At 66.5% G+C, this 43,352-nt stretch carries 11 protein-coding genes and 2 pseudogenes; 7 read left to right on the plus strand and 6 right to left on the minus strand.

The features are described 5' to 3' along the window. Positions 1-602: 602 nt before the first annotated feature. The 5 genes and pseudogenes from ON44_RS53710 to ON44_RS04530 all read right to left on the minus strand — a co-directional run bounded on the left by ON44_RS53710 (position 603) and on the right by ON44_RS04530 (position 3,617). On the minus strand, positions 603-866 hold the full coding sequence (locus ON44_RS53710; protein ID WP_306306460.1) for an endonuclease domain-containing protein: 264 nt from the start codon (positions 864-866) through the stop codon (positions 603-605). Then, on the minus strand, positions 856-1,479 hold the full coding sequence (locus ON44_RS04520; protein ID WP_306306461.1) for a type IV toxin-antitoxin system AbiEi family antitoxin: 624 nt from the start codon (positions 1,477-1,479) through the stop codon (positions 856-858). Before ON44_RS04520 ends, ON44_RS53710 begins: the two co-directional genes overlap by 11 nt. A 789-nt stretch (positions 1,480-2,268) precedes the next feature. Next, positions 2,269-2,478 (minus strand): annotated as a pseudogene (locus tag ON44_RS48000) (DUF397 domain-containing protein). A gap of 36 nt (positions 2,479-2,514) precedes the next feature. Next, positions 2,515-2,727 (minus strand): DUF397 domain-containing protein, encoded by a 213-nt coding sequence (locus ON44_RS04525; RefSeq protein WP_040686529.1) that lies wholly within the window; start codon positions 2,725-2,727, stop codon positions 2,515-2,517. Then, complete coding sequence (locus tag ON44_RS04530; RefSeq protein WP_040686530.1) at positions 2,724-3,617, minus strand: helix-turn-helix domain-containing protein; 894 nt, start codon at positions 3,615-3,617, stop codon at positions 2,724-2,726. The genes ON44_RS04525 and ON44_RS04530 overlap by 4 nt, the downstream gene beginning before the upstream one ends. 162 nt (positions 3,618-3,779) lie before the next feature. Here ON44_RS04530 and ON44_RS04535 point away from each other — a divergent pair, with 162 nt between their 5' ends. The 7 genes and pseudogenes from ON44_RS04535 (at position 3,780) to ON44_RS04570 (ending at position 41,974) form a co-directional block, all read left to right on the plus strand. Then, positions 3,780-4,181, plus strand: coding sequence for a hypothetical protein (locus ON44_RS04535; RefSeq protein WP_157187050.1), 402 nt, complete (start codon positions 3,780-3,782; stop codon positions 4,179-4,181). 281 nt (positions 4,182-4,462) lie between these two features. Next, positions 4,463-4,645 (plus strand): hypothetical protein, encoded by a 183-nt coding sequence (locus ON44_RS04545; RefSeq protein ID WP_063721508.1) that lies wholly within the window; start codon positions 4,463-4,465, stop codon positions 4,643-4,645. A gap of 267 nt (positions 4,646-4,912) precedes the next feature. Then, on the plus strand, positions 4,913-12,328 hold the full coding sequence (locus ON44_RS04550; RefSeq protein ID WP_040686534.1) for a non-ribosomal peptide synthetase: 7,416 nt from the start codon (positions 4,913-4,915) through the stop codon (positions 12,326-12,328). A 165-nt stretch (positions 12,329-12,493) separates the two neighbouring features. Then, on the plus strand, positions 12,494-28,330 hold the full coding sequence (locus tag ON44_RS04555) for a non-ribosomal peptide synthetase (RefSeq protein WP_040686535.1): 15,837 nt from the start codon (positions 12,494-12,496) through the stop codon (positions 28,328-28,330). A gap of 190 nt (positions 28,331-28,520) precedes the next feature. Further along, a pseudogene (locus ON44_RS04560) lies at positions 28,521-39,200 on the plus strand (amino acid adenylation domain-containing protein); the annotation flags it as partial. Positions 39,201-39,475: 275 nt separating this feature from the next. Then, a complete protein-coding gene (locus tag ON44_RS04565) occupies positions 39,476-40,465 on the plus strand; it encodes an alpha/beta hydrolase (RefSeq protein ID WP_174414991.1) in 990 nt (329 codons plus the stop codon). Positions 40,466-40,723: 258 nt separating this feature from the next. After that, on the plus strand, positions 40,724-41,974 hold the full coding sequence (locus ON44_RS04570; RefSeq protein ID WP_051181516.1) for an Nramp family divalent metal transporter: 1,251 nt from the start codon (positions 40,724-40,726) through the stop codon (positions 41,972-41,974). A 61-nt stretch (positions 41,975-42,035) separates the two neighbouring features. On the opposite strand, the gene ON44_RS04575 is transcribed toward ON44_RS04570, so the two are convergent. Further along, on the minus strand, positions 42,036-43,064 hold the full coding sequence (locus ON44_RS04575; protein ID WP_040686536.1) for an SDR family oxidoreductase: 1,029 nt from the start codon (positions 43,062-43,064) through the stop codon (positions 42,036-42,038). Positions 43,065-43,352: the final 288 nt, after the last annotated feature.

Consider the following 43,352-nt stretch of genomic DNA (forward strand, 5'->3'; position numbering starts at 1 on the left):
GGTTGCGTTCTCGAGCGTGGGATCAAGATCAGGTGGAAGTGGTGGCGGGGGCTTCTCGTGGTTTGCCGCCGTGGTTTCCACGTGATCATTTGTCCAGGTCGGCAGGTGGCTGGAACAAGGGGTGGGCCGGACCAAAGGGGGTTGGTTGGGTTGTGGTGGGTCCTGTTGTTCTGTACCGACTTCCGGGGTCTGGCAGTCCAGGAGGTTTGGCGTTGCGTGGTTTGCCGGTGTAGTGCTGGGTGCGTCGTGTGCCGTACCCGGCATACCTTCCGCAGCTGGGTGTGCAGGCCTGCGGCTTCCAGCGTGGTCGACTGGCTGTGGTTGCGTGGTCGAGCGTCTTCGGCGGGGGATGGGGTAGGCGAGCGGTCGAGAATGTGTTGGTGGAGGGGTGTTCTCGACGTTTGCTGCAGGGAGACATGGTGAGCGGTTGTCCAGGTCGGCACGTGGCACAACCAGGAGGCCGGACATGGATCGCTGGGTCTCAGTTGCCGCGCGGTGCGCTGAGGCTTTGCGCGCGTCGCTCGACGCTCGCACAGGAATCAAGATCAGGTGGAACTGGTGGCGGGAGCTTCTCGCGGTTTGCCGCCGTGGTTTCCACGTGATCATTTGTCCAGTCGGGCGCCCTGGGTGGTGAGGGCGTTGCGGACGCGGTCGAGGATTACGTGGGGGCGGTGGTGGAGGAGGGTGGCGTTGAGGCGGATTACTCGCCAGCCGAGGGCCTCGATGCGGGCTATGCGGTCGATGTCTTTGGTGCGCTGGGTGGGGTCGGTCCAGTGTTGGGCGCCGTCGTATTCGACGGCCACCTGCCACTTCTGCCAACCGAGGTCGACGCGCGCGACGAATGCGCCGTAGTGATCACGGATCACCAATTGTGTTGTGGGGCGCGGTAAGCCGTCGTCTATCAGCAGCAATCGTGTGTGGGTCTCGGGTGGGGATTCGGCGCCCGGATCTACGACGGCGAGCGTTGTCCGCAAGCGGTTTGAGTGCGCGTGCGCCCGGATGTTTCGATGCCAAGATCGCGACTTCACCTGGTTCGAGTCCGGTGGCGGCGCAGAGTGCGTCCAGAATCGGTACGGCCCGCTCGCGCGGCAGGCGTCGACCGAGGTCGAATGCCGTGCGTGCCGGTGTTGTGACCGTGAACCCGTCGACCTCGCAGCACTCGCTGGGCTCGACAACGGAGCGGACGGCACGAATCCCGCAGGGCGGGCGGCAGTGTCCGGCCCTGGCGATTTCCGCGGGTTGATCGGCATCGAGCCAGCGGGTGCCGTGCATGGCGGCCGCCGAGCAGCCGATCAGAACCCCGTCGCCTTTCGCCCAATGCGCCGCGGCGCGCGCTCGACCTCGCGCGTCGAGCGAGCAACCTCGGCGCACATAGACATCCGGGAACACCCGCACAAAGTTGTGCCGCAACTCCCAGCGCGTGACCAGTCCCGCCGCCACCGCCCACGACCCGACAAACGGCTCATCCAATACCCCCATCCCCGCACTATGCCCATCCCCACCGACAACTCCACCGAGCCCGAGGTGGAACCTCTGCGAGCCCGCGGCGATCAAGATCAGGTGGAAGTGGTGGCGGCGGCTTCTCGCGGTTTGCCGCCGTGGTTTCCACGTGATCATTTGTCCAGGTCGGCGTGTGGCTGGGTAAGGGGTGGGTGGGGGCGGAACAAGAGGTGGTGGGGCTGGGACAAGGGGGTGGGTTGGGTTCGGGTTGGTGGGGCTGCGGTGGGTCCTGTTGTTCTGCACCGACTTCCGGGGTCTAGCGGTCCAGGAGGGTTTGGCGGTCCGTGGTTTTGCCGGTGCAGTGCTGGGCGCGTCGGGTGCCGTACCCGGCTTACCTTCCGCAGTCATGTTGGCAGGCCTGCGGCTTCCAGCTCGGTCGACTGGCTGTGGTTGCGTTCTCGGGCGGGATGGGGGATCAAGATCAGGTGGATGTGGTGGCGGTGGGTTCTCGTGGTTTGCCGCCGTGGTTTCCACGTGATCATTTGTCCAGCCGGACACGGGTTGATGGGGGGACACCTCGGGGAAGGGGGCGGTTTGGGGCGGCGGTCTGGTTGATAGGACGAGGGGGGTTCGGGAATGGGGGCGTTGTGTGCGAGGGGTGGAATTCTTTGTGGCAGTGGATTTTCTGCGGGATTTCTGGGGGGTGGCCGAGTGTCGTTGTCGGCAGCGCCGTATCGACCAGGGCGCCGCCCAGTTGCGGTATCGCGGTGCTGGCGAGGTGGTCGGCGACGAGGGCGCCCACTAGGGTGCTGACGGCAATCGCGGGTGCTATGGGCGCCGGTCGAACTCGTGGTCGTGTACGCCAGCGGTGAAGGTGTTCCATTCGCTGGGGGTGAAGATCAGTGTGGGGCCGGTTGGGTTTTTGGAGTCGCGGATACCGACGTGACCGTTGCCGAGCTAGGCGATTTCGACGCAGTTGTCGGCCGGACCGCTGCGCGATGACTTGAACCATTGCGCGTCGGTCAGGTTGATGGTCACCGGGCGTATCTCCTTGCGTCAGTGTGGTGGAGGCGGCTACGCGGTAGGGCGATGGAACTCGCCGTTGTGGATGTCGGTGGTGAAGGTGTTCCATTCGCTGGGGGTGAAGATCAGTGCGGGGCCGGTGGGGTTTTTGGAGTCGCGGACACCGACGTGACCGGCTTCGAGCCAGGCGACTTCGACACACTCACCCGCCGAACCGCTGCGCGACGACTTGAACCATTCTGCGTCGGTTAGGTCGATGGTCACGGGTCGTATCTCCTTGCTACCTGCCTGAGCAGGTCCCTCGATGCTTGCTCGTCCAGTGTGGCGCACCGGATGTCGTCGTCGATCTCGCGGTAGCGTTCCACGTCGGCTTGGTCCTCGAAGAACATCGTTCCGATTGTGTGTTCGGTGTAGACGACCGGAGGCTCCGTCCCGAAACTTCGACTGTCTGCCGGGAAGTCGAGAATGATGTACGGCAAGACGGGGGTCGCGTTGCCCGGAAGTCCCGCCGCGAACGGCAATATCCGCAAGGTGATATTCGGTCGGGTGCTCATGTCGGCCATATGCCTCAGTTGCGTGGCCATGATCTCGCGCGAGCCGATAACTGTATGCAGAACGCACTCATGCAGGATGAAGTCGGCCGCTATCGGGTTATGTTGCCGAGTCAGAATCGCGGTTCGTCGCAATCGCACTTCTACTCGGCGTTCGAGATCTGCTGGTGTGTCACTCGGTAGAAATGGCCGCTCGATGGCTCGGGCATAGTCGATCAACTGAAGCAGTCCGGGCACGATTATTGGTTGATAGACGGTCAGCCGGGATGCGCCGGATTCAAGTCCCAGATATGTGCCATATCCCGACCGCATCAAGTGGCGAAACCCCTGCCACCAAGACTTCGTAGCCGTCTCCTGCGCAAGAGATTTCAGATCCTCGATCCGTTGCTCATCGAGGCCATAGATGCGGCCGTACCCCTCGACGTCGCGCAGTTTGATCTTGTCGTTGTGCCCCTTTTCGACTCGTATTACCGAGGTCTTGCCGATCTCCATCTCGCGCGCCGCCTGCTCTAGCGTGAACCCGGCTCCCTCGCGGGCCTCTCGCAGCGCGCGGCCGAGTTGCCGACGCGGCAGCGTCGAGTCCGGTTGATCCTCCCTCACCATTGCTCCCCTTTTCCCCTGCGTGGTCCGAAACGGCCTAGGTCGCAGTCCGATTCGGACTTATCCCATGTATTGACCGGTCCGAAATCTGGGAGGATGGCCAACTTTGGGCAGACTGTCCGTTTCGGCCCTTCTGAGGCCGTGTGGCGGGAGCAACATAACCACATGGTCGAGCAACACGGAAGCCTCAATATCCCGAAACGCCCTGGCTACGAAGACATTCGGAATCGAGAGGTCGCGGGTGCGACGCGATTGCGCTCCGTACTCGTCACCGTGCCGCCGCTGTGCGATGCCGTGGATGTGGCGCTGGCGCACGGGCTGTGGCAACGGCACCGCGCGTGCCTTATCAATCGGTGCGTGTGGAAGGCGGCGGCGTATCAGACGCTCGTGCTCACTGGACGGCTGGTCCCGCAGTCGATGAGTCCGCGTGAACGTGCCGCTGCCAGGGGGATCGAATACCCGAGAGCGTCCGAGAGCGGCGCGCCACTGGCCGGTGGGCACTCGCCGGGGACGCTACGTGAGGTGTTGGACAGGCTCGAGGCTCTGGCGTGCGATCCGCAGGGGTAGGGCATGGGTGAGCATCGCACCGAGGTAGACGGGTGGTTGGCCGAGTGGCGGATAGACGATCACCACATTCGAATGCTGTTGGTGCGCAATGGGGCCGAGCAGCCCTTGTTTTCGTGCGCGGCGGCTTCGGCCCCGGATCTGGCGCAGATGCGAGAGCGCTTTCCGGAGCTTTCGCGGTTGTGGGATGCGATTCGGCATGAGTACTGGGCGGAATTCACTCCGCCTCCGAGAAATTCACGAGGGCGGTTCGTCTAGTGGACGACGACAGGCGGCTTCGGCCGGTGCCGACCGAGCCCACGGCGGTGCGGATTCGGCAACTCACGGCACGAGCCGGACGTGCGGGATATCGGCTCGAACGGGCTTCCGGGGTGCCCTACGACTGGATGCTTCTCGACGCCGAAGACGGCGCGAATACCTATTCGGCCGCGGACCTCGACCAGATCGAGCGGTGGCTCAACGAATGAGGTGAGGGTGGGGTTCTTCAAGGGGAATCCCCGCCCGGCGATGTACATCTGCTATGTGACGTAGTTCACTGGGGCGGGGGGCTTCGCAACATCTACCGTCTGAGACCGATACACAGCTGTGACGTCTGCGTCCTCTGGACGGAGGCGTAACAGCGCATGTTGCACGGCTTATATGATGACTCGGACTGGTTTGGCCCCCGGCGCACGATGCCCTTTTGCGGGGTCGGGGGCAGGTCTTAGCTCGACCCGAGAGGTGATCACACCCGAATGGAAACTGCTCGTCGTTCCGCCCGAGGTAATCGCCGCCGCAGGTCGGGCAGCCCGCTGTTGGCCCAGCTGCTCACCGCCGCAGTGGAGTCCGCGGCCACCTCTGTCGCACTCCGTTTCAACCCGACCGGTAATCCGTCCGATCAGCGTGAACTCACCTACCGTGAATTGGATGCCGCCTCCTCGCGGGTCGCGCGCGAGTTGATCGATCGCGGGATCGGCGCGGGCGATTACGTGGCGATGGGTATTACCCGTTCGGTCGAATCGATCGTCGCGCTGTGGGCGATCGCGAAGACCGGCGCGGCCTATGTGCCGGTCGATCCGAACTATCCGGCGGACCGGATCGAGCACATCGTGACCGATTCAGGTGCCGCACATGGCCTGACCACCTCGGCGCATCGCGCCAAGCTCGGGACCTCCGCCTATTGGATCGAATTGGATGATCCGGTGGTGTCGGAGCGCATCGCCGCCCGGCCCGATCATCCGGTCTCCTACGCCGATCGGGTGCGGGCGGTCAATGAAAACCATCCGGCCTACGTCATCTACACCTCGGGTTCCACCGGTAAGCCGAAGGGCGTCGCGGTCACCCACACCGGTCTGGCCGGGCTCGCGGCGATCGGCGAGCACTATCTGATCGACGCGGATTCCTGCGTCTCACATCTCAGCTCGCCCAGTTTCGACTTCTCGATGATGGAGACGCTGTTCACCTTCTCGGTGGGCGCGACGCTGGTCATCGCGCCGCCGACGGTATTCGGCGGCCTCGAACTCGCGGATCTGCTGCGCCGCGAGCAGGTCACCCATCTGCTGATCACCCCCGGTGCGCTGGAATCGCTCGATACCGCTGATCTCGATGACCTGCAGGTCGTGGTGGCCGGTGGTGATCGGCTTCCCGCGGAATTGGTGGCGCGGTGGGCGGATAGCGGCCGCTCGGTATTCAATGCCTACGGGCCGAGCGAGGCGACCGTCATGGTCACCAGCACCGAGGCCCTTCAGTCCGGTGAGCCCGTCACCATCGGCTCCGCCATCGCGGGCGTCGGCGCCTTCATTTTCGATGCGCGGTTGCGTCCGGTGCCCGCTGGGGTCGTCGGTGAGCTCTACGTTTCGGGCGCGGTGCTCGCGCAGGGCTATCTCGGTCGACCTGCGCTGACCGCGGAGCGCTTCGTGGCCAGCCCGTTCGGCGGGGAGGCCGATGGCCCGGGTGCGCGCCTGTACCGCACCGGAGATCTGGTGCGGCGCACCGAAACCGGTGCACTGGAGTACCTTGGACGATCCGATTTCCAGGTCAAGATCCGCGGTCTGCGTATCGAACTCGGCGAGATCGATAGCGTGTTGACCGCGCATCCGGATGTCGACTTCGCGGCCACGCTCGGCAAGACGCTACCCTCGGGGACGACCGCGCTGGTCGCGTATGTGCTGCCACGTGACGGTGCCACCCTCGATACCGGTCAGCTGGCCGCGCATATCGGAGAATCATTGCCGGACTACATGATTCCGGCCGCGATCATGGTGTTGGACGAGATACCGCTGACCCCGGTCGGCAAGCTGGACCGGGCGGCACTGCCCGAACCGGTCTTCGCCGCACGTCGTTTCCGTGCCCCGGCGACACCGGTCGAGGAGATCATCGCCGATGTATTCGCGGCGGTGCTGCACGGCGGTAGCACGGACGCACGCGTCGGTGTCGATGACGACTTCTTCGAACTCGGCGGCAATTCGCTGCTGGCCACCCAAGCCGCCGCGCGCATCGGTTTCGCGCTCGGTATCCGGGTGCCGGTGCAGCTGATCTTCGAGGCCTCTACGGTATCCGTCCTGGCCGAACGTGTTGAGCAGCACGCAGGTTCGGCCGACGGCCGGGCGCTCACCGCGCAGACCCGTCCCGATCGGATTCCGCTGTCGTACGCGCAGCAGCGGATGTGGTTCCTGAATCGTTTCGATACGGCCGGCGCGGTCAATAACATTCCGCTGGCGGTGCGGCTGGCCGGGCGACTGGATGTCGACGCACTGCGTGCGGCGGCGCGCGATCTGACCGAGCGGCACGAGGTGCTGCGCACCATCTATCCGGACATCGATGGTGAGGGCTTCCAGGTAGTACTGCCCGTAACCGATGCGCGCGCGGTGCCGGAAATTCCGGTGACCGCCGCTGTGACACACGAGCTTTCGGATCTGATCAGTGCCGAGGTGCGGGCCGGATTCGATGTGACGGACGCGCCGCCGGTGCGGCTGCGGCTGTTCCAGCTCGGTGAATCCGAGTATGTGCTGGTGTGCGTGGTGCACCACATCGCGGGAGACGGTTTCTCGCTCGGTCCGCTGGCCCGCGATCTGGTGGCGGCGTACTCCGATCGCATGCGCGGCGGGCGGCCCGAATGGCCGCCGCTGGCGGTGCAATACGCCGACTACACCATCTGGCAGCGCGCGACCCTCGGCAGCGAGGACGACCCGGAATCGGTCTTCGCGCAGCAGATCGAATTCTGGCGCCACGAATTGGCCGCGCTGCCGGACCAATTGGATCTGCCGGCGGATCGGCCGCGGCCTGCCACGTCATCCCACAACGGCGCCATCGTCGCCTTCGACATCGATGCCGAGATCCACGCGCGACTCGACCGGCTTGCGCACGAACACAATTCGACGCTCTTCATGGTCGTGCACGCGGCGCTCGCGATACTGCTCGCCCGGCTGTCGGGCACCCGCGATATCGCGATCGGCACCCCGGTCGCCGGTCGCGGTGAAGCGGCGCTGGACGATCTGATCGGCATGTTCGTCAACACCCTGGTGCTGCGGACCGAGATCGATCCCGGCATGACCTTCGACGATCTGCTGCGTGCGGTGCGCAAGGTCGACATCGAGGCCTTCGGACACGCCGACGTGCCGTTCGAGCGGCTGGTCGAGCTGCTAGATCCGGTGCGCTCGGCCGCGCGGCATCCGCTGTTCCAGGTGATGCTGGTCTTCCAGAATCTGGCGCGCACCGAACTGGAGCTGCCGGGCCTGACCGTCGCGGGTGTGGATCACGGGGTGTCGCTGGCCAAGTTCGATCTGCAGCTCGAGATCGCGGAAAAGCGAGCGACGGGCCCGGAGGCGGTAGCGGAGCGCAATCACGTAGGGCACCGGGAGCGCCGCGAATCGGACAGAGCTGCGCACGGCATGACTGCGACGTTCACCTACGCCACCGATCTCTTCGACGCCGCCACCGTGCAGGACTTCGCCGATCGCTTCCAGCGGGTGCTGTCTGCGGTAGCCGTCGATTCCGACGCAGTGCTCGGCGATATCGATCTACTGGCCCCCGGCGAGCGCGATCTGGTACTGCACGAATGGAATTCGGCCGGGGCGATGGTGCCCGACGTGACGCTGCTCGATCTCATCCAGACGCAGGCGCGCCGCCGTCCGGATGCGATCGCGGTCCGATTCGGTGATACCGCACTGAGTTTCGGTGAACTGCAGCGGCGCGCGAACCAGGTGGCACGGGCGTTGATGGCGCGCGGTGCGGGGCCGGAAGCGCTGGTGGCCGTTGCCGTCGGGCGCTCCGAGCAGCTGCCCATCGCACTGCTCGGCGTGCTCACCGCCGGTGCCGGATATCTGCCGATCGACACCACCTACCCGGCGCAGCGGCTCGAGTTCATGCTCACCGACGCGCAGCCGACCTGTGTGCTGACCACATTCGATCTGCTGGGCGAAATTCCGGCGACGGATATTCCGTTGGTGCTGCTGGATGAGACCGCGGGCTTCGGCGAATCGCCGATCACCGATATCGAGCGCACATCCAGGCTGCGTCCGGACAACCTGGCCTACGTCATCTACACCTCGGGCTCCACGGGTGTCCCGAAGGGCGTCGGCGTCGCGCACCGCAATGTGGTGGAGCTGTTCGCCAACACCCAGTTGATGTTCGAATTCGACGATACCGATGTGTGGACGCTGTTCCACTCCTTCGCCTTCGACTTCTCGGTGTGGGAACTGTGGTGCGCGCTGGCCAATGGCGGCACCGTGGTCGTCGTCGACTATCTGACCTCGCGTTCACCGGAACAGTTCCGCGACTTGCTGATTCGCGAACAGGTCACGGTGCTGAATCAGACGCCGTCGGCGTTCTATCAGCTTGCCGAGGCCGATCGCGCCTCACATGCCGGAGACCAGGGCAAATTCGCGCTGCGCTATGTCGTATTCGGCGGTGAGGCACTGGATCTGCGTCAGCTGCGGCGGTGGTACGAGCGGCACGCCTTCGATGCGCCGTGGCTGGTCAATATGTACGGCATCACCGAAACCACGGTGCACGTGTCGTTCCTGGCACTGGATGAGCAGCTCGCCGAGAATCCGGCCAGTGCGATCGGTCGTGCGCTGCCTGGCCTGGAGAGCTATGTGCTCGACGACCGGCTGCATCCGGCTCCGGTCGGGGTGGCGGGCGAAATCTATGTCAGCGGTGCGCAGTTGTCCCGCGGCTATCTGGGCCGGCCTGGGTTGGCCGCGACCCGTTTCGTGGCGAATCCGTTCGGGGTGGCCGGATCTCGCATGTACCGCAGTGGCGACCTCGGTCGCTGGGCCGGTTTCGCGGGCCATGCGAATCTCGAATACGCCGGGCGCAGTGACCAGCAGGTGCAGCTGCGTGGCTTCCGCATCGAACTCGGTGAGATCGAATCAGCGCTACTTGCCCAGCCTTCGGTCAGCCAGGCGGTTGTCCTGGTGCGCTCAGACGAGCACGCTGGTGATCGCCTGGTCGGATACGTTGTGGCCGAGGCGGAATCGCAGGTGCAGGGTGCGGAGCTGCGCACCGCGGTCGCCGAATTCCTGACCGGCTATATGGTTCCGGACGCGATCGTCGTACTGGACGCACTGCCGCTGACCCCGAACGGCAAGTTGGACCGAAAGGCGCTGCCCGCACCGGAATTCGTCAGCAGCGCCACCTACCGCGCCCCGCATACCCCCATCGAGCAGGCCGTCGCCGGGGTGTTCGCCGGACTGCTCGGTATGCGCGATGTCGGCCTGGACGACGACTTCTTCGGCCTCGGCGGTAACTCGCTGCTGGCCACCAGGGCGGTCAGCCGAATCAACGAGGCGTTGGACGCGAATGTCTCGGTGCGCGAACTGTTCGAGGCATCGACCGTTTCGGCGCTGGCCGCGCGGATCGTGCCCGGTTCGTCGACCGGAACCCGTGCCCCACTGGTCGCGGCGGTGCGCTCGGAGCGGGTGCCGCTGTCGCTGGCACAGCAGCGCATGTGGGTGCTCAATCAATTCGATACCCGCTCGGCGGCCTACAACATCCCGCTCGGCATCGGCCTGACCGGTGCGCTCGATGTGCGGGCGCTGCGCGATGCCGTCGCCGATGTGCTCGAGCGGCACGAGGCGTTGCGCACCCGCTACCCGTCGGCGGGTCCGGGTGGGCTGCCGTACCAAGAGATCCTGCCGGTCGCCGAGGCATGGCCGGGTGGGCTCGCGGTCGAGTCGAGCACCGATCCGATCGTCCGGATCACCGAGCTGATGTCGACCGGATTCGATGTGACCCGAGAGGTACCGGTGCGCGGCGTGCTGATGCGCGGTGATACTCCGGACCGTCATCTGCTCGCCATGGTGGTGCACCACATTTCGGCCGACGGTGCCTCGATGGCCCCGCTGGCCCGTGACCTGATGCTCGCCTACGCCGCGCGCTGTGCGGGCGATGTGCCGACCTGGACGCCGCTCGAGGTGCAGTACGCCGACTTCGCGATCTGGCAGCGCGAGGTCATCGGCACCGATGACGATGCGGACTCCGTCGCCGCACAGCAATTGGCCTACTGGCGCGAGCAACTGGCGGGACTGTCCGGCGCGATCGAGCTGCCGCTGGACCGGCCGCGCCCCCCGGTGCCGTCCATGCGCGGTGCGTCGACGGCATTCACGCTCTCGCCCGAGGTGCACACCGGACTGATTCGCATTGCCCGGGAACACAATTCGTCGCTGTTCATGGTCGTGCACGCCGTGCTCGCGGTGCTGCTTGCGCGGCTGTCGGGCAGTTCCGATATCACGATCGGCACCCCTATCGCGGGCCGCGGTGAGCGTGCGCTCGACGATCTGGTCGGCATGTTCGTCAATACCTTGGCGCTGCGCACCACGACCGAATCGGGGACCACCTTCGACGCGCTGGTCGAACATGTCCGCGAGACCGACCTATCGGCCTTCGGCAATGCCGATATCCCGTTCGAGCGGGTGGTCGAGGTGGTGCTGCCGAACCGCGCGACCTCGCACAACCCGCTGTTCCAGGTGGTGCTGTCCTTCGACAATCTCGAGCAGCCGAAGCTGGAACTGCCGGGTCTGACGGTCGCGGCACTGGATACCGGTGCGGTCGCGGCGAAGTTCGATCTGCAGCTGACCGTCGAGCCACGGCACGGCGCGGACGGTGCGCCCGGCGAGCTGGTCGCGGTATTCAATTACGCCACAGATCTTTTCGATGCGTCGACGGTGCAGGCATTCGGCCGCAGACTGACTCGGATCTGCACCGCGGTCGTCGCGGATCCGCAGGTCAGTGTGGGCGATATCGATATCCTCGATGCCGCCGAACGCGATCGCACACTGGCCGCGCCGGAAACGGCGCTGGAGCCTGCCGCCGACGGCGTACCGGTCACCAGCGGTGCGGCCCTGACCCAGGCGCTGGCCGCCGCGGTGGAGGACGATCCGGACGGGCCCGCGGTAGTTTTCGGCGAGGACGCGGTGTCCTTCCAGGATCTCGACGCGCGGTCCTCGCGACTGGCTCGGGTGCTGATCGGCCGCGGCTGCGGTCCGCGCACCGGTGTCGCGATCCGGCTGGATCGCGGAGTGGACGCGGTGGTCGCCACCTGGGCCGTGCTCAAAGCCGGCGCCGCACTGACCCCGGTGACCGCCCTCGACGGACCGCTGCCCGTTGGACTGCAGGTCAAGGTCGGACTGACCACCGGTGCATGGCCCGCCGATAGCAGCATCGACTGGCTGGCTCTGGACGATCCGGACGTGCTCGCCGAGATCGCCGCCGAATCGCCGCGACCGGTGACCTACGCCAACCGGACCCAGGCGCTGCGTGGTGAGGATCCGGCCTTCGTCGCCGCGGTTGCGTTGTCCTACAACGATATTTCCGTCGCGACCAAGCGGCTGCGGGCGCGCACCGAGCTCACCTTCGAGTCCCGGCTGTTCCGGTACGGCCGCGCGGATTCGGCGGCGGCGCTGCTGGAAGTGGTCGCGGCAGGTGAGAACGGCGCGTCGGTGGTGGTGACCGCCGGTGACCTGGATAACGTAACGCTTTCGGCACTGTTGGCCGACGAATGGGTTACGCACCTGTTCATCGATCGGGCCGGACTCGGGCCGGTCGAGGTTATGGGGCTGGAAGATCTGCACGCGGTGGTGCTGGATGACAGCGCACCCGCGCCGGAATTCGGGGCCGTCCCGGTTGTGGTCGACCTCGGTGCGCTGTTGGGCGTCCCGGACCCGAGCTGATCTTCCACCCGGAAGTTCAGCGGCTTGTGCTCGCATGAGCCGTTACCGGTGGCAACCGGTCCGGGTAGTGACGATGAGCGAGGGGAGGAAAGTTCCTATGCCGGGATACCGGTCGGTGGGACAGGATCGGGCGCGGCCGCGCGATATCGGAGGGGGGTCGTTCGTGTGACCCGGCCAGCCCGTAGCCGTCCGGTCCGGACCCGCCAGTCGCGGGTCACCACGCTGCCGCAGCTGATGGGCGCCGCGGTCGAGGCGAATCCGGACGGTATCGCCGTCGTATTCGCCGATGCCCGCGCGACCCTGGGACAGTTCAGCTACGCCGAACTCGACGATCGCTCCACGCGGTTGGCCCGGTTGCTCATCGAACGCGGTGTCGGTCCGGAAGATCTTGTCGCCGTTGGCATTCCGCGGTCGCTGGAATCGGTGGTCGCGGTGTGGGCGGTGGCCAAGACCGGTGCCGGATTCGTACCGGTCGACCCCAATTACCCGGCCGAGCGCGTCGCGCACATGGTGACCGATTCCGGTGCGGTCCTCGGCCTCACGGTCGCCGAGGTGGCGGCCGAGCTGCCGGATCGGGTCGAGTGGCTCGTCATCGATACTCCCGACTTCGCACCGCGCCTGGCCGAATACTCGGGCGAGGCCATCACCAATGCGGACCGGGTCCGCGCGGTGCGGGCGGAGCACCCGGCCTATGTCATCTACACCTCCGGTTCCACCGGCAAGCCGAAGGGCGTAGTCGTCACGCAGGCGGGACTCGCCAGCTTCTGCGATGAACAGCGTGAGCGGTATCGCGTCACGAACCAGTCGCGCACACTGCATTTCGCGTCGCCTTCCTTCGACGCGTCGGTGCTCGAGCTGCTGCTCGCACTCGGTGGCGCGGCGACCATGGTGGTGGTCGCGCCGAATATCTACGGTGGCGACGAGTTGGCGACGCTGCTGCGCCGGGAGCGGGTGACGCACGCGTTCATCACCCCGGCCGCGCTCGCCTCGGTCGATCCGACGGGGCTCGACGATTTCCGGGTCGTCGTCGCCGGTGGTGAGGCCTGTCCGCCGGATCTGGTGCGGCGCTGGGTATTACCGATCGCCGACGGTCGAACACGTGAGTTCTTCAACGGCTACGGGCCGACCGAGACCACGATCATGACCAATATCAGCTCGCCGATGACGCCCGGTGCGGTGGTGACCATCGGCGGTCCGATCCGTGCCATTACCGAATACGTGCTCGACGACCGGCTGAATCAGGTGCCGAGCGGCGTGGTCGGCGAACTGTACATCTCGGGTTCGCAAGTCGCGCGTGGTTATCACGATCGGCCCGCGCTGACCGCATCGCGTTTCGTGGCGAATCCGTTCGATCCCAGCGGTGCTCGGCTCTACGCCACCGGTGACGTGGTGCGCTGGACCGCGGCCGGTGAGATCGAATATATGGGCCGCAACGACTTCCAGGTCAAGATCCGCGGCTTCCGCATCGAACTCGGCGAGATCGATGCGGTGCTCGGCGCGCACGACAGTGTGGACTTCGTCGTCACCATCGGACACAAACTCGACACGGGCGCGACGATTCTCGCGTCGTACGTGCACGCCGCGGGCGACGCCGTTGTGGATACCGACGAGCTCACCGCCTTCGCCGAACGATCACTGCCAGCACATATGGTTCCGACGACCATCACGGTGCTCGATACGATTCCGCTTACCCCGGTCGGCAAGCTGGATCGCCGGGCACTACCCGCACCGGTGCTGGAGACCAAGGAGTACCGGGCGCCGGAGACCGAAATCGAACAGATCATCGCCGAGGTGCTCGGCGAGGTGCTCGGTATCGGCGCGGGGATGGGTATCGAGCGCATCGGTCTCGACGACGACTTCTTCGCACTCGGCGGCGACAGCATCACCTCGATCCAGGTGGTGTCGCGGGCCAGGGCGCGCGGGGTGATCTTCACCCCCCGAGAAGTTTTCGAATCGCGTACGGTCGCGGCCCTCGCGCCGCTCGCCACGCAGGGCGCGCCGGTCGAGAGCGGCGCACAGGGGCCGCTGGTCGAACTGTCGCAGGCCGATAATGACCGGCTGGCAAGGGAGTACCCGAAGCTGGCCGAGGTGTGGCCGCTGACCCCGCTGCAGTCGGGCATGCTGTTCCACGCGCAATTGGCCGAGTCATCGGTCGATGCGTACATGACCCAGTTCATGGTCGAGCTCGGCGGCGACGTCGATGTCGAGCGACTACGCGCGGCGGCGGTCGCCGTGGTGGGTCGGCATGTGAATCTGCGGGTGGCATTCGCCGAGGATGCCGCGGGCAATCCGGTGCAGGTCGTGCTCGACGAGGTCGAAGTGCCCTGGCGTTCGGTCGATCTCACCGACCACGCGGAGGCGGCTGCCGAGTTGCGGCGGATCATGGCCGCGGAGCTCGCCGACCATTTCGATATGCGGAACGCGCCGCTCTTGCGGTTCACCTTGATCCGTTCGACCGCCCCGGCGAGAGCGACGGGCCCGGAGGAGGCAGCCCGCGTAACCACGGAGGGCCCCGCGAGCGCCACGATGTCAGGGGCTTACCACCTGTTGGTCACCAGCCATCACATCCTCATCGACGGCTGGTCGATGCCGCTGCTGACCCAGGATCTGCTGACGCTCTATGTGCTCGGTGGTGATGCGAGCCAGTTGCCGCAGGCCCGCTCCTACCGTGACTATCTGGCCTGGCTCGGTGCGCAGGACCACAGTGCCGCGCGCAAGGCCTGGCGCGAGGTGCTGGCCGGTATCACCGAGCCGACACCGTTGGCTTCGGTCGATCCGGCCCGCGAAATCGCTTTGGGCGTAGGCGAAGTCGCTTTCGAACTGTCCGAGACCGATACCAAGGCGCTGAGCCGGTTGGCCGCCGATGCCGGGGTCACCGTCAACACCGTCATCCAGGCGGCCTGGGGTTTGTTGATCGGCCGGAGTGTGGATCGCGACGATGTCGTCTTCGGCGCCACCGTTTCCGGGCGGCCGCCGCAGCTCGACGGCATCGAGACCATGGTCGGGTTGTTCCTCAATGCGATTCCGGTCCGGGTGCGCCTGGATGCGAACGACACCCTCGCCGGACTGCTGCGGCAGTTGCAGTCCGAACAGGCGGCGCTGCTGGACCACCACTATGTCGGCCTGAGCGAAATTCAGGAAATCATCGGCGTGGAAGGGCTTTTCGACACCCTGGTGGTATTCGAATCGTTCCCGGTCGACGGGGAGGCGCTGACTGCGGCGGCGGGCGCACTCGATGGGATGAGCATCGAGGGCGCGGTCGCGGTGAACGGCACGCACTATCCGGTGACCGTGGTGATCGTCCCCGATGTGCGCATGCACTTCACCCTCAAATACCTCCGCGACGTCTTCGACGAGACGGCGGCACAGGCGCTGGCGAAGCGCTTCTCGACACTGATCGGCCGCTTCCTTACCGATCCGTTCGCCAAGGTCGCCGACGTCGATGCGCTCACCGATGCCGATCGGACGGTACTCGACGCCGTCAATGCCACCGAAGTGGTAGAGCTGCTGGATGATTCGACACTGCTGACGCTGTTCGACGCGCAGGTCGCCCGCACCCCGGACGCACCCGCGGTGATCTACGGCGATACCACGCTGAGCTACCGCGAGCTCGATGCGCGTTCGCGCGAACTGGCCGGGGACCTGGTCGGTCGCGGCGTCGGCTCGGAATCGCTGGTGGCGGTGGCGATGCGGCGCAGTATCGAGATGGTCGTCGCGATCTACGGTGTGCTGCGGGCCGGTGGGGCGTATGTGCCGATCGATCCGGACCATCCGGCCGAGCGCAGTGAATATGTGCTGTCCAGCGCGGTTCCGGTGTGTGTGTTGACCACGACCGGGACCGGCTTCGAAACCGAGACCGACACACCGCTGGTCTATGTGGACGCTGATCTTTTCGAGCTGCCTGTTCGCTCTGCGGCCGACGCCTCGATCTTCGGTGACCTGCCGACCGACTCCGTCGCGACGCCGCTTCCCGACAACACCGCTTACGTCATCTACACCTCCGGCTCGACCGGTCGGCCCAAGGGCGTGGCGATCACGCATCGGCAGATGGCGAACCAATTCCGTTGGGCACAGCGGACCTATCCGCACGGTCCCGGTGATGTGGTCCTGCACAAGACGCCGATCACCTTCGATATCTCCACGTGGGAGCTGTTCTGGACCTTGCAGACCGGTGCGGCGGTGGTGGTCGCCGAACCGGATGGGCACCGCGATCCCGCGTACCTGGCCCGTGTGATCGACGAATACTCCATCAGCACGGTGCATTTCGTGCCATCGATGCTCGACGCATTCCTCGACGGTGCGCCCGCGGCGTACCCGTCGTTGCGCCGGGTATTCGCCGCCGGTGAGGCGCTATCGAGGGAGACCGCCGCGCGCTTCGACACCTTCCTGCCGGATGCGGAACTGTTCAACTGGTACGGCCCCGCCGAGGCGACGGTCGTCACCGCCTATCCTGCCGAAGCCGATGGGCACGTGGCGATTCCGATCGGTACCTCGGTCGCCAACACTCGGGTGCATGTGCTCGACCGGCAGTTGCGGCCGGTTCCGGTCGGCGCGGTCGGCGAATTGTATGTCGCCGGTGTGCAGTTGGCGCGTGGCTATCTGAACGCACCGGCGCTGACGGCCGAACGGTTCGTCGCGCACGGCGATGGTGCGCGGTTGTATCGCACCGGCGATGTGGTGCGCTGGGTGCTTCGTGCCGGCGGACACGCTCTGGAATACCTGGGCCGCAGCGACTTCCAGGTCAAGTTGCGCGGCCAGCGCGTCGAACTCGGTGAGATCGAGACGGTGCTGCTCGGTCTGGACGCTGTGCAACGCGCGGCTGCGGCGCTGGTCAAGGGGAGCGCCGGTGATCGGCTGGTCGCCTATGTGGTGGCCGCGCCCGGTGCACAGATCGATGATGATGCCCTGCTCGACCACGTACGCGCGGCGCTGCCGTCGTATATGGTCCCCTCCGCGATCGTGCACCTGGATGCATTGCCGCTCAATGCGAGCGGCAAACTCGACCGCAAGGCCCTGCCCACACCCGAGTTCATCGGACGGCCCTACCGGGAGCCGTCGACGCCGCTGGAACGCTCGGTCGCCGAGGTATTCGCCGATGTGCTCGGCATCGAACGCGTGGGCGCTGACGACGACTTCTTCGACCTCGGCGGCAATTCGCTGGTCGCGACTCGCGTGGTGGCCCGGCTCGGTGCGGCCATCGGTAGCCGCGTTCCGGTGCGCGCAGTCTTCGAGGCACCGACGGTTGCCGCGCTGGCCACAGCGGTCGCACCCGGTGCGGGTCAGCGTCGCGGGGTGCCGCTGGTGGCCGGGGCGCGGCCGGAACAGATTCCGCTGTCGCTGGCACAGCAGCGGATGTGGTTCCTCAACCGGTTCGATACCGAATCGGCGGTGAACAATCTACCGGTGGCGGTCCGGCTGACGGGTGCGCTCGATATCGCCGCGTTGCAGCAGGCCGTCGCCGATCTGGTCGAGCGGCACGAAACCCTGCGCACCGTCTACCCGGCCGACCGCGATGGCGTGGCACATCAGGTGATCGTGCCCGCCGCACGGGCAGTTCCGGATCTGACTCCGCAGGCGGTTGCGCCGGATGCGGTGCACGCGAAGGTCGTCGAGATCATCGCCGCCGGATTCGATGTCACCGATCAGGTGCCATTGCGAGGTGCACTGTTCCAGGTCGCGGCCGAGGACGAGTACGTGCTCGTTTTCGTGGCCCACCACATCAGCGCGGACGGCTGGTCGATGGGACCGATGACCCGCGACCTCATGCTCGCCTATGCATCGCGTGCGGCCGGTACACCGCCTGCCTGGCAGCCGCTGCCGGTGCAGTACGCGGATTTCACTCTCTGGCAACGGGAAGTGCTCGGTTCCGAGGACGATCCGGAGAGTCTGATCACCGCACAGGCCGAGTTCTGGCGCACGACACTGGCCGGCCTGCCCGACGAGTTGAACCTGCCCGCCGACCGGCCGCGCCCGACGACGCAGTCGTTCGCCGGTGGCACAGTCGGTTTCACGGTCGAACCGCGGGTGCACCGCAGGCTGCAGGAGATCGGCCGCGAACAGAACGCGACGATCTTCATGGTTGTGCATACCGCGCTCGCGGTCTTCCTGGCACGTCTGTCGGGTACCGAGGACATCGCCGTCGGTACGCCGATAGCCGGTCGCGGAGCGGCCGAATTGGACGATGTCATCGGCATGTTCGTCAATACGCTGGTGCTGCGGACTCGGGTGCGTGGCAGCGCGACATTCGCGGAATTGCTTACGGCGGTGCAGGACGCCGATCTGCAGGCCTTCGCCCACGCCGATATTCCGTTCGAGCGCCTGGTCGATCTGCTCAATCCGGAGCGGTCCACGGCGCGGCATCCGCTGTTCCAGGTGGCGCTGTCGTTCCAGAATCTGCCGGACAATTCGTTCGAGCTACCCGAATTGCGAGTCGGAGCCGTCGATCTCGATATCGATACGGCGAAATTCGATCTGTCGCTGGCGATTACCGAGTTGCCGGGTGCGTCCGAGGGCATGTCCGCGGTGTTTTCCTTCGCGCGTGACCTGTTCGACGAGTCCACGGTTCGGGTGTTCGCGGATCGGTTCGTGCGGCTGCTCGAGGCGATCACCACCCGGCCGGAGCCGGCGGTGGGCGATCTGCCGTTGCTGGCCGAAGCCGAGGCGAAATACCTGACCCGGGTGCATCCGGATCAGGTGACCGCCGGTGAGCTGCTGCCCGATCTGCTGGTGCGTGGGCTGCGTCGCGGTGCGGAGCGTACGGCCATCCGCTACCAGGGCCGGTCGATCAGCTATCGCGAACTCGACGAATACTCGTCGCGGTTGGCGAGGGTGCTGATCGATCGCGGCGTCGGTCCGGAAAGCCTTGTGGCGCTGGCGCTGCCGCGCTCGTATGAAATGGTGGCCGCCGTGTCGGCGGTGTCGAAGGCCGGTGGTGCACATGTGCCGGTCGACCCGAATTACCCGGTGGATCGGGTGCGGCACATGCTGACCGACTCGGGTGCGCTCATCGGTCTCACTGCCTCGGAGTACCTGGGTAAGTTGCCGGACGACGTGCAATGGCTTGTGCTCGACGATGCGGAGACGGACGCGCTGTGCGCCGACCGCTCCGCCGCTCCGGTCACCGACGCCGACCGGAGCACGCCGTTGCGGCCGCACCATGTGGCCTTCGTGATCTACACCTCCGGGTCTACCGGTAAGCCCAAGGGTGTCGCCGTGACCCACACCGGACTCGGCGGCCTGGTCGACCATTCGGTCGGCCTGTACCGGCTGGAGCCGGAGCACCGGCTGCTGCATATCTGTTCGCCGAGCTTCGATGTGTCCGTGTTGGAATGGATTGTCGCGCTATCGGTCGGCGCGACAGTGGTGATCGTCCCCGCGGCCGTTATCGGTGGTCCGGAACTGGGTGACCTGCTGCGTAGTGAGCGGGTGACGCATTCGATCATCACCCCGGCGGTGCTGAGCTCGGTGGATCCGGTCGGGCTCGAGCAACTCGAAATGCTCATGGTCTGCGGCGATGCCACCACACCGGAGCTGCTCGGTAAGTGGCAGCCGAGCCGCAGGTACTACAACGGCTACGGCCCGACCGAGGCCACCGTCATCGCTTCCTACGCGACGCTGCGAGCGGGTGCGCCGATCACTATCGGCACACCGGTACACGGCATGTCGGCGCTGGTGCTGGATGCTCGGCTGCACCCGGTCCCGCCGGGCGTGGCGGGGGAGCTGTATCTGTCCGGCGGCGCATTGGCGCGTGGGTACCACAACCGTCCGGAGCTTTCCGCGGAGCGTTTCGTGGCCAATCCGTGGGGCGAGCCGGGGGCGCGGATGTACCGGACCGGTGACGTCGTGCGCTGGTTCGCCGAACCCGACGTGCGGATGGGCAATGCGGCGCTGCCGTCGATACCGTGGGCACTGGAATACGTCGGCCGCTCGGACTTCCAGGTGAAGATCCGCGGCTACCGCATCGAACTCGGTGAGATCGATGCCGTGCTCGGCGGGCACGCCGATGTGGAATTCGCGATCACCATGGGCAGGCAGAGCGACGCCGGTGTCACGATCCTGGTGTCCTACGTGCTGCCGGTGTCCGGCCGGGTCATCGAGACCAGCGTGCTCGTCGAGCATGCGGCTCGGCGCCTGCCGCCGCATATGGTGCCGTCCGCGGTCGTCGTGCTGGACGAGATCCCATTGACCCCGGTCGGCAAGTTGGATCGAAAGGCGTTGCCGGAACCGGTCTTCGAACAGGCTGCCTTCCGCGCGCCGAAGACGCATACAGAACAGATCGTGGCAAGCACGTTCGCGGCGGTGCTGCGCATCGGCACCGGCGCCGACGACAGCCGCTACCTCGGCCTGGACGACGACTTCTTCGCACTCGGTGGAAATTCGCTGCTGGCAACGCAACTGGCGGCGCGCCTCGGTGCGGCGCTGGACACCCGGGTACCCGTGCGGGTGCTCTTCGAGGCATCCACGGTTGCCCAACTCGCGGCCGAGCTCGAACAGCTCGCCGGTACCGGCGCTCGCAAGGCATTGGTGGCAGGTGAACGGCCGCGACATATTCCGCTGTCGCCGGCACAGCAGCGGATGTGGTTCCTCAACCGGTTCGACACCGAGTCCACGGCATACAACATCCCGATCGCCGTGCGCCTCACCGGCACCCTCGATGTGACGGCGCTGCGCCGGGCGGTCGCCGATGTGGTCGAACGGCACGAGATCCTGCGCACCATCTACCCGCAGACCGATGCGGGTCCGGTCCAGCTGATCCTGCCCGCCGATGCGGCCGTGCCTGAACTAGCGATCCGCGAGGTCGCGCCGGATGAACTCGAATCTGCCGTCGTCGAGCTGATTTCGACGATTTTCGACGTCACGAGCGAGGTGCCGGTCCGGGTCGTGCTGTTCGATGTCACCGGTGCCGGTGCCGGTGCCGGTGCCGGTGCGGGTGCCGGTGCGGCGGGAGCGGCGGGTCTGGAGGCGGGAGCTGCGCAGGGCCCTGTGGATGCCGTCGTCGGTGCGGCGGGAGCGGCGGGTCTGGAGGCGGGTGCTGGTGTGGCTGCGCAGGGCCCTGTGGATGCCGTCGTCGGCACACCGGGAGCGGCGGGTCTGGAGGCAGGAGCTCGCGTGGCCGCGCAGGGCTCCGTGGCCGCCGCCATCGAACACGAATATGTGCTCGCCTTGGTGGTGCACCACATCTCCGGTGACGGCTCGTCGGTCGCACCGCTGACCCGCGATCTGATGCTGGCATATGCGGCCCGCTCGGCGGATGCCGCGCCGAGCTGGGCGCCGCTTACCGTGCAGTACTCGGACTACAGCATCTGGCAGCGCGAACTGCTCGGCAGCGAGGACGATCCGGAATCGCTGGCGGCCGAGCAGGTCGCCTACTGGCGCGACGCACTGGCCGATCTGCCCGAACAGCTGGATCTACCGTCGGATCGGCCGCGCCCCGCGGTGCAGTCCTTCGCGGGCGGCACCGCCGCGGTGCGCATAGATCCCGAAACCCACCGTGCCCTCATCGAATTGGCCCGCGCCGAGGGCGCGACGCTGTTCATGGTTGTGCACACCGCGCTGGCGGTACTGCTGGCGCGGCTCTCGGGTACCGATGACATTGCCATCGGTAGCCCGATGTCCGGTCGCGGTGAGGCCGCGTTGGACGAGCTGATCGGCATGTTCGTCAACACCCTGGTGTTCCGCACCCGGGTGGACGCGGGTGCGACCTTCACCGAGCTGACCGCGCGTCAGCGGGAGGCCGATATCCGGGCCTTCGCCCATGCGGATATCCCGTTCGAGCGATTGGTCGAGGTGCTCAACCCGGTCCGCTCGACCGCGCGACATCCGCTGTTCCAGGTCGGGCTGTCGTTCCAGAATCTGGAGCAGTCCCGCCTCGAACTGCCCGGCCTCACCGTCTCCGGAGTCGGTATCGACACCCAGGTGGCGCAGTTCGATCTGAACCTCATCGTGAGCGATGCCTACGATGCGAACGGCGTGCCCGCCGGTATCGCCGGTCAATTCGTCTACGCCGAGGACCTTTTCGATCAGGCGACCGTCGAGAGGTTCGCGGAGCGCTTCACACGCCTGCTCGACCGGATTATCGCCGCACCGCACATCGCGGTCGGCGAACTCGACCTGCTGGCACCCGCCGAGCGTCGGCGAATCCTGCTCGACTGGAACGAGACTGCCGATCCGGTCGCCCCGGAACTGCTGCTCGACAGCTATCGCCGAGCGGTCGCGGACCATCCCGATGCGATCGCGGTGGTCCACGAGGGCGCCGAGCTTGCCCACCCGTCGCCCGACCACCACCCCCCATCGAGTCGCTACGCGACGCTGACATATCGCGAATTCGACCAGCGGGTCAACCGTTTGGCACGGCTGCTGATCGAGCGCGGTGTCGGCACGGAATCTCTAGTGGGCCTGGCGATTCGGCGGTCGGTGGATCTGGTTGTCGGCATGTACGCGATCGTGACGGCCGGTGGCGCGTATGTGCCGCTGGATCCGGATCATCCCGCGGAGCGGATCGCGCACATCCTGGATACCGCCCAGCCCGCGTGCGTGCTGACCACCACCGCGGATGCGGTCGCGGTGTCAGGTGATACGCCGGTGCTGCATCTGGATGCATTGGCATTGGAGGGATTCGACGCGAATCCGGTGCGCGCCGACGAACTGTTGCGCCCGGTGCGGCCGGAGAACCCGGCCTACGTCATCTTCACCTCGGGTTCGACCGGACGTCCCAAGGGCGTGGCGATTTCGCATGCGGCCATCCACAACCAGATCACCTGGATGCTGGCGGAGTATCCGCTCGGTGTGGGGGATGTGTACCTGCAGAAAACCGCGACCACCTTCGACGTCTCGCTGTGGGGCTATTTCATGCCATTGCGCGCAGGCGCGAAACTGGTCGTCGCCACCCACGACGGCCACCGCGACCCGGCCTATGTCGCGGAAACGATTGCCGCGCATGGCGTCACCGTCACCGACTTCGTGCCGTCGATGCTGACGGTCTTCGCCGCGCACACCCCGGCGGGCTCCTGCCCAACGCTACGGGACATCTTCGTGATCGGCGAGGCGCTGCCGCCGGAAACCGTCGACGCTGTGCGCGCCATATCGGATGCCCGCGTGCACAACCTCTACGGCCCGACCGAGGCCGCGGTCTCGGTGACCTACTGGGAGGCGCGCGGCAACGACCGCCCCGGCGTCCCGATCGGCCTGCCGCAGTGGAACACCCAGGTATACGTGCTGGATTCGCGACTGCATCCGGTGCCGGCCGGGGTGCCGGGTGAGCTGTACCTGGCCGGTGACCAGTTGGCCCGCGGTTATGTGCGCCGTCCCGATCTGACCTCGGACCGGTTCGTGGCCAATCCATTCGGCGACGGCACACGCATGTACCGCACCGGTGACCTGGTCGTCTGGCGTGCGATCGAGACCGGCGGTGTCCTCGATTACCTCGGCCGCACCGATTTCCAGGTCAAATTCCGCGGCCAGCGCATCGAACTCGGCGAGATCGAAACCGCGCTGCTCGCCGAGGCATCGGTGAGCCAAGCCGTTGCCGTTGTGCTGTCGTCGACGCTGGGTGACCAACTGGTCGCGTATGCCGTGCCGACCCCGGGGCATCGGATCGATCAGACCGAACTGCTGACCGCGATCGCGGGAACTCTTCCGGCATATATGATTCCGGCCGCCATCGTGGCGCTCGATACGTTCCCGCTGAATACCAGTGGCAAGCTGGACCGCACGGCACTGCCGGAACCCACCTTCGCCACCCGCGAATTCCGAGCCCCGGCAACACCGGTCGAGGAAATCGTGGCGGGCGTCTTCGGCGATGTGCTCGGCTCGGAACGAGTCGGCGTCGACGACGACTTCTTCGCACTCGGCGGCAATTCGCTGATCGCCACCCAGGTGGTGGCCCGGCTCGGTGCCGCCATCGGCGGTCGGGTGCCGGTGCGCACCTTGTTCGAGGCATCGACGGTCGGCGGGCTCGCGGTCAAGATCGAGCAGCATGCCGGATCCGGTGGTCGCCGCGCGCTGACGGCCGGTCCGCGTCCGGAACGGATTCCGCTGTCGATGGCGCAGCAGCGGATGTGGTTCCTCAACCAGCTCGATCCTTCGTCGGCGGTCAACAATATTCCGGCCGCCGTGCGCCTGACCGGTGCGCTGGATCTGGTCGCGTTGGAACTGGCCGTCGCGGATCTGATCGAGCGGCACGAGGTACTGCGCACCGTTTATCCACAGACCGATGACGGTCCTGTGCAATTGATCGTGCCCGCCGAGCAGGCGGTGCCGGATCTGACGCCGGTACCGGTGATCGCGGCCGACCTGCCCATGCACGTCGTCGCGACGGCCTCGGCCGGATTCGATGTGACGGCCGAGGTTCCGGTGCGGGCCAGGCTTTTCCAGGTCGAGCCGGACGAGCATGTGCTCGTGCTGGTGGCGCATCACATCAGCGCGGACGGCTGGTCCATGGGCCCGCTGACCCGCGATCTGATGATCGCCTACGCATCCCGCTCGGCCGGTGCGACACCGGCCTGGGCGCCGCTTCCGGTGCAGTACGCCGATTTCAGCATCTGGCAGCGCGAGGTGCTGGGTTCGGAAACTGATCCGGACAGCGTCATCACGGCCCAGGCGAACTACTGGCGCAGCGTGCTCGCCGGTATTCCGGAGGAGCTGAATCTGCCTATGGATAGGCCGCGTCCGACGACGCAGTCGTTCCGCGGCGGCCGGGTGGCCTTCGCGATCGGCACCGAATTGCGCCGTGGCCTGCAGGAACTTGCGCGCGCCGAGAACGCGACCATGTTCATGGTTGTCCACACCGCACTCGCGATCTTGCTCGCGCGGTTGTCCGGTACCGATGACATCGCCATCGGGACCCCGGTCGCCGGTCGCGGTGAGGCCGAACTCGACGATGTGATCGGCATGTTCGTCAATACCCTCGTGCTGCGCAGCGAGGTGCCGGGCGAGCTGAGTTTCGGTGCGCTGCTGGCACATACGAAGGATGCGGATCTGCAGGCATTCGCACACGCCGATATTCCGTTCGAGCGGCTGGTCGACCTGTTGAACCCGGTGCGCTCGACCGCGCGGCATCCGTTGTTCCAGGTCATGCTGTCGTTCCAGAATCTGCCGGACACCTCGTTCGAACTGCCCGGGTTGCGCGTCGGCGCGGTCGATCTGGAGATTGATGCCGCGAAATTCGATCTCTCGCTGACTATTCAGGAGTCCGCGCAGAGCGCCGGTATGGTCGCCGAATTGTCTTTTGCCAGAGATCTTTTCGATGACGCGACCGTCCAGGGTTTCGCGGACCGGTTCGTCGGGCTGCTCGAACAGATCGTCGCCCGCCCGGACGCGCCGGTCGGCGATATCGATCTGCTCAGTGATACCGAACGGGCCGCGGTGCTGTGGCGGTGGAACGACACCAACCGTGAGCTCGGTGCGGTCGGGACGCTTGTGGATGAATTCGCCAGGCAGGCGGCGGCGACGCCGGATGCGGTCGCGATCGTCGGTCCCGCGACGCCGGCCCAACCGTCGCCCGACCACCACCCCTCATCGAGTCGCTCGCTGACATATGCCGAATTCGGTGCGTGCGTGCACCGGTTGGCGCGTCGGTTGATCGAGGCCGGTGTCGGTCCGGAAAAGCTTGTCGCCCTTGGTCTGCGGCGTTCGGTCGATTTCGTGGTCGCCGCCTACGCCGTGCAGGAGGCCGGTGGCGGTTACGTGCCGCTGGACCTCGAGCAGCCCGCGGAGCGGATCGGCTACGTGCTCGAGTCGGCCGCGCCGGTGTGCGTACTGACCACCTCGAGCGACGACTTCGACGACACCTGTCTGCCTACCATCGTGATCGATGAGCTGGACCTGTCCGGCTACTCGGAGCAGCCCGTCACCGACACGGAGCGGATTGCGCCGCTGCGGCCGAGCAACCCCGCATACGTCATCTTCACCTCCGGTTCGACCGGTCGCCCGAAGGGTGTGGCGGTACCGCATTCCGCGGTGGTGAACCAGATCCGTTGGATCACCGACGAATACGGCATCGGAGCCGACGACATCGTGCTGTTCAAGACCCCCACAACATTCGATGTGTCCGTGTGGGAACTGTTCGGCCCGTTGTCCACCGGCGGTCGAATCGTCGTGGCCACCCCGGACGGCCATCGCGACCCGCAGTACCTCGCGGAAGTCATTGCGGCCGAGCGAGTCACCATGACCTCGTTCGTGCCCTCGATGCTGACCGTCTTCGCGGGCGCGGTCGACGGCTCCGCCCTGGCATCACTGCGCACCCTGCTGATCGCCGGTGAGGCCTGCACCGCCGATGCGGTGCAGGCCATCCGCAAGGTCAGCTCGGCCGAGCTCTACAACCTGTACGGACCGACCGAATTCGCCGTCCACGCGACGCACAGTCCGGTGACCGCCGATATCGAGGGTGCGGTGCCGATCGGCCTACCGGTCTGGAATGCCCAAGCGTACGTGCTGGATTCCCGGCTGCACCCGGTGCCGTCGGGTGTCGCGGGCGAGTTGTACCTGGCCGGTGCGCAATTGGCCCGCGGCTACGCCGGTCGCACCGACCTCACATCGGATCGCTTCGTCGCCAACCCATTCGGTGCGCCCGGTTCCCGGATGTACCGCACCGGCGACCTGGTCACCCGCAAGGCCGACGGTTCGATCGGCTACCTCGGCCGCACCGACTTCCAGATCAAGCTGCGCGGTCTGCGCATCGAACTCGGCGAGGTCGAAACCGCACTCACCGCGCACGACTCGGTGGCACAGGCCGTGGCACTGGTGCGTTCCGATCGGCTCGTCGCCTATGTAGTTCCCGCGAGCGGTGCCACGGTCGATACCGAGGCACTACGGACCCATGTCGCCGAACAGCTGCCGTCCTATATGGTTCCGGCCGCCATGGTGGTCCTCGATGCCATGCCGTTGAACCCCAACGGCAAGCTCGATCGCCGCGCCCTGCCCGACCCCGTTTTCGCGGCACGGGAGTTCCGCGCACCGACGACCCCGCTCGAATCGACCGTCGCCGCTGTCTTCGCCGAGGTCATCGGCATCGACCGGGTCGGCATCGACGACGACTTCTTCGGCCTGGGCGGTAATTCGCTGCTGGCCGCCCAGGTCGTCAGCCGACTGCGCAAGGTGACCGGCGCGCAGATCAAGGTCGCCTGGTTCTTCACCGAGCCTACGGTGCTCGGCATTTCGAAGCAGATCAGCGCGGTGCTCGAGCACGGACACGATTTCGGCTCCGCGGCCGCACTCGGCGTGATCCTCCCGATCCGCGCCGCGGGCACCAGGCCGCCGCTGTTCTGTGTGCACCCGCTGGCGGGACTGTCGTGGTCCTATGCCGGACTGGCCAGGGTTCTCCCGGCCGACCAACCGATCTACGGCATCCAGACGCCCGCGCTCACCGAAGACGACTACCACCCGGGCTCGATGGTTGAGATCGTGCGTCGCTATGTCGCCGAGATGCGGGCGGTGCAGCCCGAGGGTCCGTATCGGATAATCGGTTGGTCGCTCGGCGGCAAACTTGCCCACGCCGTGGCGACCGAACTACAGGCCGACGGCGCGCAGGTCGAGTTGCTCGCGATCCTGGATGCCTACCCGGGCGGCGACTTCACCGATTTCCGGAACCAGGTCCGTGCGGCCTTCACCGAATTGGGTCTGGACGCGGCGGTTCTGCCCGCGGCGGAAAACCTGCAGGAGATCGGTGACGAGGCCGTGGCAGCGCTGCACGCGATGGCAGTCGGCCAGGGCGTGGACGTGCTCACCCCCGAACGACTACGGCTGATCTACCGCACGGCCATGCGCACGGTCGAACTGGAGTCGCGGTACCGGCCGGGGGTGTTCGAGGGGACGCTAGAGTTCTTCCGGGCCACGGTCGATGCCCAGGCCCGACCAGATCGCACCCCCGCCGACTGGCAGCCTTTCGTCTCCGATGAGATCATCGATCGCCCGATCGGGTCGACGCACGAGTTGATGACCTCTGCCGAAGCGTTGGCCGAGATCGGTCCCCGGCTCGCTGAGCTGCTCGAAACCCCTGAGCGGTAGCGATCGGCCGGGGAACGCAGGTGGATCGTCGGCGGGAACAAGCTGCCAATGCGGTTACGATCGGCGTCTGACCATGCGATGCTTCTGAGCAAGCGCTGGGAGGGGAGCACTTTTTAGGGATTACAGGGTAGGTGAGCTCCTTCATGTTTCGGGTGGTTGCACAACGTCGGCATGAGGACGCGGTGACCAGGTGACGCGCCAGGCTCGGGTGCGGCCGGCTCGGACAAGGGCACAGCGGACGCGCGTCATCACCCTGCCGCAGCTGATGGCGGCTGCCGTCGAAGCGAATCCCGGCGGCCTCGCCGTCGTATTCGCCGATGCCGATGCCACTTCCGGCGGGCTGAGCTATGCCGAGTTGGATGAGCGTTCGACCCGGCTGGCCCGGCTGCTCATCGATCGTGGTGTCGGACCGGAGGATCTGGTCGCGGTGGCCGTGCCGCGGTCGGTGGATTCGGTGCTCGCGGTGTGGGCGGTGGCCAAGACCGGCGCCGGATTCGTGCCGGTGGACCCGAATTATCCGGCGGATCGGGTCGCGCACATGCTGACCGACTCCGGTGTGAGCTTCGGCTTGACCGTCGCCGCGGTCCGCCGCGACCTGCCCGGCAGTATTGTTTCCAGCGACCTGCAAGCAGTCGCAAGCGGTGTTGTTTCGAGCGACCTGCAAGCAGTCGCAAGCGGTGTTGTTTCGAGCGACCTGCAAGCAGTCGCAAGCGGTGCCGAATGGCTGATGCTCGACGACCCGATCACCGCGCAACAGCTGCAGCGGTATCCGGTGGACCGGGTGACCAATCAGGATCGGGTCCGCCCACTGCACGGCGCACATCCGGCCTACGTCATCTACACCTCGGGCTCGACCGGCCTCCCCAAGGGCGTGGTGGTCACCCACCAGGGACTATCCGGCTTCTGCGATGAACAGCGGACCCGATACCGGGTGACGAGCGCCGCCCGGACACTGCATTTCGCCTCGCCGTCCTTCGACGCGTCGGTGCTGGAACTGCTGTTGGCATTGGGTGGCGCGGCCACCATGGTGGTCGTATCGCCGACCGTCTACGGTGGCGCGGAACTGGCCGAGGTGCTGCGGCGCGAGCGGGTGACCCACGCCTTCGTGACACCCGCGGCCCTGGCCTCGGTGGAGCCCGCCGGACTCGACGAACTGCGGGTCGTGGTGACCGGTGGTGAGGTCTGCCCGCCGCAGTTGGTGCGGCGCTGGGTATTACCGATCGCGGGCGGGCTGCTGCGCGAATTCTTCGATGCCTACGGTCCGACCGAGGCCACCATCGCCACCAATATCACCGCGCCGATGGTGCCGTGGGAGCCGGTGACCCTCGGCTCGCCGATCCACGGCATCGCCGCCTATGTGCTCAACGATCGGCTGGTGCCGGTGCCGAACCGGGTGGTCGGCGAACTATATGTCGCCGGTGCGCAACTCGCGCGCGGCTACCTCGGCCAACAGACGCTCACCGCGGCCCGATTCGTGGCCAACCCGTTCGAACCGGGCACCCGGCTCTACCGCACCGGCGATCTGGTGCGCTGGACCGCGACCGGTGAACTGGAGTATCTCGGCCGCAACGACACCCAGGTCAAGATCCGCGGCTTCCGCATCGAACTCACCGAAATCGACGCGGTACTCGGCTCATACGACCATGTGGATTTCGCGGTCACCGTCGGGCACGAACTCGACAGCGGTACCACCATATTGGCCTCCTATGTGCACCCCATCGATGGGCTGACCGTCGATATGGCGGAGCTGAAGGCCCTGGTAGAGCGGAAATTGCCAGCGCATATGGTGCCCGCGTGCATCACGGTGCTCGACAAGGTGCCGCTGACGCCCATGGGCAAACTGGACCGCAAGGCGCTACCCGCACCGGTACTCGAGGCCAAGGTGTTCCGCGCACCCGCGACACCGGTCGAGGAGATCGTCGCGGGCACCTTCGGTGATGTGCTCGGTGTCGCGCGCGTCGGACTGGACGACGACTTCTTCGAGCTCGGCGGCAATTCGCTGCTGGCCACCCAGGTGACCGCACGGCTGGATGCCGCGCTGGATACGCAGTTGGCGGTCCGCGATCTGTTCCATGCTTCGACGGTCGCCGCCTTCACCGCCGTGGTCGAACGCACCGCCGGATCCGGTCGGAGTCGGCCGCGGCTGGTCGCCGGGGAGCGGCCCGAACTGATTCCGTTGTCGCTGGCGCAGCAGCGGTATTGGTTCCTCAACCAGTTCGATACCGAGACCTCGGCGGTGGACAATATTCCGCTCGCCGTGCGACTCACGGGTGAGCTGGATGCGGCGGCGCTCGGGCTGGCCATCGGCGATGTGCTGTCCCGGCACGAGGTACTGCGGACCACCTATCCGAGCATCGGCGGGCGACCGCATCAGGTCATCCATCCGGTGCCGGATACGCGGTTCGCCATGGTGCCGGTCGATGTGGCCGAGGACGAACTGGTGCGTCGGCTCATCGACTTCGCCGTGCTGACCTTTGATGTGACCGTCGAGGTTCCGGTCGCGGTCACGCTGTTCCGCCTGGCGCCGCGCGAGCATGTGATCGCCCTGACCGTGCACCATGTCGCGGCCGACGGCGCATCGATGGGACCGCTGGCCCGCGATCTCATGGTCGCCTATGCCGCGCGAATGCACGGGCAGGCGCCGCTGTGGCAGCCGCTGCCGGTGCAGTACGCCGACTACGCGCTGTGGGAGCGCGAGGCGCTAGGTGACGAGGACGATCCGGAATCGCCGGCCGCACAGCAGATCGCCTACTGGCGACGGACGTTGGCGCAGTTGCCGGACCAGCTGGAACTGCCGACCGATCGCCCGCGCCCGCCGGCCCAGTCGTTCCAGGGCCGGTCGGTGCGGTTCGAGATCTCGGCGGATCGGCACGCGCAACTACATGCGCTGGCGCGGGCCAATCACGCCTCGCTGTTCATGGTCGTGCATGCGGCGCTCACGGTGCTGTTGGCCCGGCTGTCGGGCACCGACGACATCGCGGTCGGTACGCCCATCGCGGGTCGTGGCGAGCGCGAACTCGATGATCTGATCGGCATGTTCGTCAACACCCTGGTCTTCCGGACGCGGGTGCGTCCCGGTGATAGCTTCGCCGCCCTGCTCGCCGACGTGCGCGAGCGCGATCTCGAGGCCTTCGCCAATGCCGATGTGCCCTTCGAGCGAATCGTCGAGGCGCTGAATCCGGTCCGCTCGATCGCCCGCAATCCGCTGTTCCAGGTGGGTCTTTCCTTCCAGAACCTGGCCGAGACCACCCTGGAGCTGCCCGGACTCTCGGTTGCCACGGTCGATTTCGATCTGCAGCTGGCCAAGACGGATCTGCACATCTCGCTGGCCGACCGCTATACCGACGAGGGTGCGCCCGCCGGGATCGTGGCGAACTTCGGCTATGCCACCGACCTGTTCGACGAGGCGACGGTACAAGGATTCACCGACCGGTTCGTCCGGGTGCTCGATGCCGTGCTCACCGATGTGTCGGTGCGGGTCGGCGAGATCGAACTGCTCGCCGGTGACGAGAGTTCGCGGATTCTGGCGGGTTGGAACGATACCGCGCGCCCGATCGATGCGGCCATGACGCTGGTGTCGCTCCTGGATGCGACGGTGGCCGCCGCACCGGATGCGGTGGCGGTGGTATCCGATCAGCCGGGGCACAAACTCAGCTACGGCGAACTCGATGCCAGGGTGAATCGGCTGGCGCGGTATCTGATCGAGCGCGGTGTGCGCCCGGAGGACCGGGTGGCATTGGGCATCCGCCGGTCCGTCGATCTGATCGTCGCCATGTACGCGGTGGCGAAATCCGGTGCGGCGTATGTGCCCATCGATCCGGATCAACCCGCCGAACGCGTCGAGTACATCCTGCAAACCGCACAACCGGTCTGCCTGCTGAGCTCCGTGCACGACGGCTTCCACACCGACGCCGTCGACTCCGTGACGATCGATGAGCTCGACCTGTCGCGCTACTCGGACGCCCCGCTCACGGCCCACGAACGCCGCGGTGCACTGCGGCCGGGGAATACCGCGTACGTGATCTACACGTCGGGTTCGACCGGGCAGCCGAAGGGCGTCGCGGTTCCGCACGGCGCGGTTGTCAATCAGTTGCTCTGGGAGACGGCCGAATTCGGGCTCGGAGCCGATGATGTGCTGCTGCTCAAGACGGTCGCCACCTTCGACCTGTCGGTCTGGGAGTTCTGGACGGCGGCGGTATGCGGTGGCACGGTGGTCGTCGCCGCGCCGGACGGTCATCGGGATCCGGCCTATCTGAACGAGTTGATGGCGCGCGAGTCGGTGACGACCCTGCACGTGGTGCCGTCGATGCTGGACGCATTGTCGACCGGTCAACTGTCGCGATCGCTGCGCCGGGTGCTGGCCATCGGTGAGACGCTGCCGGCCGCGACCGCGCAGCGATTCCGCCAAGGCAACGCCGCGGACCTGTTCAACCTGTACGGCCCTACCGAGGCCGCCGTCTCGATCACCAACCATCGGGTGACCGACGCCGACGCGGTTACGGTGCCGATCGGTGGGCCGGAGTGGAACAGTCATGTCTACGTATTGGACTCGCGTCTGCGGCCGGTACCGGTCGGCGTATCCGGCGAGTTGTACCTGTCCGGTGCACAATTGGCGCGTGGCTACTTCGGGCGCACCGATCTCACCGCGGAACGGTTCGTGGCCAACCCATTCGAATCCGGTGCCCGGATGTACCGCACCGGCGACCTGGTGTCCTGGAACGAGCACGGTGAGCTGGAGTACCACGGCCGCAGCGATTTCCAGGTGAAGATCCGCGGTTTCCGGATCGAACTCGGCGAGATCGAGACCGCGCTGCTAGCCCGGCCCGAGATCGCGCAGGCCGCGGTGCTCGTCAAATCCGATGCGCGGATCGGTGATTGGCTGGTGGCGTATGTCGTACCGGCCGACGAGGCGACCCCGGTCGTGGTCGCCGAGCTGAAGGCCGCGCTGGCCGCGGTGCTGCCGTCGTACATGATGCCCAATGCGTTCATCACGCTGACGGCCTTGCCGCGCAATGCGAATGGCAAGCTCGAGCGCGCCGCCCTGCCCGATCCGGAGTTCGAGACCCAGGTCTTCCGCGCGCCGGCAACACCGGTCGAGGAGATCGTGGCCGGTGTCTTCGGCGATGTGCTCGGCGCGGAGCGCGTCGGGCGCGATGACGATTTCTTTGCCATGGGCGGTAATTCGCTGCTGGCGACGCAGGTGGCGGCCCGGGTCGGTGACGCGCTGGATACCAAGGTGCTGGTGCGCTCGATCTTCGAGACGCCGACCGTGGCCGGACTCGCCGCCAAGGTCGAAACCCATGCCGGTTCCGGTCGGCGACAGCCGCTGCTGGCCGGACTGCGGCCGGAGCAGATCCCGCTGTCGCTGGCGCAGTTGCGGATGTGGTTCATCAACCAGTTCGATCCGAGCTCGGCGGCCTATCACATCCCGGTGGCGATCCGGCTGTCCGGCGAACTCGATATCGCCGCACTGGGTTCGGCGGTCGAGGATATGGTGGCGCGGCACGAGGTGCTGCGCACCGTCTACCCGCAGACCGCCGACGGTCCGGTGCAGGAGGTGCTCGCACCCAACGAAGTGCCGATCGATCTGGTCCCGATTCCGATCGCGGAATCGGACGCGGTGCAGCAGGTGCAGCAGATCGTCGCGGCGGGCTTCGATGTCACCGTCGAGGTGCCCTTCCGTGCCACTCTGTTCCGGCTCGAGACCGGTGATCACATCCTGGTGTTCGTCGCCCATCACATCGGCGCCGACGGTTGGTCGATGTCGCCGCTGGTCCGCGACGTCATGCTGGCCTACTCGGCCCGCAGCGCGGGTGAGCTGCCGTCATGGTCACCGCTGCCGGTGCAGTACGCGGATTTCAGTGTCTGGCAACGCAATGTGCTCGGCTCCGAGGACGATCCGGACAGCCTGATCTCGGTACAGGCCGGATACTGGCGCACCGCACTGGCCGACCTGCCCGACGAACTGAACCTGCCCGCGGACCGGCCGCGCCCGGCGCTGCGGACCTTCGCGGGCGGTCGCACCGAATTCGAGATCGACCCGCTGGTGCACGCCGGGCTGGTGCGCCTGGCCCGCCGACACAACGCCACCATGTTCATGGTGGTGCACGCCGCGCTGTCGGTATTCCTGGCGCGCATGTCCGGCACCGCCGATATCGCCATCGGCACCCCCGTCGCCGGTCGCGGCGCGGCCGAACTCGACGACATGATCGGCATGTTCGTCAATACGCTGGTGCTGCGGCTCCAGGTGCCCGACGACCGCACCTTCGGTGATCTGCTCGCCGATGCCAAAGACACCGACCTGCAAGCCTTTTCGCACGCCGACCTACCGTTCGAGCGACTGGTCGAGCTGCTGAACCCGCCCCGCTCCACGGCTCGGCACCCACTGTTCCAGGTTTCGATGTCGTATCTGAACCTGCCGACCAGCACCTTCGAACTGCCCGGCTTACGCGCGGAGACCTTCGATTTCGCCGTCGACACCGCGAAATTCGATCTCTCGCTGACCATGTGGGCACCCGGTTCCGCCGAAGAGAGCCTGCGCGGTGAGTTCACCTTCGCGCGAGACCTGTTCGACGACAAGACGATCGAGATGTTCGCCGCCCGGTTCACCCGGCTGCTCACCGAGATCGTCGCGCGGCCGGATGCCCCGATCGGTGACCTGCGGCTGCTCGGCGCCGCCGAAGAGCAGGCGCTGACACCGGTGCGGCGCGGCGATACGCCCGCCGTCCGGCTGCTGCCGGACCTGCTGACCAGCGCGGTCAGCGTCGATCCCGAACATGTCGCGGTGCGCACCGCCGGTCGCTCGATCTCCTACCGCGAACTGGACGAATACTCGTCGCGGCTGGCTCGGGTGCTGATCGATCGCGGCGTCGGCCCGGAGAGCCTTGTCGCCCTTGCCTTCCCGCGTTCGCTCGAGATGGTCGCGGCGTTCTGGGCCGTCGCCAAGGCCGGTGGCGCGCACGTGCCGATCGACCCGACCTATCCGACGGACCGGATCCGGCACATGGTGACCGATTCCGGTGTGGTCCTCGGCATCACCACCTCCACCTACACCGAGCGGCTACCCGACGAGTCGACCGAGACCAGCTGGTTACAGCTCGACGATCCCGCGATCCACGCGGCCGTGGCCGGTAAGTCGCCATCGCCGATCACCGACGCCGAGCGGCTGCGCACGCTGCTGCCGCAGCATCCGGCGTACGTGATCTACACGTCCGGGTCGACGGGCGCACCCAAGGGTGTCACCGTCACCCAGGTCGGCATCGGCGCTGCCGTCGAGAACGCCAGCGCGGTGTTCCAGCTCGGTCCGCAGCATCGGTTCCTACATCTGTGCTCGCCGAGCTTCGATCCGTCGATTCTGGAGTGGCTCTGTACCTTCCACAACGGTGCGACGCTGGTCATCGTGCCGTCCACCATCCTCGGCGGCCCGGATCTGACCGCGCTGCTGCGCACAGAGCGGGTCACGCACGCGATCTTCACCCCCGCCGTGCTCGGCACCGTCGAACCGGCCGGTCTGGACGAATTCCGATTCCTGTGCTGCGGTGGCGATTCCAGCTCGCCCGAGCTGGTCGCCAAATGGCAACCGGGACGGCATTTCATCAACGGCTACGGTCCGACCGAGGCCACGGTGGCCGCGTCCTGGAGCGAGATGATCGCCGGACAGCGCATCACGATCGGCGGCCCGGTGCCGGGAACGCCGATGGTGGTGCTGGATTCGCGGCTGCGCCCGGTGCCGCCGGGTGCGGTCGGCGAGCTGCATCTCGGTGGCACCGCGCTGGCACGCGGCTATCACGACCGCCCGACACTGACCGCGGAACGTTTCGTCGCCGATCCGTGGGGTCCGCCCGGTGCGCGGATGTATCGCACCGGCGATCTGGTGCGCTGGGTCGGCGAACCGGGTGAGTGGGAGCTCGAATACGTCGGTCGCACGGACTTCCAGCTCAAGATCCGCGGTCTGCGCATCGAACTCGGTGAAATCGATGCGGTGTTGCGGGGGTACGAAGATGTCGAGTTCGCCGTCACGGTCGGTCGGGAAAACCCAACGGGCGAAAAGATTCTCGTCGCCTACGTGCTTCCGGTAGCGGGGCGGACCACCGATACCGGTGCGCTCATCGAATACGCCGCGCGCAGTCTGCCTCGGCATATGGTGCCCTCGGCGGTGGTGGTCCTCGATCACGTGCCGCTGACCCCGGTCGGCAAGCTCGATCGCGCGGCGCTGCCCGTGCCCGCGCTCGCCCCGCGCCCCTATTTCGCGCCATCGACGGTGCAGGAACAGGCCGTCGCCGACGTATACGCCGAGGTACTCGGCATCGACCTCGTCGGCTCCGATGACGATTTCTTCGCACTCGGCGGCAGTTCGCTGGCCGCCATGCGCGCGGTGAACAAACTGCGCGAGCTGACCGGTATCGCGGTTCAGGTGCAGTGGTTCTTCACCGATCCGACCGTCGCGGCGCTCACCCAGCGCATCATGGCCGCCGACGAAACCGAGACCTACGAATACGGATTGAACGCCGAGGCCGCACTCGATGTGCTGCTGCCGATCCGCCACGGCACCGGCGAAGCGCTGTTCTGCATCCATCCGATGGCCGGATTGTCCTGGTGCTATACCGGTCTCGCGCAATATCTGCCCGCCGACCGCTCGATCTTCGGTGTGCAGTCGCCCGCACTGTCCGAATCCGACTTCCGGCCGGATTCGCTGGATGCCATGGCCCGGCGCTATGTCGAGGAGATCCGCGCGGTACAGCCCGAGGGGCCGTACCGGCTGCTCGGGTGGTCGCTGGGTGGTGCGCTGGCCCATGCGGTCGCGGTCGAATTGCAGTCCGCGGGTGCGGAAGTCGCCATGCTCGCCATGCTGGACAGCCGCACCGGCGGCAACATCGCCGACTTCTGGGCGGAGCTGCGCTCGGCCTTCGCCGAACTCGGCATCGGCCCGGACATGCTGGGCGACAGCAATATTCGCAACCTCACCGAAGAGGCGCTCGCGGTACTGTATGCCAACATTCCGCCGGAACTGGCACTGCTGACCCCGGAACGCCTGCGTCAGAGCTACCGTGGCGCGGTGCGCTCGGTGGAGCTCGGAATCAACCATCAGCACAAGGTTTTCCACGGCACACTGGACTTCTTCAGCGCCACCGGCCACACCGCCGAATCCCGGGCCTGGCGGCCGTATGTCGACGGCACGATCAACGAGCATCCGGTCGAGGCAACCCATGAGCTGATGACGTCTCCGGCGGCCTTCGCCGAAATCGGACCCGTCCTGGCCGCCTTGCTCACCGAGCCCGAGCCCCCGGTCGAGAATGCCACGGAGCCAGCCGAAGCCGAGGCCCTCGCGCCGGTCGGGTACGCCGCCGCACCGGAGGGATATGAGTACGCGGCACCGCTTGCCGATCCGGCCGCGTTCGACCACGACTACCCGACATCGGTCCTGGTCCCGGTACATATCGATATCCCGGAACCGGCCGAGGACGCGGCACCGACCGGTGACCTGCCCCCGACGGTCGAGGCCCCGGTACTCGAACTCGACGACGACGAACCCGAGATTGCCGTCCAACCCGAGCGCGCCCCGTTCGCGGTCATCCACGACGACGATCCGATCGAGTACGCCGTCCCGCACCGCCCCGACGAACCCGACGACACCCCCATCCCGCTGTCGCTGACCCCGAATGCCGTGCGGCTCTTGGAGTCCGGTGTCGAACTGCGCGTCGTCACCCTCGAGATCCCGCCCAACTACTCACCGGAAGCGGTGCAATTCGCCGTCGATACGGTGCTCGAACAGCATCCGATGCTGTGGGTCCGGCTGCACCGTGACCGTGCGGGCGCCGATCCGGTCTTCGAAATCCCGGCTGAGGCGCAGCGCGTCGACGAGGCCTTCCTCAGCCTGGAATACGGCATCGAGCAGACCCCGCCGCCGGTCGACGATGTGGTGCGTGCCGTCGCCACGGAACTCGATCCGGTCCATGGCCGCAATATCCGCTTCGTACTGGTCGGCGGCCGCGAGGTGCCCTCGACCATGGTCATCGTCGCCAATGGCCTCGTCGTGGACGACACCTCCTGGCGCACCATCGTCGACAAGCTGTCGTTGGCCTGGTCGCGCGGCAGGCACCGCTCGCCCGCTGTCCCCGAGGCCGGACTGTCCGACCTGCTCCGGGTGCTGTCCGAGGGGGCGAGCGGCCCGGCAGCAATCGAGGAAGTGGCGTGGTGGCACCACACCTTGAGCGCGGTCCCCGCCGCCAAGGCCGGTGTCACGAACAAGAACCTGCGAGCGCGGCGCCGGGTCTCGCTGACCATCACCACCGAGGGCACCGCCGCCGTCGTCGCCGCGGCCGCCGCGCACGGTGCCAGCGTCGACGAAGTCCTGCTCACCGCGCTGGCGATCGCACAGATCACCTCCGCGGGCGAAACCGTCACCGAGGCCATGGGCCCGGTGGTCCGGCTGCCTGCCGATAGCCGGTCGATGGCCGAGACCGATACCCTCGTCGGCGCCTTCACCACCGATTACCCGCTCCCGCTGCAACTGGAGGGGGCGAACATCCAGGAGGCGCTGGTCGGTGGTCGGGCGGCGGGTATCGCGATCGAGCAGGTCAAACGGCTCACCGGTGCCGTGCCGTCCTATGGCGTCGGTTACGGCCTGCTGCGCTATCTCAATCCGGATACCGCCGCGGCCCTGACCGCACTCCCCGCAGGCCGGTGTGCCTTGCGCTATCGAGATCTGCGCCCGGCGCGCGTGCACACCGACGCACCGACCACGGATCTGCTGCTCGATATCACCGCCGACGCCACTGCCGAAGGCCTGCTCGTGCGCTTCGACTACGCGGCCGAGGTATTCGGTGGTGACGAGGTCAAGACCTTCGCCGAACACTGGATCCGGGCACTGGGCGGGCTGGCCGAATACGGTCAGCGATATCCGGGGCGACCATGATCACATTCCGGCCGCTGAGGCATGATGGAGCAACATTGCGGTAACGATGTCCACTATCGTCACGACTAAATAGGCCGTATGGTCGGCCGCGGTGCATGCCCGCGGTCAGGGGAAGCCCTCCCGTAATCACGATACGAAGTGAAGGTGTGAAATTGATGCGTAGTCTGATCCGGCGTCGCGGCACACGTGCGGCGGCGGTGATCGCGGCAACCGCGGTATTCGCGGGAGTCATGTCCGGCTTCGGCGCATCTACCGCGACGGCTGATCCGATCATGGATTCCAAGACGCTGCTGGCGAACCCGGTCGCGCCGGACGGCTCGAAGATCACCAAGGCCGAGTACAAGGACGACCGCAGCATCCGCCTGTACGTCTACTCCGCGGCCATGGACCGGACCTTCCCGGTCGACGTGCAGCGCCCCGCCGACGCCTCGGCGCCGCGTCCGGTGCTCTACCTGCTCAACGGTGCGGGCGGCGGTGAGGACAGCGCGTCCTGGGTGGCCAAGACCGATGCGCTGAAGTTCCTCGGCGACAAGAACGTCAATGTGGTCCAGCCCATCGGCGGCAAGTGGAGCTACTACACCGACTGGATCAAGGACGATCCGGTACTCGGCCGCAACAAGTGGAAGACCTTCTTCACCGAGGAGCTGCCGCCGCTGATCGACGGCGCGCTCGGCACCAACGGCACCAATGCCATCGCGGGCCTGTCCACCTCGGGTACCACTGTGCTCGCGCTGCCGATCGCCAAGCCGGGCCTGTACAAGGCCGCCGCGGCCTACAGCGGTTGCGCCCAGACCAGTGATCCGGTCGGCTCGGAGTTCGTCAAGCTGACCGTCGAGACCTGGGGCGGCGGCAATGTCGACAACATGTGGGGCCCGGTCGGTGGGCCGGAGTGGGTTGCGAACGATCCCTACGTCAATGCCGAGGGTCTGCGCGGTACCGATCTCTACATCTCGACCGGCAACGGTCTGCCCGGCCCGTACGACACCCTGGACGGTCAGTACGCCCTTCCCGGCCCCGGCGGTCTGGCCAACCAGATCCTGATCGGCGGCGTCATCGAGGCGGGCACCAACTACTGCACCAACAATATGAAGGCGAAGCTGGATTCGCTCGGCATCCCCGCCACCTTCAACTTCCGTCCCAACGGCACCCACTCCTGGGGCTACTGGAACGACGAGCTGCACGCCTCCTGGCCTACCCTCGCCAAGGGCCTCGGCCTCTGAGCTGATCCCCGCGATCTGGAACCGACCGCTCTGATTGTGACCTTGCGCACAGTCGGACGGTCGGTATTTTTTTGGTCGTGCGTTGGGCGACGCCTGGTTTCTGCAGTACATGGGTAACTCGTCGGGGACGGGCTGAGCCAAACGAGGTCCAACCGGCAGCCGCCGATGTGACAGTTGTGGCACCTGAGTCTGGCCTGAAGGTTCGGGGAGGCGGGGGAGTCTAAACAAAAAGTTCGGGAAGCCGTAAAATTCTGTTCTATGAGTACAACCCTGGTCGAGTCGGCGCGGAACGCGACCACTCGGGCGAGATCCGTCAGCGTCTTGCTCGGTCCGGCCTTCGTAGCGGCCATCGCCTATGTCGATCCAGGCAATGTGGCGTCGAATATCAGCGCGGGCGCCCAGTTCGGCTACCTACTCGTGTGGGTCATCGTGATGGCCAATGTGATGGCCGGGCTGGTGCAGTTCCTGTCGGCGAAGCTGGGGTTGGTCACCGGTATGTCGCTACCGGAGGCGGTGCGGTCCAAGTCGAGTCGTCCGGTGCGCCTTGCCTATTGGGTGCAGGCGGAGACCGTCGCGATGGCCACCGACCTGGCCGAGGTGGTCGGCGGTGCGATCGCGCTGAAGCTGCTGTTCGATCTGCCGCTGCTGGTCGGTGGCGTGATCACCGGTGTGGTTTCGATGGCGCTGCTGCTGGTGCAGAACCAGCGCGGGCAGAAGCCGTTCGAGCGGGTCATCACCGGTCTGCTCGCCATCATCGCCATCGGCTTCCTGGCCAGCGTGGTGATTTCGCCGCCGTCGGTCTCCGGCACCGTCGGTGGTCTGCTGCCGCGGTTCCAGGGCACCGAAAGTGTGCTGCTCGCGGCGGCCATGATCGGCGCGACCGTCATGCCGCATGCGGTGTACCTGCATTCCGGGCTTGCCCGGGATCGCCACGGCCAGCCCGAGATCGGGCCGTTGCGGACCCGGCTGCTGCGGGTCACCAGATACGACGTCGGACTCGCCATGGTGCTCGCGGGCACGGTCAATATGGCCATGCTGCTGATGGCCGCGAATACCCTGCGCGGCCGCGAGAATGTCGACACCCTCGAGGGTGCGCATGCCGCCGTCGGCGATGCGCTCGGCCCTGTCGCCGCGCTGCTGCTCGCGATCGGCCTGCTGGCCTCCGGTCTGGCATCGACGTCGGTCGGCGCGTATGCCGGGGCGATGATCATGGAGGGGCTGCTGAACCGCAAGATTCCGCTCTTGGTTCGGCGGCTGGTGACCCTGATACCGGCCATCCTGATCCTGGCGGTCGGCATCGATCCCACTCGCGCACTGATCATTTCGCAGGTAGTGCTGTCCTTCGGCATCCCCTTCGCCCTGATTCCCCTGGTCCGCTTCACCAGCGACCGCATACTGATGGGCGCCGACGTCAACCACCGCGTAACCACCAGCCTGGCCTGGCTCGTCGCCATCATCATCAGCCTGCTGAACGTGGCCCTGATCTACCTGACCGTCACCGGCGACTAGGCGAACAGCGTGCGCTGCGCATAGCCCGTGTCGAAATACTCGATACGAGCGGGCGGGCGGATCACACCCAGTTCTCGATCCAGTACTTCCAGATCACCGGCGCATAGGCGGCCAGGGGCGGCACCTTGATGTCCGTGCCCGCCAGTGCGGCGGTGGCGTTGCGGCAGTCGAACCAGCAGCTGAATTCGCTGTGCTCCAACACATCCTGAGGGACGCCGACGCGGGGGAGCAGCCAGCTCGTGCCGGGGACGCGCAGCATCATCTCCAGTGTGCGCTTGGGCATCACCTCCACCAGATGCGGCGCACCGGCCTCGTCGGCGAACAGATTCAGCGCCTCGGCCGCGCTCTGTCGGCGCGGATCGGCCAGGTGGTAGGTGGTGTGGTTCGAGTCGGGCCGGTGTGCGATGTGGGCCAGTGCGCGAGCCACGAAATCGACCGGGACCATATTGGTTTCACCCAGCTTCGGCACCAGCACCGGCAGGATCCTCGGCAGCTGCGCGGCCATCCGCAGCAGCCGGAAGAAATAGTAGGGCCCTTCGATTCGATCGATTTCACCGGTGCGCGAATGCCCGATCACGATCGAGGGCCGATAGATCCGCCAGTCCAACTCGGATTCGCGCACGATCTTCTCGGCCTCGAATTTCGCCCGCTGCATGGGCGAACTCGGCACCGGCCCCTCGTCGAACATGTCCTCGGTGAACAGGCCGCCGTCGAACCCGCCTGCCACATCAACCGTCGAGACATGGTGCAGCAGAGTGGCTTTCAGCTGCTCCGCGACGTCGACGACATGCCTGGTGCCGCCGCCCCGTTCGGTGACGTCATAGCTCGACGCCAGATGGAAGACATGTTCGATCGACCCTCGATGCTCGGCGATCCACGCCGGATCGATACCGAGCCCGGGCGCGCCCATATCCCCGCGCACCGGCCGCACCCGCTCGCCACCCATCCACTCCCGAGCACAACAGGTGTACCGGTCCGCCGAATCGCCCCCCGGCCGGACCAGTACATGAATATCCCCATCCCGTTTCAGCAGCTCGGGAATGAGAAATCGACCGATAAACCCAGTTGCTCCGGTAACCAGGTAAGCCATAGCCGATCAACATAGTCGCTCGTGCGGTCGCGCTTGTGTCCGGGATCACGCTCCGCCGTCGGGACGTCGCTGCACCTGTGGGCCAGCTCGGTCCCCCGCGCATCACTCGCCAGGCAGCGGCAGCCGTGGGACGCTGACGATCCCGGACCGAGCTCGGTCAGATGCCCGCTCGTCGACGAGATCAGTCGGCGAAGACCGGCTTGCGCTTGGTGAGCATGGCGGTCGCGCCCTCGAAGAAGTCGGGGGATTGGAGCAGTTCGCTTTGGCCGCTCTTTTCGGCGGCGAGGG

The organism is Nocardia vinacea NBRC 16497 (assembly GCF_000308835.1).
In the GTDB taxonomy this organism is placed as follows: Bacteria; Actinomycetota; Actinomycetes; order Mycobacteriales; family Mycobacteriaceae; genus Nocardia; species Nocardia vinacea.

Bases quoted from the DNA above. Each gene is read 5' to 3' on its own strand.
- ON44_RS04520 (WP_306306461.1), bottom strand. From the start codon at position 1,479: ATGGGGGTATTGGATGAGCCGTTTGTCGGGTCGTGGGCGGTGGCGGCG.
- ON44_RS04530 (WP_040686530.1), bottom strand. From the start codon at position 3,617: ATGGTGAGGGAGGATCAACCGGACTCGACGCTGCCGCGTCGGCAACTC.
- ON44_RS04535 (WP_157187050.1), top strand. From the start codon at position 3,780: ATGGTCGAGCAACACGGAAGCCTCAATATCCCGAAACGCCCTGGCTAC.
- ON44_RS04550 (WP_040686534.1), top strand. From the start codon at position 4,913: ATGGAAACTGCTCGTCGTTCCGCCCGAGGTAATCGCCGCCGCAGGTCG.
- ON44_RS04565 (WP_174414991.1), top strand. From the start codon at position 39,476: ATGTCCGGCTTCGGCGCATCTACCGCGACGGCTGATCCGATCATGGAT.
- ON44_RS04570 (WP_051181516.1), top strand. From the start codon at position 40,724: ATGAGTACAACCCTGGTCGAGTCGGCGCGGAACGCGACCACTCGGGCG.
- ON44_RS04575 (WP_040686536.1), bottom strand. From the start codon at position 43,064: ATGGCTTACCTGGTTACCGGAGCAACTGGGTTTATCGGTCGATTTCTC.